General features: G+C 73.4%; 53 protein-coding genes and 1 pseudogene (2 of these 54 only partly in view). 29 read left to right on the forward strand and 25 right to left on the reverse strand.

Features of this window, described 5'->3' with window-relative positions:
• Positions 1–724, forward strand: partial view of a response regulator gene (locus JL106_RS10015; RefSeq protein ID WP_205260569.1) — the 3' portion only. It extends 95 nt beyond the left edge of the window; the window shows 724 of its 819 coding nt (coding positions 96–819); its start codon lies beyond the left edge, outside the window; the stop codon is at positions 722–724.
• Between the two features lie 342 nt (positions 725–1066).
• On the opposite strand, the gene JL106_RS10020 is transcribed toward JL106_RS10015, so the two are convergent.
• Both JL106_RS10020 and JL106_RS10025 read right to left on the reverse strand, forming a co-directional pair.
• Positions 1067–1762 (reverse strand): response regulator, encoded by a 696-nt coding sequence (locus tag JL106_RS10020; RefSeq protein ID WP_407940135.1) that lies wholly within the window; start codon positions 1760–1762, stop codon positions 1067–1069.
• Entirely contained in the window at positions 1759–3342 is a 1584-nt protein-coding gene (locus JL106_RS10025; RefSeq protein WP_205260570.1) for a histidine kinase, read from the reverse strand. Before JL106_RS10025 ends, JL106_RS10020 begins: the two co-directional genes overlap by 4 nt.
• Before the next feature lie 258 nt (positions 3343–3600).
• On the opposite strand from JL106_RS10025, the gene JL106_RS10030 reads away from it, so the two are divergent.
• A complete protein-coding gene (locus tag JL106_RS10030) occupies positions 3601–4350 on the forward strand; it encodes a class I SAM-dependent methyltransferase (RefSeq protein ID WP_205260571.1) in 750 nt (249 codons plus the stop codon).
• A gap of 14 nt (positions 4351–4364) precedes the next feature.
• Positions 4365–5072, forward strand: coding sequence for a hypothetical protein (locus JL106_RS10035; protein ID WP_205260572.1), 708 nt, complete (start codon positions 4365–4367; stop codon positions 5070–5072).
• A 2-nt stretch (positions 5073–5074) separates the two neighbouring features.
• On the opposite strand, the gene JL106_RS10040 is transcribed toward JL106_RS10035, so the two are convergent.
• Positions 5075–5455 carry a chorismate mutase gene (locus JL106_RS10040; protein ID WP_205260573.1) on the reverse strand — a complete coding sequence of 127 codons (381 nt, stop codon included), beginning with the start codon at positions 5453–5455 and terminating at the stop codon, positions 5075–5077.
• A 311-nt stretch (positions 5456–5766) separates the two neighbouring features.
• Here JL106_RS10040 and JL106_RS10045 point away from each other — a divergent pair, with 311 nt between their 5' ends.
• Together JL106_RS10045 and JL106_RS10050 are read left to right on the forward strand one after the other, a co-directional pair.
• Positions 5767–6420 carry a dihydrofolate reductase family protein gene (locus JL106_RS10045; RefSeq protein ID WP_205260574.1) on the forward strand — a complete coding sequence of 218 codons (654 nt, stop codon included), beginning with the start codon at positions 5767–5769 and terminating at the stop codon, positions 6418–6420.
• A 240-nt stretch (positions 6421–6660) separates the two neighbouring features.
• Positions 6661–9354 (forward strand): UvrD-helicase domain-containing protein, encoded by a 2694-nt coding sequence (locus JL106_RS10050; RefSeq protein WP_205260575.1) that lies wholly within the window; start codon positions 6661–6663, stop codon positions 9352–9354.
• 129 nt (positions 9355–9483) lie between these two features.
• Here the strand turns inward: JL106_RS10050 and JL106_RS10055 are convergent, their stop codons facing one another.
• Complete coding sequence (locus JL106_RS10055) at positions 9484–10527, reverse strand: PIG-L deacetylase family protein (RefSeq protein ID WP_205260576.1); 1044 nt, start codon at positions 10525–10527, stop codon at positions 9484–9486.
• 345 nt (positions 10528–10872) lie between these two features.
• Here JL106_RS10055 and JL106_RS10060 point away from each other — a divergent pair, with 345 nt between their 5' ends.
• From JL106_RS10060 to JL106_RS10075, 4 genes are read left to right on the forward strand one after another with little or no spacing between them, the layout of a single operon-like run.
• Positions 10873–11886: an ATP-grasp domain-containing protein gene (locus JL106_RS10060; protein WP_205260577.1), complete on the forward strand. Its 1014-nt coding sequence runs from the start codon at positions 10873–10875 to the stop codon at positions 11884–11886.
• 7 nt (positions 11887–11893) lie between these two features.
• Entirely contained in the window at positions 11894–12715 is an 822-nt protein-coding gene (locus tag JL106_RS10065; RefSeq protein ID WP_205260578.1) for a PHP domain-containing protein, read from the forward strand.
• On the forward strand, positions 12712–14262 hold the full coding sequence (locus JL106_RS10070) for a glycosyltransferase (RefSeq protein WP_205260579.1): 1551 nt from the start codon (positions 12712–12714) through the stop codon (positions 14260–14262). The genes JL106_RS10065 and JL106_RS10070 overlap by 4 nt, the downstream gene beginning before the upstream one ends.
• Entirely contained in the window at positions 14259–14492 is a 234-nt protein-coding gene (locus tag JL106_RS10075; RefSeq protein WP_205260580.1) for a hypothetical protein, read from the forward strand. Before JL106_RS10070 ends, JL106_RS10075 begins: the two co-directional genes overlap by 4 nt.
• Before the next feature lie 47 nt (positions 14493–14539).
• Here the strand turns inward: JL106_RS10075 and JL106_RS10080 are convergent, their stop codons facing one another.
• Complete coding sequence (locus tag JL106_RS10080) at positions 14540–15028, reverse strand: hypothetical protein (protein ID WP_236007363.1); 489 nt, start codon at positions 15026–15028, stop codon at positions 14540–14542.
• Entirely contained in the window at positions 15021–15380 is a 360-nt protein-coding gene (locus tag JL106_RS10085) for a hypothetical protein (RefSeq protein WP_205260581.1), read from the reverse strand. The genes JL106_RS10080 and JL106_RS10085 overlap by 8 nt, the downstream gene beginning before the upstream one ends.
• 136 nt (positions 15381–15516) lie before the next feature.
• Here JL106_RS10085 and JL106_RS10090 point away from each other — a divergent pair, with 136 nt between their 5' ends.
• On the forward strand, positions 15517–17523 hold the full coding sequence (locus JL106_RS10090; protein ID WP_205260582.1) for a hypothetical protein: 2007 nt from the start codon (positions 15517–15519) through the stop codon (positions 17521–17523).
• A 10-nt stretch (positions 17524–17533) separates the two neighbouring features.
• Here the strand turns inward: JL106_RS10090 and JL106_RS10095 are convergent, their stop codons facing one another.
• Positions 17534–17671, reverse strand: a complete 138-nt coding sequence (locus JL106_RS10095) for a hypothetical protein (RefSeq protein ID WP_205260583.1) — start codon at positions 17669–17671, stop codon at positions 17534–17536.
• Positions 17672–17760: 89 nt separating this feature from the next.
• On the opposite strand from JL106_RS10095, the pseudogene JL106_RS22020 reads away from it, so the two are divergent.
• Positions 17761–17928: pseudogene (locus JL106_RS22020) on the forward strand (TetR family transcriptional regulator); the annotation flags it as partial.
• 139 nt (positions 17929–18067) lie between these two features.
• On the opposite strand, the gene JL106_RS10105 reads toward JL106_RS22020, so the two are convergent.
• The 8 genes from JL106_RS10105 to JL106_RS10140 form a co-directional block, all read right to left on the reverse strand.
• Positions 18068–18946: a siderophore-interacting protein gene (locus JL106_RS10105; RefSeq protein WP_205260584.1), complete on the reverse strand. Its 879-nt coding sequence runs from the start codon at positions 18944–18946 to the stop codon at positions 18068–18070.
• Between the two features lie 136 nt (positions 18947–19082).
• Positions 19083–19955 (reverse strand): ABC transporter ATP-binding protein, encoded by an 873-nt coding sequence (locus tag JL106_RS10110; protein WP_328841973.1) that lies wholly within the window; start codon positions 19953–19955, stop codon positions 19083–19085.
• The gene (locus tag JL106_RS10115) at positions 19952–21022 is read right to left on the reverse strand and encodes a FecCD family ABC transporter permease (RefSeq protein WP_205260585.1); all 1071 of its coding nucleotides are present in this window, start codon (positions 21020–21022) and stop codon (positions 19952–19954) included. Before JL106_RS10115 ends, JL106_RS10110 begins: the two co-directional genes overlap by 4 nt.
• Positions 21019–22059, reverse strand: a complete 1041-nt coding sequence (locus JL106_RS10120; protein WP_205260586.1) for a FecCD family ABC transporter permease — start codon at positions 22057–22059, stop codon at positions 21019–21021. Before JL106_RS10120 ends, JL106_RS10115 begins: the two co-directional genes overlap by 4 nt.
• Before the next feature lie 34 nt (positions 22060–22093).
• Complete coding sequence (locus tag JL106_RS10125) at positions 22094–23191, reverse strand: iron-siderophore ABC transporter substrate-binding protein (RefSeq protein ID WP_205260587.1); 1098 nt, start codon at positions 23189–23191, stop codon at positions 22094–22096.
• 221 nt (positions 23192–23412) lie between these two features.
• Positions 23413–24225: a helix-turn-helix transcriptional regulator gene (locus JL106_RS10130; protein WP_205260588.1), complete on the reverse strand. Its 813-nt coding sequence runs from the start codon at positions 24223–24225 to the stop codon at positions 23413–23415.
• Complete coding sequence (locus JL106_RS10135; RefSeq protein WP_328841976.1) at positions 24222–25106, reverse strand: shikimate 5-dehydrogenase; 885 nt, start codon at positions 25104–25106, stop codon at positions 24222–24224. The genes JL106_RS10130 and JL106_RS10135 overlap by 4 nt, the downstream gene beginning before the upstream one ends.
• Entirely contained in the window at positions 25103–25339 is a 237-nt protein-coding gene (locus JL106_RS10140; RefSeq protein ID WP_205260589.1) for a hypothetical protein, read from the reverse strand. Before JL106_RS10140 ends, JL106_RS10135 begins: the two co-directional genes overlap by 4 nt.
• A gap of 411 nt (positions 25340–25750) precedes the next feature.
• Between JL106_RS10140 and sucC the strand changes: the two genes are divergently transcribed.
• From sucC to JL106_RS10190, 10 genes are all read left to right on the forward strand, one after another.
• Complete coding sequence (gene sucC / locus JL106_RS10145; protein ID WP_205260590.1) at positions 25751–26920, forward strand: ADP-forming succinate--CoA ligase subunit beta; 1170 nt, start codon at positions 25751–25753, stop codon at positions 26918–26920.
• Positions 26921–26925: 5 nt separating this feature from the next.
• Complete coding sequence (gene sucD, locus JL106_RS10150; protein WP_205260591.1) at positions 26926–27819, forward strand: succinate--CoA ligase subunit alpha; 894 nt, start codon at positions 26926–26928, stop codon at positions 27817–27819.
• 159 nt (positions 27820–27978) lie between these two features.
• Positions 27979–29646 carry a cell division protein PerM gene (locus JL106_RS10155; RefSeq protein ID WP_205260592.1) on the forward strand — a complete coding sequence of 556 codons (1668 nt, stop codon included), beginning with the start codon at positions 27979–27981 and terminating at the stop codon, positions 29644–29646.
• A 253-nt stretch (positions 29647–29899) separates the two neighbouring features.
• Positions 29900–30598 carry a phosphoribosylglycinamide formyltransferase gene (gene purN, locus JL106_RS20900; protein WP_328841979.1) on the forward strand — a complete coding sequence of 233 codons (699 nt, stop codon included), beginning with the start codon at positions 29900–29902 and terminating at the stop codon, positions 30596–30598.
• Positions 30595–32259 carry a bifunctional phosphoribosylaminoimidazolecarboxamide formyltransferase/IMP cyclohydrolase gene (gene purH / locus JL106_RS10165; protein ID WP_205260594.1) on the forward strand — a complete coding sequence of 555 codons (1665 nt, stop codon included), beginning with the start codon at positions 30595–30597 and terminating at the stop codon, positions 32257–32259. The genes purN and purH overlap by 4 nt, the downstream gene beginning before the upstream one ends.
• Positions 32260–32274: 15 nt before the next feature.
• Positions 32275–32895: a pentapeptide repeat-containing protein gene (locus JL106_RS10170; RefSeq protein WP_205260595.1), complete on the forward strand. Its 621-nt coding sequence runs from the start codon at positions 32275–32277 to the stop codon at positions 32893–32895.
• Positions 32896–32947: 52 nt separating this feature from the next.
• Positions 32948–33913, forward strand: a complete 966-nt coding sequence (locus JL106_RS10175; RefSeq protein WP_328841981.1) for a bifunctional methylenetetrahydrofolate dehydrogenase/methenyltetrahydrofolate cyclohydrolase — start codon at positions 32948–32950, stop codon at positions 33911–33913.
• Positions 33900–34412, forward strand: a complete 513-nt coding sequence (locus tag JL106_RS21610; protein ID WP_205260596.1) for a DUF3017 domain-containing protein — start codon at positions 33900–33902, stop codon at positions 34410–34412. Before JL106_RS10175 ends, JL106_RS21610 begins: the two co-directional genes overlap by 14 nt.
• A 245-nt stretch (positions 34413–34657) precedes the next feature.
• Complete coding sequence (locus JL106_RS10185) at positions 34658–35875, forward strand: NADP-dependent isocitrate dehydrogenase (protein ID WP_205260597.1); 1218 nt, start codon at positions 34658–34660, stop codon at positions 35873–35875.
• Between the two features lie 287 nt (positions 35876–36162).
• Positions 36163–36978 (forward strand): exodeoxyribonuclease III, encoded by an 816-nt coding sequence (locus JL106_RS10190; protein ID WP_328841984.1) that lies wholly within the window; start codon positions 36163–36165, stop codon positions 36976–36978.
• Here the strand turns inward: JL106_RS10190 and JL106_RS10195 are convergent.
• On the reverse strand, positions 36949–38043 hold the full coding sequence (locus JL106_RS10195; RefSeq protein ID WP_205260599.1) for an App1 family protein: 1095 nt from the start codon (positions 38041–38043) through the stop codon (positions 36949–36951). The two genes, JL106_RS10190 and JL106_RS10195, sit on opposite strands and share 30 nt — an antisense overlap.
• Before the next feature lie 152 nt (positions 38044–38195).
• Here JL106_RS10195 and trpS point away from each other — a divergent pair, with 152 nt between their 5' ends.
• The 4 genes from trpS (at position 38196) to JL106_RS10215 (ending at position 42621) form a co-directional block, all read left to right on the forward strand.
• Entirely contained in the window at positions 38196–39212 is a 1017-nt protein-coding gene (trpS, locus tag JL106_RS10200) for a tryptophan--tRNA ligase (protein WP_205260600.1), read from the forward strand.
• Between the two features lie 97 nt (positions 39213–39309).
• A complete protein-coding gene (locus JL106_RS10205; protein WP_205260601.1) occupies positions 39310–40668 on the forward strand; it encodes an HNH endonuclease signature motif containing protein in 1359 nt (452 codons plus the stop codon).
• 172 nt (positions 40669–40840) lie between these two features.
• On the forward strand, positions 40841–41905 hold the full coding sequence (yhjD, locus tag JL106_RS10210; RefSeq protein WP_205260602.1) for an inner membrane protein YhjD: 1065 nt from the start codon (positions 40841–40843) through the stop codon (positions 41903–41905).
• A 38-nt stretch (positions 41906–41943) separates the two neighbouring features.
• On the forward strand, positions 41944–42621 hold the full coding sequence (locus JL106_RS10215; RefSeq protein ID WP_205260603.1) for a VOC family protein: 678 nt from the start codon (positions 41944–41946) through the stop codon (positions 42619–42621).
• 5 nt (positions 42622–42626) lie between these two features.
• Here JL106_RS10215 and JL106_RS10220 read toward each other — a convergent pair whose 3' ends face one another.
• The 5 genes from JL106_RS10220 to sdhC all read right to left on the reverse strand — a co-directional run bounded on the left by JL106_RS10220 (position 42627) and on the right by sdhC (position 47747).
• A complete protein-coding gene (locus JL106_RS10220) occupies positions 42627–44159 on the reverse strand; it encodes a D-alanyl-D-alanine carboxypeptidase family protein (RefSeq protein WP_205260604.1) in 1533 nt (510 codons plus the stop codon).
• Between the two features lie 132 nt (positions 44160–44291).
• Positions 44292–45077 carry a succinate dehydrogenase iron-sulfur subunit gene (locus tag JL106_RS10225; protein ID WP_205260605.1) on the reverse strand — a complete coding sequence of 262 codons (786 nt, stop codon included), beginning with the start codon at positions 45075–45077 and terminating at the stop codon, positions 44292–44294.
• The gene (sdhA, locus tag JL106_RS10230; RefSeq protein ID WP_205260606.1) at positions 45077–46822 is read right to left on the reverse strand and encodes a succinate dehydrogenase flavoprotein subunit; all 1746 of its coding nucleotides are present in this window, start codon (positions 46820–46822) and stop codon (positions 45077–45079) included. Before sdhA ends, JL106_RS10225 begins: the two co-directional genes overlap by 1 nt.
• 8 nt (positions 46823–46830) lie before the next feature.
• Positions 46831–47319 carry a succinate dehydrogenase hydrophobic membrane anchor subunit gene (locus tag JL106_RS10235; RefSeq protein WP_205260607.1) on the reverse strand — a complete coding sequence of 163 codons (489 nt, stop codon included), beginning with the start codon at positions 47317–47319 and terminating at the stop codon, positions 46831–46833.
• Positions 47316–47747, reverse strand: coding sequence for a succinate dehydrogenase, cytochrome b556 subunit (gene sdhC / locus JL106_RS10240; RefSeq protein WP_205260608.1), 432 nt, complete (start codon positions 47745–47747; stop codon positions 47316–47318). The genes JL106_RS10235 and sdhC overlap by 4 nt, the downstream gene beginning before the upstream one ends.
• Before the next feature lie 379 nt (positions 47748–48126).
• On the opposite strand from sdhC, the gene JL106_RS10245 reads away from it, so the two are divergent.
• The gene (locus JL106_RS10245; RefSeq protein ID WP_205260609.1) at positions 48127–49290 is read left to right on the forward strand and encodes an adenosine deaminase; all 1164 of its coding nucleotides are present in this window, start codon (positions 48127–48129) and stop codon (positions 49288–49290) included.
• 83 nt (positions 49291–49373) lie between these two features.
• On the opposite strand, the gene JL106_RS10250 is transcribed toward JL106_RS10245, so the two are convergent.
• Positions 49374–50675: a primosomal protein gene (locus JL106_RS10250; RefSeq protein ID WP_205260610.1), complete on the reverse strand. Its 1302-nt coding sequence runs from the start codon at positions 50673–50675 to the stop codon at positions 49374–49376.
• A gap of 305 nt (positions 50676–50980) precedes the next feature.
• On the opposite strand from JL106_RS10250, the gene JL106_RS10255 reads away from it, so the two are divergent.
• The gene (locus JL106_RS10255) at positions 50981–51274 is read left to right on the forward strand and encodes a DUF5302 family protein (RefSeq protein WP_205260611.1); all 294 of its coding nucleotides are present in this window, start codon (positions 50981–50983) and stop codon (positions 51272–51274) included.
• A 98-nt stretch (positions 51275–51372) separates the two neighbouring features.
• On the opposite strand, the gene JL106_RS10260 is transcribed toward JL106_RS10255, so the two are convergent.
• Positions 51373–52737 (reverse strand): FAD-dependent oxidoreductase, encoded by a 1365-nt coding sequence (locus JL106_RS10260; RefSeq protein ID WP_205260612.1) that lies wholly within the window; start codon positions 52735–52737, stop codon positions 51373–51375.
• 242 nt (positions 52738–52979) lie between these two features.
• Here JL106_RS10260 and deoC point away from each other — a divergent pair, with 242 nt between their 5' ends.
• Positions 52980–53777, forward strand: coding sequence for a deoxyribose-phosphate aldolase (gene deoC, locus JL106_RS10265; protein ID WP_328841991.1), 798 nt, complete (start codon positions 52980–52982; stop codon positions 53775–53777).
• Positions 53778–53813: 36 nt separating this feature from the next.
• Entirely contained in the window at positions 53814–54467 is a 654-nt protein-coding gene (upp, locus tag JL106_RS10270) for a uracil phosphoribosyltransferase (RefSeq protein ID WP_205260614.1), read from the forward strand.
• Positions 54468–54509: 42 nt separating this feature from the next.
• On the opposite strand, the gene JL106_RS10275 is transcribed toward upp, so the two are convergent.
• Positions 54510–56144 carry a phospho-sugar mutase gene (locus tag JL106_RS10275; protein WP_205260731.1) on the reverse strand — a complete coding sequence of 545 codons (1635 nt, stop codon included), beginning with the start codon at positions 56142–56144 and terminating at the stop codon, positions 54510–54512.
• Between the two features lie 51 nt (positions 56145–56195).
• Positions 56196–56914, reverse strand: partial view of a purine-nucleoside phosphorylase gene (locus JL106_RS10280; protein ID WP_205260615.1) — the 3' portion only. It continues 118 nt past the right edge of the window; the window shows 719 of its 837 coding nt (coding positions 119–837); its start codon lies off the right edge, out of view; its stop codon occupies positions 56196–56198.

Genomic DNA, 56914 nt, shown 5'->3' on the forward strand with positions numbered 1-56914 from the left:
CGAGCCGGCCGAGACCGGGTCCGGGGCCGGATCGGCATCTGCCGCCGCGGAGCCGGCCGCGACCGGCGCGCGTCCGGTCCGGGTGTTCCTGGTCGACGACCATGCGCTGTTCCGCACCGGGGTCAAGGCAGAACTGGCAGGGCTCGGGGACGACCGGCTGGAGGTGGTCGGCGAGGCCGGCAGCGTCGACGAGGCGGTCGTCCGGATCACCACGGTCCGACCCGACGTGGTGCTGCTGGACGTGCACATGCCCGACGGCGGCGGTCGCGCGGTGCTGGACCGGGTCCGCTCGCGGCAACCCGAGGTGGTGTTCCTGGCCCTGTCCGTCTCGGACGCCGCCGAGGACGTCATCGCGGTGATCCGGGCGGGCGCCCGCGGGTACGTCACCAAGACGATCTCCGGGCGCGAGCTGGCCGACGCCATCGTCCGGGTGGCCGGGGGCGACGCGGTGTTCTCACCGCGGCTGGCCGGGTTCGTGCTGGATGCCTTCAGCGACCGCGGGGGCGCCCGCTCGGTCACCGACCCCGAGCTGGACATGCTCTCGCCGCGGGAGCGGGACGTGCTCAAGCTGCTGGCCCGTGGATACGCCTACAAGGAGATCGCCGCCCAGCTGTTCATCTCGATCAAGACGGTGGAGACCCACGTCTCGAGCGTGCTGCGCAAGACCCAGCTGTCCAACCGCTACGAACTGTCCCGCTGGGCCACCGACCGCCGACTGGTCTGAACGGTCCTCAGTCGTGGCAGGGCCGTGGGTCGCGGGCGTGTTTCCGGTCATGCAGAGTGTCATCACTCGAAGGGGTGTGTTCGATTCGTCGTGCGGTGTCACGGAACGGTCACGGACGTGGTTCCTGATGACAGCACGCCGATGTCATCGTTCGTCCGACGGTCCCGGACATCGCCGCTGGTCGTCGGCATGATCATCAGGAATCGCCGACGAAATGTTGCTCACCGCGGGCGGGAGGCGGAGCGATGCGTCACCAGTTCGATGACCCGGTGATGCAACGGGCGATTCGAGGGTGACCGCATGAGGGGATCGACTGGCGATCGCCCACACCGCGTGTCGCGGTCAGCGGGCGTCGGTGTTCGGGATCTCGTCGGCGGTGGCGTCGGTCGCGCAGTCCAGCCCGTGCCGGACGGCGAGCACGGCCAGCTGCACGCGGCTGCGGCTGCCGGTCTTGTCCATGATCGAGGCCACGTGCGTCTTCACCGTGGTCACCGAGATGTGCATGAGGGTCGCGATGTCGCCGTTGCTGAGCCCGGATCCGAGGTGTTGCAGCACATCCCGCTCTCGCTCGGTCAGCTCGGGCAGCCCGGCAGGTGGCGTCGGAGTGCCCGGACCGCCGGCCCGGACCGCCCGGTCGACCAGCCGACGCAGCACCGGTGGGCTGAACGGTGACTCGCCGGCCGCGGCCCGGCGCACCGCGTCGAGCAGGTCGGCCGGTGAGGCGTCCTTGGTGAGCAGGCCGCAGGCGCCGGCCGACAGCGCCGGGTAGAGGTGATCGTCGTCGTCGAACGTGGTCAGCGCGACGACCCGGGTGGCCGGCCGGGCCGAGACGATGGCGGCGGTGGCGGCGATGCCGTCCAGCACCGGCATCCGCAGGTCCATCAGCACCACGTCCGGCCGGCAGTCGTCGACCAGCCGCACCGCCTCCGCACCGTTGCGCGCCTCGCCGACGATCTCCACGTCGGCAGCGGACTCGCACAGCATGCGCAGCCCGGACCGCACCAGCGCCTGGTCGTCCGCGACCAGCACCCGGATCACCGCTGGGCCTGCGTCCGGGACCCGGCCGATTGCCGGCGGCGGCGCCCACACTGGGCGTCGTCGTCGTCGTCGTCGTCGTCGTTGTCGTCGTCGTCCCGGACCGGGTCGGTCGGCCGGCGATCGGCCGCACCGGGATCACTCGGACGCGGACCGGACGGGCCAGGTGCTGTGCCGAGTACCGGACCGGCGGCCGGCACGGCTGAGGACGGTGTCGACCCCGCTGTCGACCCCGCTGTCGACTCTGCTGCCGTCCCGAGCGGGATCGACGCGACGAGGCGCCAGCCGTCGGCGGTCGGACCGGCGGTGACCGCGCCGCCGAGCAGTTCCAGCCGCTCGCGCAGGCCGAGCAGCCCGAATCCGCGGCCGGGAACGGCCTCGTCGTCGGCGGCCGGGCCGGTGCCGGCGGCGTCGGTCAGGGCGGCGTCGGCGGCGGACACGGTCGCGGGGCGGGTGCGGCGTCCGGCCACGGACCGGTCGACCACCGACACGACGAGCACCTCGCCGCGGGCGCCGTCGTCGACGGGCGTGCGGGTGATGCCGACCGCAGCCGTGGCGTCGGCGGGCGCGTGCCGGAGCACGTTGGTCAGTCCCTCCTGCACCACCCGCAGCACGGCCAGCGCCTGGCCGGCGTCCAGCTGGGCGAGCACCGGGTCGTGGCCGGGAGGTGCGGTCAACGTCACCGGCAGGCCGGCCGACCGCACCCGGTCGGCCACGTCGTCGAGTTCGCCGGCGAGCAGTTCCGGATCCAGCATCTCCACGGCGTCCGGGCCCGACCGGTCGCCGGCCGGAACGCGCAGCAGGGTGACCAGCCGGCGCATCTCGGTGAGCGTGACGGTGGCGGCGTCGTTGATCTCGCCGAGCGCCCGCCGCGCGGCCTCCTCGAGCGGCAGCACGTCCCGGGCCACCGCGGACCGCAGTGCGATGGACGCGACGTGGTGGGCGACGACGTCGTGCAGCTCGCGGGCGATGGCCGTCCGGGTCTGCGCGGCGGCCTCCCGTTCGGCGGCGCCCCGCCGCAGCTGGGCCTGGACCTCCGCGGCGTGCCGCTCCCGGGTCTGCAGGAACTGTGCATGCAGGTACGCCCCCAGCAACAACGGTGCGGCGACCATCAGCGCCAGCTTGTAGAAGACCAGCCCGGCCTCATGGGCGGGTGGCTGCAGCAGCGAGACGACCGTGCCCCCGGCGAGCAGTGCGGCCGGCACGGCGGCCACCCGCAGCGGCCGGGTGTAGGCGACCTCGAACACCGCGATGCCGGCCATCACCTTGAACGCGCCGAGGTCGAGGTCGGCCGACTGGGCCACCAGCAGCAGCGAGACCTGCAGCAGCGCGGCCGTGGTCGGCCACCAGCCGGCGCTCAGGAACAGCAGGCCGGAACCCACGCTGATCAGGCACCAATCCAGGGCCAGCGTCTCGCCCTGCACCAGGTGCGGGATGCCGATGAGCAGCGGCACGGCGATGAGCCGGAGCCAGGCCAGCCGGCCGGGGAGCAGCACCGGCGATCCGTCGCGCCGGCTGCCGGGTGCGGATCCGGCCACCGACCGTCCGCCCGCCCGGAGCCGAGCGGCAAGAGCGGAGGTCACGCCGATCACGGTACCGAGCCGACCCGGCGGTCCGCCTCCTGCGGACGGCCTCCTGCTCCAGCAGGAGGCCGTCCGCAGGAGGGCGTCCTCCCGTCGGCCGGGACCACCTCCTGCCGGCGCCGCCGGATCCAGGCCCCGCGGCGGAGGTCGCAGGCGTCCGTCCCGACCAGGCTCGGCAGCGCCGCGAGGCAGCGGCCAGCCGATCGGCCATCTGCGAGCGCGTTGACCCCCGTGCCATCCCGAGGAGACCGAGGTCCGATGCCCCTGTCCGTCGCCGCCCCGTCCACCGCCCCGTCCGACCCCCGTCCCGCCGTCCGCCGCTGCCGGCCCGCCGCTGCTGCCCCGGTCCCGGCGCCCGTGGCCGCCGCGCGGTCCGGCGGTCCCCGCCGGACCGCGCTGTTCGTGCGCGAGTTCGCCCGGCACCCGCTGACCACCGCCTCGCTGCTGCCGAGCTCCGGGGCGCTGGCCCGGGCGATGGTCCCGGGGCCGGCGGCCGGGGCGCCGGACCCGGGAGCCGGTCGGCCGGTGGTGGTGGAGCTCGGTCCGGGCACCGGGGCGTTCACCGCCGCGCTGCAGCACCCGGCCGGCATCCGGCCCGACCGGCACCTGGCGCTGGAACTCAATCCCGTCCTCGGCCGCAGCCTGGCCGGCGATCACCCGGACGTCGAGGTGGTGGTCGGCGCGGCCGCCGATCTGCTGGACGTGCTGGCCGACCGGAACCTGCTCGGCCGGGTCGATCTGGTCGTCAGCGGGCTGCCGTGGCAGGCCTTCGCCGGCCCGGTGGGGGCGCGACTGGTCCCGGACATCGCCCGGGCGCTGCGGCCCACCGGGGCCTACACCCAGTTCACCTACAGCTGGACGCGGTGGGCCCCACCGGGCCGGCGCCAGCTCGCCACCATGCGCGCGGCCTTCGGTTCGGTCACGCTGACCGGCCCGGTGTGGCGCAACCTGCCACCGGCCACCGTCTACACCTGCCGCCGGCCGGCCGCAGCCGCCCGCGCGGCCTGATCGGGCGGTCCGCGATGGGCGACTGGCTGATCGACGGCGTCGGGGCCGTGCCGGCCCCGGCCGTCCTGGCCCTGTGCGCGCTGGTCCTCGCGGCCGAGACCGCGCTGCTGATCGGCGTGGTGCTGCCCGCCGCATCGGCGCTGGCCCTGCTGGGCGCGGCGGTCGGGACCGGCGCCGTGCCCGCCGCGGTCGCCGTGCCGGTGGCCGTGACGGCCTCGCTGACCGGCGGCATGGTCGCGGTCGCCCGGGCCCGCCGCCCGGTCCCGCGAGCAGGCAGCCCCGCCGCCGTCCGGTGGTCGGGCGTCCGCCGTTCGGCCCCGTTCGGTCGGCTGGAGCGCCGGCTGCACCGGCACCTCGGGAGCGGGGCGCCGTCCTGGCCGGTGGTCACCGTCGGGCACGTGCTGGCCGGGGTGCGCACCCTGGTGCCGCGGCTGGCCGGCAGCCGGGGGATCGGCGTCGGCTGGTGGGCGGCCGCGGCAGCGCCCGGTGCGGTGCTGTGGGTCGGCAGCTGGACCGCGGCCGGCGCCGCCGGTGCCCAGGTCCTGGACCGGCTGGACACCGTCAGCAGCGCCGTGGTCCTGGCGCTGCTGGTCGGTGCCGTCCTGACGCTGGCCGGCGTGGCCGTCCGGACCGTGGTGCGCCGGGCCGTGGTGCACCGGACCGCGGTGCGCCGGTCCCGACGCGGGCGAGCCGGGTCGACCCCGATCCCCGCCACGGCGTGAACTCAGTCGACGTCGCTGTCCCCGGAGTGAACGTCGCCGGCCGGGCCCTCGGGGCGACGGCCGAGCTTGCCGCGGCCCATGGCCAGCAGCATCATCCCCAGATCGGTGCCGGCCGGGCCGAGGCCGCGGAAGCGCTCCAGGATGGCCATCTCACGGCTGTAGACGATGCGCGGCCCGCCCAGCTGCTTGCGGGCGGCGCCGATCGCGTTGGACAGGGCGGTGCGGCGCTTGATCAGCCGCACGAGTTCGGCGTCGATGTCGTCGATCTCGAGCCGCAGCGTGTCGATCCCGGCCTGGTCGGCCGGCACCGGCACCGGCCCGCCGGTCGGTTCGTCGGCTCGGGCGTCGTCGGACCGGAGCTCGGAGCCCAGCGTGCTGGTCATGTCGTCCTTCAATCTGCCCGTCCGTCCCGGCGCCCGGCACGGAAAACGCCCCGGGTCGAAGGACCTCGGGGCGCGTCGTGGCGGATGTGTCAGCCGCGGACGGGCACCGGAGTCCGGTACCCGTAGGAAAAGCCGCGGCAGGAGTGCATGGCGGGGAGTGTGCCACAGCGGTCCGGTCCGGCGGAACCCGGGACGCGGGACGCCACCGGATCGAGTCCGATGAATCGGGCTGCCGCGGGCCGTCCGACCGAGCATCGACAGCGGCCGCGCCGGGGCGCCCGCTGGTGCCGTGGACGGACGGGAGTCGGCCGATGGACGAGCAGGACCGCGGTGGCGAGGTGACCTGCAGCGTGGCGGTGTCGCTGGACGGGTACGTGGCCGGGCCCGACCAGCGCCTCGACCAGCCGTTGGGGCGGTGGGCCGAGCAGCTGCTGCACCGGTGGATGTTCGACGAACCCGAGCAGCACCGGGCGGAGCTGGCGGCGATCACCGACGCCGGGGCGTTCGTGATGGGCCGCAACATGTTCGGACCGGTCCGCGGCGGGTGGGACAGCTGGGCGGGGCCGGATCCGTGGCGCGGCTGGTGGGGCGAGGCTCCGCCGTACCACGCGCCGGTCTTCGTGCTCACCCACCACGAGCGGGAGCCGCTGACCATGGCGGGCGGCACCACCTTCGTCTTCGTGACCGAGGGACCGGAGGTGGCGCTGACCCGGGCGCGGGAAGCGGCTGGGGCCAGGAACGTCGCGATCGCCGGAGGGGCGGCCACGATCAACCAGTACCTGCGGGCCCTCGCGATCGACGAGCTCCGGCTGCACGTCGCCCCGGTCACCCTGGGGGCCGGGGAGCGGCTGTTCGACGGGGTGGGACGACTGGACCTGCGCTTGGTCGAGGTCCGCGGCACGGACCGGGTCACCCACCTGCGCTACCGGGTGGGCACGGGTCCGGTCGCCGTGGACGGCGCCTGAGCGGCATCGAGGGGACGCCCCGAGGGGCGGGAGCGGGCCGGGGACGCGTCGTCGCAGGTCCCTGGGCTGTCGGTGCCGGCCGGTAGCGTGGACACGTCCCGATCCGCCGAGGACGGGATCGGTCCGCGTGGGAACGTGCGGACCGGTCCGGAACCACTGCCCGACCGTCTCGCGGTCGGTCCGAAGGAAGAACGCTGCCCACCGTGCTCGTCGTCGTCCCCGCCCGGACCGGGTCCCGCCATGCCCGCTGACCAGGCCACCGGCCTGGCCGGCGCCCAGCACACCCTGTTCGGCGACCCGACGCCCGCCTCGGCTCGTCGGCCCATCGCAGGTCCGTCGCCCGCGGGGACCGGGGGGCGCGGGCCGGCCGCGGCGGACGAGCAGCCGCGCCGGCGACGCGACCGCGCCGCCGAACTGCTCGAGGGTCTCAATCCGTCGCAGCGGGCGGCCGTCGAGCACCGCGGCTCCCCGATGCTGGTGGTGGCCGGCGCCGGATCCGGCAAGACGCGGGTGCTCACCCGGCGCATCGCCCACCTGCTGGCCTCGGGCTCGGCCGAGCCGGGGGAGATCCTGGCCATCACCTTCACCAACAAGGCCGCGGCCGAGATGAAGGAACGCGTGGCCGATCTCGTCGGCAACCGGGCGCGCTTCATGTGGGTCTCGACGTTCCACTCGATGTGCGTGCGGATCCTGCGCGCCCAGGCGCGGGACCTGGACATGAGATCGAGTTTCACCATCTACGACGCCGCCGACTCGCACCGGCTGATCCAGATGGTGGCCGGCGGTCTGGACATCGACCTCAAGCGCTACAGCCCGCGGCTGATCGCGGCGGCCGTGTCCAACCTCAAGAACGAGCTCATCGATGAGCACGAGGCCGCGCAGCGGCAGGAGTCCGACCTGGAGAAGGTGGTCGCCTCCGTCTACGCCGGGTACCAGGCGCGGCTGCGGCAGGCCTCCGCGTTCGACTTCGACGACCTGATCATGCAGACCGTCCGGCTGCTGCAGCGGCTGCCCGACGTGGCCGAGAACTACCGGCGCCGGTTCCGGCACGTGCTGGTCGACGAGTACCAGGACACCAACCACGCGCAGTACGTGCTGGTCCGCGAGCTGGTCGGGCCGACCAGCGGTCCCGGCGCCGAGCCCGCAGATGATCACGGCGGTGGGCTGCCGCCGGCCGAGCTGGTGGTGGTGGGCGACGCCGACCAGTCCATCTATGCGTTCCGCGGCGCCACCATCCGCAACATCGTCGAGTTCGAGCGGGACTACCCCGACGCGCGCACGGTGCTGCTGGAGCAGAACTACCGGTCCACCCAGACGATCCTGTCCGCGGCCAACGCGGTCATCTCCCGCAACCGGGATCGCCGGGCGAAGAACCTGTGGACCGACGCCGGGGCCGGCACCAAGGTCGTCGGCTACGTCGGAGACAACGAGCACGACGAGGCCCGGTTCGTGCAGCGGGAGATCGACGAGCTGGTCGACGGCGGCACCCACCGGTACGGCGACGTCGCCGTCTTCTACCGGACCAACGCCGCCTCCCGAGCGCTGGAGGACGTGTTCGTCCGCAGCGGCATGCCGTACCGGATCGTCGGCGGCGTCCGCTTCTACGAGCGCAAGGAGGTCAAGGACGCGATCGCCTACCTGCGCGCCGTGGCCAACCCCGACGACGAGGTCAGCATCCGGCGCGTGCTGAACACTCCGCGCCGCGGCATCGGCGATCGGGCCGAGGCGACGGTGGCGGTCTTCGCCGAGCGGGAACGGATCAGCTTCGGCGACGCGCTGGCCGCCGCCGCGCAGGAGCAGTCCGAGGTGCCCGGTCTGGCCGCCCGCTCGGCCAAGGCCATCGCCGGGTTCGTCGGGGTGCTGGAGACCGCGCGCGAGGAGCTGGAGGTCGGCACCGAGCCGGCCGACCTGCTGGTGTCGCTGCTGGAGAGCAGCGGGTACCGGGCCGAGCTGGCCTCCTCCGAGGACCCGCAGGACGCGTCCCGGCTGGAGAACCTGGAACAGCTGGTCACGGTGCTGCGCGAGCACACCGAGAACCTGCTGGCCGGCGAGCTCTTCGCCAACGCCCAGCTCGCCGAGGACGTCGACCTGCCGGACGCCACGGCGGCCGCGGCGCTACAGGACGCGGTGGCGACCGACCCGGTCGGCACCGACCCGGACGCCGATCTGGACGGCGGTGCGGACGGGGGTGGCGCGCTGCCGCCGGCGGGCGGGGCGGCCGGCGGGCCCACCGGCCCGCAGCTGCTGGCCGCGGTGCTCGAGCAGCTGTCCCTGGTGGCGGACGCCGACTCGGTGCCGGACTCCGAGGACGGCGTGGTCACGCTGATGACCCTGCACACGGCCAAGGGTCTGGAGTTCCCGGTGGTCTTCCTGACCGGCATGGAGGACGGCATCTTCCCCCACGTCCGGTCCCTCGGGGACGAGCAACAGCTGGCCGAGGAGCGTCGGCTGGCCTACGTGGGAATCACCCGGGCGCGGCAGCGGCTGTACCTGACCCGGGCGGCGATCCGGTCGGCCTGGGGCCAGCCCGGCGCCAACCCGGCGTCGCGATTCCTGGACGACGTCCCGGAAGACCTCGTCGACTGGCGTCGGTCGGCCGCCGAGGTGGACTCCGGCCGGTCGCGCGGCGGCCGGTCGGGCACGAGCGGCTGGGCGGGCTTCGGCGAGTCGGGCCGCGGGTTCTCCGCCCCGGTCACCGCCAGCCGGTTCGGTGCGGACGTGCCGTCCCGGGCGGGCCGACGTGGGCCGACGGCGCCGTCCCGGCCGGCGCTGGAACTGGCCAAGGGAGACCGGGTCTCGCACGACAAGTACGGCCTGGGCACCGTCCAGGAGGTGACCGGGGCGGGCCGGATGGCCACCGCCACCATCGACTTCGGCGCGGCCGGCACGGTCCGGCTGATGCTCATCGGCGGCGTGCCGATGGTGAAGCTCTGACCGACCCGCAGCGCGGCCGCCGTCCGGCGGCTGGCTCAGGTCGGGATGCGCAGAGCAGCGCGGCCGCCGTCCGGCGGCTGGCTCAGGTCGGGATGCGCAGAGCAGCGCGGCCGCCGTCCGGCGGCTGGCTCAGGTCGGGATGCGCAGGACCGAGACGCCGGCCGGCGGGGTGTCGGGCTCCTGCACCCGGGTGGCCGGGAACGGGTCACTCAGCTCCCGCATCACCTCGAACGGCTCCGCGTACTTGGCCCGGGGGGCCAGGGTGCGCGCCCAGAACCGGGACTGGGCAACCACCAGCTCCGGCTCCAGGTAGGTGCGCTCGGCCTGGGAGGCGAACTGCTCCAGCACCTTCAGCTTCTCGCTGAGGGTGTCGTCGATGGCCACGAACTTGGTCGGCCGGAAATCGTTGTTCGTCGACGGTGAGTGGTAGCAGTACAGCCGCGGCACCCGCCGGGTCGCCGACACCGTGGCGATGTGTACGGCCCGGTGGTCCTGGTGCCCGTCGTGCGCGGTGTGCACGTAGACGACGGTCGGATCGACCTCGGTCACGGCGGCCTCGACGAAGCGGATCGAGGTGGCGCCGTTGTCGATCCGGGTGTCGGGGAAATCGCCCATCAGCAGCCGGGCGCCGAGCAGGCCGGCCGAGGCGACGGACTCGCCGACCCGGTCGGTGCTGTTGCCGCCCACCGCACCGCGGCTGAAGGTCAGCACGGTCAACTGGTCGCCGCGGCGGGCGTGTTCGAGCAGGGTGCCGGCCGCGCCGATCTCCACGTCGTCGGGGTGCGCGCCGACCACGAGCACCCGGTCGCGCCGGGCCAGCACCTGGTGGACGTGCTCGGCGAGCCGGCGTTGCAGCAGGAACGAGTCGTTCGGGTCGAGCACGTCGTTGACGCCGGCCCGCATGGCGTCGAGCAGTTCGGCGGCGCCGACCATGGCGTCGGCGAGCAGGATGATCCGGCCGCGCGGGCTGCTGCGACGGATGCGGCGGATGCTGGCGGTCAACTCCGGGTGGCCCGAGTAGACGAGGGCGACCACCACGCGGCGGTTGCCGTCCAGGAAGCGGGTCAGCTCCGCCTCCGGCACCCTCACCAGCTCCAGGCCGGCGCCGGTGAGCGCGGCGACCGCCGCTCGTGGGGCCGACAGACCGACCGAGACGGCCAGCGGTCGCGGCATGGGCGCCATCTCGTCGGGATTCCGGTCGAGATGGCCACCGGAAGCGGATGCCTGTCCGAACGGGTGTTCCACCAACGCCCCCACGCATGACCGATTCGTCGACCGAGTCCAGTTCCGGAGCTCTGCCGCCGACGACCCCCAAAACCGGGAGTAGCCGGGCGATCACAGACTGTACCTTGTTCTCAGGGAGTGGTCGGGAGCAGTGCGACCAGCTGCTCAATCGGTCACGGACCGGGCGGACGTGGGGGGGGGACCATGGACCAGCAGTCGGCGAACGGCGACCGATCGGTCCGGGACACCAGGAACTCTCCGGACAGCGAGGGGCCTCCGCCCGCCGCACCCCGGGTGCTGGTGACAGGGGCCGGCGGCGCCGCCGCGGTCGCCATCCTGCGGTCGCTGCGCGGCCACTACCGACTGGCCGCCGCGGACATCAACCCGGTGGCCGTCGGGCTCTACCTGGTCGAGCCCGACCAGCGCTGGCTGCTGCCCCGGGGTGACGACCCGACGTTCGTGCCGGCGCTGCTGGACGCGGCGCAGCGGTCCGGCGCCGACCTGGTGGTGCCGACGGTGGACGTCGAGTCCCCGCGGATCGCCACGGCCCGCGATGAGTTCACCGCCCGCGGGATCCGGCTGCTGCTCGAGTCGCCGGAGACGCTGGCCGTCTGCCTGGACAAGTTCGAGCTGATGCGCCGGTGCGCCGAGCACGTCGCGGTGCCGCGGACCGTGCTGTGGACCGGCGGGACCGAGGACGCCGACGTGGCCGCGCTGGCAGCGCCCTTCGTGATCAAACCGCGGGCCGGCGCCGGCGGGCGCGGGGTGGCGGTGCTGGCCGACGTCAGCGCGCTGGCCTCCTACCCGCGGGACGGCCAGTGGATCGTGCAGGAACTGCTGCCCGGCGAGGAGTACTCGATCGACGTGCTGGCCCGGCCGGACGGGCACGTGGTCGCGGCCGTGCCGCGGCGGCGCGACCTGGTCGACTCCGGGATCGCCATCGCCGGCCGCACCGTGGCCGACGACGCGCTGGTGCGGTACGGCACCGACGCGGCCCGCGCCGTCGGCGCCACCGGGGTGGTCAACGTGCAGGTCCGCCGGGCGGTGGACGGCACCCCCAAGCTGCTGGAGATCAACCCGCGGTTCCCCGGCACCATGCCGCTGACCATCGCATCCGGCGTCGACATGCCGGTGCTGGCCGTGCAGGCCGCGCTGGGCGGCGAGCTGCCCGACCACCTGCCGTTCCGGGAGGTCGCGGTGGTCCGGCACTGGGAGGACGTGATCGTCCCGGTCGATCAGTACGGCGAGATCCGTTCGGCAGCAGCAGCGTCGGCAGCGCCCTCTGAGCCGACCGTCGTCGGTGGGTGAGCCGGTCGTGCGCGCGGACTCGAACCCCGACCCGGTCGAGGTGACCGGTGCGGTGCCGGCCCCTGGCCTGCGTCCCGGTCTGGTCGACCTGCACACCCATTCGTCCTGGACGGACGGCGCGGACCCGTTGCCCGCCATGGTCGCCGCCGCGGCCGCGGCCGGCCTGCGGGTCCTGGGCTGCTCGGACCACGTCCGCAGCAGCAGCGACTGGTTGCCCGAGTACGTGGCCCAGGTACACGAACTGGACCGGGAGCTGGCCGAGCGCGATCCCGCCGGGTTACGGCTGCGCTGCGGGGTGGAGACCAAGATCCTGGACACCGGCGGCCGGCTCGACCTGCCCGCACTGCCCGACGGTCTGCAGTACCTGGTCGTCTCCGACCACCAGTTCCCGGACACCGACGGCCCGGTGTCCCCACGGGTCATCGCCGCGGACCTGGCGCAGGGCCGACGGGCGGCGACGGACGTCCTCGAGCAGCTGGTCACGGCCACCGCGGCCGCGGTGCGAGTGACCCCGCTGCCGGTCGTGGTCGGCCACCTGTTCAGCCTGCTGCCCAAGCTGGGGCTCGCCGAGTCGGCGGTTCCGGACGAGTTGCTCGACCACCTGGCCGCCTCCTGCCGGGACGCCCGGGCCGCGGTCGAGGTGAACGAGAAGTGGCGGTGCCCGTCGGTGCGGGTGGTGCGCCGGCTGCAGGCCGCCGGGGTCCGGCTCACCACCGGCAGCGACGCCCACGCGGTGGCCGAGGTGGGCCGGCGGGACTGGGTCGACCAGGTGCTGCGCGAGGTTCCGGCCTCGGCGTCGACCGAGCGGTCGACGCCGGGGGCCGGGTGAGCTCCGTGCTCGGGTTCCTGGTCGAGCCGGCGACCGGCACGTCGGTGGCCCTCGAGGTGGTGCAGTGGATCCTGGTCGGGCTGGTGCTGCTGGGTGCCGTGCCGATGGTCAGCACCGTGTACCAGTTCCTGCTGCTGCTGCGCACCCCCCGGCACGACCACTACCAGGACTGCGATCCGGACTTCCTGCCCCGGGTGGTGGTGCTGGTCCCGGCCTGGAACGAGATCGCGGTGCTGCGGTACAGCGTCGACGCGATGATGGCGCTGGACTACCCGCCCGAGCGGCTGCGGATGGCCGTGGTGGACGACGGCAGCACCGACGGCACCCCGGAGCTGCTGGACGGCAAGGTGTCTCAGTACCCGGGCCGGGTGCTCAACCTGCGGCGGGAGAACGGCGGTCAGGGCAAGGCGCACACCCTGAACCACGGACTGACGCTGCTGCTCGAGGACGACTGGGCGGACGCGGTGCTCATCACCGACGCCGACGTGGTGTTCGAGCCGACCTCGGTGCGTCGCATGGTCCGGCACCTGGCCGACGAGCGGGTCGGGGCGGTGACCGCGTTCATCCTGGAGGCGTCCAAGCGTCCGAACACGATGAACCGCTACATCGGCTACGAGTACACCGCGGCCCAGGCCGCCAGCCGGCGGGCGCAGAACGTGGTCGGCGCCCAGGGCTGCCTGGCCGGCGGCGCCCAGCTGCACAGCCGGGCCAACCTGCTCGAGCTGGGCGGCGCCATCGACACCACCACCCTGGCCGAGGACACCGTCACCACCTTCGAGACCCAGCTCGCCGGGCGCGCCGTCGTCTTCGACGGCAACGCCCGCTGCCTGGCCGAGGAGCCCGGCTCGGTCGTCGGACTGTGGAAGCAGCGACTGCGCTGGTCGCGCGGCAACATCCAGGTCGCCAAGCGGTTCGGCGGGGTGACCGGCGGCGTCTTCTTCGGGCGGTCCGACGTGCACCGGCTCGGCGGGTTGTGGTTCGGGCTGCAGTGGTTCACCACGTTGCTGCTGCCGGTGCTGATGATCATCTCGTCCACGTCGCTGGTCATCCTGTGGTTCATCAGCTTCGGGAAGGCCGAGATCGCGTTCGAGATCCTGTGGGTCACCAACGCCTTCGGCTGGCTGTTCACCACGATCTACACGCTGTCGCTGGACCGCTGGGTGGCCCGCCGGACCTGGTTCCAGGCGTTCACCTTCCCCGGCCTGGTCAACATCGTCATCATCGTCGCCGCGCTGGCGCCACGACCGACGCGGGAGCTGCGGGACTGGGCCCTGGATCGGCTCGGGATGACGTGGTCGGCCGGGCTGGCCGACACCCTGACGCTGTTCGCGTACGCGTGGGTCGCACTCTGCATGGTCGCCGCCTGGGGGCTCTACCGGCTGGAGAAGGCAGGTCGACTGCCGAAGGTGCAGTCCGTGCTGCTGGTGCTCATCGGCTACGGCCCGCTGCTCTGCGCCATCACCTTCGCGGCGTACGTGGCCGAGGCCCGGGGCGCGGCGATCAAGTGGGAGAAGACGGAGAAGACCGGCGCGGTGGGGCCGGCGTGACGGATCCGTCCCGGCCCGAGGGCCCAGGTCCCCGCCACGACCAGCCCGGGTGGGGCGTCGGATCCTCCGGTGGGATCGAGGACGGGGCTGCCGAGCCGGCGGCGGACGAGTCGAGCCGGCGGCTGCTGCGCCAGGACCACCGGTTCGAGCAGTGGGTGCTCTACAAGGGCCTGCTGGTGCTGTTGCTCATCGCCGTGCTCATCTGGGTGCGGCAGACGTTCCTCATCTGAGCGCCTGATCTGAGCGCCTGATCCGAGCGGGCCCGGGTCCGACCGGGTCAGGCCGGGGACCGGTCGTCGGACCGGCCGTGCTCGGCGCCCGGCCGGCTGTACCGCAGCCAGAGCAGGCCGAGCACCGGCAGCAGCAACGGGATGTAGCCGTAGCCGGACCCGAAGCGGGACCACACCGTGTCGTGCGGGAAGGCCTGCGGATCGACGATCGAGGCGATCCCGATGGTGATGACGCCGACCAGCTCGATGGCACAGGCGCCCCAGGCCAGCGGCCGCGACCAGGGCCGGTGGGTGACCAGTCCGACGGTGGCGGCGATGTAGACCAGCCCGGAGAACAGCGAGAGCGCGTACGCCAGCGGCGCCTCGTCGAACTGCACCGCGATCTGCACCACGGCCCGCGCCGTGGCGGCCAGGGCGAACACCGCGTACAGCGCGATGAGCAGCCGACGCGGGCCGCCCGGCGGACCATCGTGCTCGTGGACACCCGCCGTGGGGGCGGCCGCGTCGGCCGGACGTCCGGGAGCGGGCTCAGACACGGTCGCCCCAGAGCTGGACCAGACGCAACACCATCACCGCGACCACCACCGCAGTGAAGCACAGGCTCAGCGACCCCCACCGGGACCGTTCCTCGCGGGCGAGGTAGAAGCCGAGCGGCAGCACCAGCAGCACGCCGAACAGGTAGGCCAGGAACGTCACCGGCTCCCGCAGTCCGGTGCCGGCCACCCGGAACACCGCGATGAGCGCCTGCACCAGCAGCGCGATCTCGACGACGATCGCGCCGATCATCTGGCCCTCGGTGGTCGGCCGGCGGCGGTAGGCCTGCACCCCGGTCCAAGCCGCCAGCAGCAGCGCGGCCACGCCGATGCCGGTGGCCAGGAACGAGATCACCCGGCGATTCTCCCTCAACCCGCCGGCCGGACGGACCCGTCGGCCGCAGTCCGGGCCGACCTCACGTTGCTACGGTCGGTCGGTGCTCGGATCCGCGTCACCGTCCTCACCGCCGTCGGTCCAGGGGCAGGACCCAGTGCCCGGGTTGCTGATCGCGCTGCCCCTGCTGGTGCTGGGGGCCGGGGTGCTGGTCGGGGTGGCGCCGCTGCTCGACCCCGTCTCGACCGGTGACGGCTCCCCGCTCGCACCGGCCGGTGGGGCGGCGTGGGCGGCGCTGCTGCCCGCGGTGCTGGTGCTGGTGCTGACGGCCGCCCGCCGCCCGGTCGGGGTGCTGGCCGCGGCGGCCGGCGCCGGCCTGGCGGGGGTGAGCCGGCTGGTGTCGGACCTGCCGCTGCTCACCGCGCCGGACCTGGTGGTGCGGCCCGAGTTGATCATCGAGACCACCGATCGGGCCCGGCCGCTGACGCCGGGCGCGGGCGCCTGGTTGGTCGTGCTGGCCGACGTGCTGCTGCTCGTCGCCGGCGGGCTGGCGGCCCGGTGGTGGACCCGGCGCGGAGCCGTGCTGCTGGCCGAGACGAGCCCGTCCGGGCCGGCCGGCCCGGACTTCGCGGTCTCGGACCCGGCGCCCGGAGCGGCCGCGGAGACCGCCGCGCCGGCGCCCGGTGGGCTGGGCACGTTCGCGGACGCCGGGCCGGGTCTGCGGATCGGGCAGAACGGGCCGACGGTGCTCGTCGGGTTCTTGGCCGCGGTGGCCGTCATGGTCGGCGCGCTGCTGGTCCCGGTGACCGGCGAATTCCTGGCGTTGCGACTGCTGCCGCCGGCGGCGGGCCTGTGGGACGTGCTCGCCGCGCTGGCGGCGGTGCTGGTGGTGGCCGTGGCGGTGCTGATGGCGGCCGCGGTGCCGCGACCGGTGGCCCTGGCCGGCCTGGCCGGGGTCGCCTGCGTGCTGGCCGTGCCCGGGCTGACCGCACTGCTGGCCGGCCTCACGCGGGGGGTGGACCCGGCCAGCGGGGCCTGGTGGACGCTCACCGGCGCGGTGCTGCTGGTCCTGGCCGCGGCGCTCAGCCGACGGCCTGGAACGGCGGCTGCGCCGTCGGCCGGGGAGGCACGGACCGCCACCGGACCCGACGGACGTGCGGACGGCACCGCCGACCTGACCGTTGATCTGACCGACGACCTGCTCGCTGACCGGCCCGATGACCGGACCGGCCGGTCGCTGACGGCCGGTGGACTGGCGCTGCTGGCAGCGGTGCTCGGCGTGCTGGCCTGGGCGGTCCCGGTGCTGCAATTCGACGGGGCGGCGCCGACCGGGGCGGCCGCGGCGATCGTCGCGCCGGTCCGGGCGCCGTTCCTGGTCGCCGCGGTGGCCGTGGGCATCGCGGCGGCGCTGGTGCTGCCGACCACGCTCGGGTCCCGCACCGGCCGCGCGATCGTCGCGGCGCTGGGCGCGGCCGGGCGGGTCGCCACCGCCGTGCTCTGGGCCGGGCCCGCGCTGGCGCTGGCCGGGGCGCTCGCGTTGTACGCGCAGGTACGGGCCGGGCAGGCCAACACCGAGGACACCGCTGACCCGCTGCTGGCCGCCGTACCGTCGTCGTTCCTGCACACCTGGTCGGCCGGGTGGGGCCTGTGGGCGGGCGTGCTCTCGCTCGTCGTCGCGCTGGCGGCCGGGATCGTCGCGATCGCCGCCACGGCGGGTGGTGACCGGGATCGCCGCGACCGGATGGGCGGCGAGCCGGCCGACCCGCTGCGGCGGGTGCTGGCCGGCGTGGTCGGCGCCGGGGTGGTGGTGGCCGGATGCCTGCCGACGCACCGGACCGCGGCGGGCGGCGGACCGACCCTGCTGACCGGGTACGACCTGGCTGCCTGGGGCGTCTGGGCGGTGGTGCTGGCCGGGGTCGGCGCGTTGGTGGCGGCCGCGGTGACCACCCGTCCCGCGGTCGCCGCCGGTGCGCTGGTGGCGGCGGCGGTGGTGCTGGCCCAGCGGACCTGGATCCCGGCCGCGGTGCGGGACGACCCGGGGTCCGCCACCGCAGCCGGCTGGTGGATCGGCTGGCTCGCCGTCGCGGCCCTGCTGGTCGCAGCGGTGCTGCTCCCGTTGCTGGTCCGACGGGCGGTCACCCCGGCGGCGGGGGACCGGGCCTGATCGGCCCGGGTCAGCTGGTGATCGGCAGAGCCAGTGCGTCCCGGATGCCGGCCGCGGCGAGCACCGGCTTCGACTCGGCGACGACCTGGGAGTCCTCGTTGGCGGCGATCTCGACGATGCGGCCCCACCGCAGGAACCACCGGCCCAACGCCTCCCGGTCATGACGCTCGCCGCCAGCGCGTGCGACCCACCGAACCGGTGGTGCACGTCGGGCGCGCAGTCCCGCAGCAGGGCGTCGTGACCGAGGGAACGACGGGCCGGGACGGCCGGCGGACGCTGCTGGACGCCGCCCACCGCGAGCTCGCCGACCACGGCTCCGCGGCGATCAGCCTGCGCGCGATGGCGCGCCGGGCCGGCCTGTCGCACGCGGCCCCGAAGTACCACTTCACCGACCGGGCCGGACTGCTCACCGCCGTCGCCACGGACGGGTTCACCGAGCTCGCCGCCGCGCTGGCCCGGACCCTGGTGGCGACCTTCAGCGACGGGTCGGCCGGACCGGTCCTGATCCGGTCCGCGCCAGGGCGTGCCGCCGAGCCGGTGGTGTTCAGCGGGCGGTGCGCCGGGCGGTCGTGCGGCGCCGGCCCTCGCGTCGCCAGAACGCGCACGCGTCGATCTCCCGCTTGGGCACGCCGCCGGCCTCGGCCACGGCCTGCACGTCCCGGACGAAGGAGGTCTCGCCGGCCGCGTACACGTATCCCGCCGGATCCCACCGCACGTCGGCCAGGGCGGCCAGCGCCGCCTGTCCAGGGGCATCGGCCGCCCCGCCGCGCACCACCCAGCGCACGTCCAGCTCGTCCTCGGACGGCAGCTCGCGGCGGTCGTCGTCGTGTGGGACCTCGAGCACCAGAGTGACGGGGGTGCCGGCCGGCAGGGTCCGGGTGATGCTCTCCACCCCGGGCAGACCGGTCTCGTCGGAGACGATGGTGATCGAGGAGGGCCGGGGTGCAGCGGGCGGGGCGAAGAGCACGCCCTGGTCCAGGAAGCCGACCTCGTCGCCCGGTCGCGCGGCCAGCGCCCAGCTGACCGCCGGTCCCTCGGCGGCGCCGTCCGGAGAGGGGTGCACCACGAAGTCGACGTCCAGCTCCCATCCGGTGGCCGCGCGTCGGGCGGCCCGGATCGTGTAGTTGCGCACGATCGGCCGGACGTCGTCGGGCATGGCGCCGAGTCGGGAGTACCAGCCCTCGGCGGTGCCCTCGGGCAGGACCAGCGGCCGCGCGGCGGTGGGGTGGAAGAACAGCCGGAACCACTGGTCCAGGCCGGCGGGGGTGAAGGCGGCGACCCAGGCCGGGTCCTCGCCCAGGAGGGTGATGCGGACGAAGCTGCGGCTGAGCCGGGCGGTGCCGGTGACGCGGAGCCGGGTCACGGTGGCGTCGGCCGGCCGCTCGGGGCGGGCTCGGTCGCGGGTCTCGGTGGGCGTGCTCATCGGATCCTGTCTGGTGAGGCCGGAGGAGTCGGGCGAGCGAGGGACGAGGGAGCGCGGGCTCCGACCATCGGGCCCGGAGGAGTCGGGCGAGCGCGGGACGAGGGAGCACGGGCTGTGATCATCAAGGCTGGGACCATCAGAGCTGGCCGAGCGGGGCGGGCAGGGTGGGCACGGTGACGCGGTGCCGGCCGATGGGCAGCATCAGCGGGGCGCCGGAGGTCGGGTCGACGATGATCCGGCTGTCCACCCCGAACACCGCCCGCACCATCTCCTCGGTCAGCACCTCGGCCGGGAGCCCGGCCGCGTGCAGCCGGCCGTCGGTGAGAGCGATGAGGTGGTCGGCGTACCGGGCGGCCAGATTGAGGTCGTGCAGCACCACCACGATGGTGGTGCCGCGGGTGTGGTTGAGATCGGTGAGCAGGTCGAGCACCTCGACCTGGTGGCTGACGTCGAGGAAGGTGGTCGGCTCGTCGAGCAGCAGCACGTCGGTCTGCTGGGCCAGGGCCATGGCGATCCAGACCCGCTGCCGCTGCCCGCCGGAGAGCTCGTCCACCGACCGATCGGCCAGGTCGGTGGTGTGGGTGGCCTGCAGCGCGGCCGCCACCGCCTCGTCGTCCTGCCGGGTCCACCGGGAGAACAGGCCCTGGTGGGGGTTGCGCCCCCGGCCGACCAGGTCGGCGACGGTGATGCCCTCGGGGGCGATCGGCGACTGGGGGAGCAGGCCGAGGGTGCGGGCCAGCTCCTTGGCCGGCATCCGGTGCACGTCCTTGCCGTCCAGCACGATACGGCCGGCGCGCGGCGTCAGCAGCCGCGACATCGACCGCAACAGCGTCGATTTCCCGCACGCGTTGGCGCCGACGATGACGGTGATCGCCCCCGGCGGCACGGTCAGGTCCATGCCGTCGATGACCGTGCGGTCACCGTAGCCGAGCGTCACCCGTTCGGCGCTGAGCCGGTGCGCGGCACCGACGTCGCCCGGCCGGTGGTCGGGCACGTCACCAGCGGTCACAACGAGCCTCCCGCCCGGTTGGTCCGGATGATCAGGTAGATGAGGGAGGGCGCGCCGAGCACCCCGGTGACCACACCGACCGGCATCCGGTTGCCGAAGGCGTACTGGCCGCAGAAGTCGCCGACGAGCACCAGCAGTGCGCCGACCAGCGCGGCGGGGACGAGCAGGGAACCGTTCGGTCCGACCAGACGCGCGGCGATCGGCCCGGCCAGGAAGGCGACGAAGGCGATCGGCCCGGCGCCGGACGTGGCGAAGGCGATCAGCCCGACGGCCGCCAGGATGGCGATGAGTCGGGTGCGTTCCAGCCGGACGCCGAGCGCGGCCGCGGTGTCGTCGCCGAGCTGCAGCGTCGACAGGTTCCGGGTCTGGCCCAGCAGGATCGGGGCCAGCACCACCAGGGCGACCAGGGCGGGCAGGGTGGCCGTCCAGGACGCGCCGTTCAGGCTGCCGGTGAGCCAGCGCATGGCCTCCTGCAGGTCCCAGTCGGCCGCGACCGACAGCACGTAGGCGGTGGCGCTGCGCAGCATGGCCTCGACGCCGATGCCGATGAGGATCAGCCGGGTGCCCAGCACACCACCCTTGAAGGCGAGCAGGTAGATGGCCAGCGCGACGGCCAGGCACACCACGATGGCGAAGGCCGACACCCGGGTGCCGCTCCAGCCGACCACCACGATCGCGAACGCGGCGGCCGCGCCGGCCCCGGAGCTGATGCCGATCACGTCCGGGCTGGCCAGCGGGTTGCGCAGCATGGTCTGGAAGGTCACGCCGGCCAGGCCGAAGCTGAGCCCGACCACCACGGCCAGCACCGTGCGCGGGATCCGCAGCCGGCCGACGGTGAACGCGGCTCCGGGGACGTCCTGGCCGAGCAGCACGCGCAGCACGTCGCCCGGTGGGTAGAAGGTCTGCCCGACCATGAGGCTGACCGCGATCATGGCCAGCACCAGCACGGACAGCACGGCGATGACGACCCGGCGTCGCACGGCCCGGCGCTTGCGGTCCCGGGTGACCTGCGTGACCGCGGCGGCGGGCACCTCGACCAGGCGGGGACGCTCGAGATCGGCGCTCACAGCTCACGCAACTTCTGCCGGCGGACGACGGCGATGAAGAACGGCGCACCGATGAGGGCGGTGAGGATGCCGACGTCCAGTTCGCTGGGCCGGACCAGGATGCGACCGAGCACGTCGGCCGCGGTGAGCAGGCAGGCTCCGGTCAGGGCGGTGAACGGCAGCAGCCACCGGTGGTCGACCCCGACCAGCAGCCGGCACAGGTGGGGGACGACCAGCCCGACGAAGGCGATCGGCCCGGCGACCGAGGTCGCCGCGCCGCACAGCAGCACCGAGCCGAGCGCGGCGACCCCGCGGACCATGGCCACCCGCTCGCCCAGACCGGTGGCCAGCTCGTCGCCCAGGGCCAGCGAGTTCAGGCCGCGGGCGGACAGCAGGCTCAGGACCAGGCCGACGGCCAGGAACGGCACCACCGTGCCGATGCCGCTCCAGGTGGCGCCGCCGACGCCGCCGATCTCGAAGGACAGCACGTTCTCGGCGATGTCGTTGCGAGGCAGCACCACCGCGGTGATCAGTGAGGTGAGCGCCGCGCTGGTGGCCGCGCCGGCCAGCGCCAGCTTCAGCGGGGTGGCGCCGCCGCGGCCGAGGGAGCCGACCGCGTAGACGAAGACCGCGGCGACCGCGGCGCCCGCGATGGCCGCCCACACCGTCGCGGAGGCCGAGGAGAGCCCGAACCAGGCCAACCCGACGACGACGGCCAGCGAGGCGCCCATGTTGATGCCGAGCACGCCCGGGTCGGCCAGCGGGTTGCGGGTGACGCCCTGCATGACCGCGCCGGCCATGCCCAGGGCCGCGCCGACCAGGACGGCCAGCACGGTGCGGGGCACCCGCTTGGTCACCGCGGCCTGGCCGAGGTTGTCGGTGGTGCCCCCGAGGGCGGCGACGATGTCCGACCAGGCCACGTCACGCGAGCCCACCGCGATGGACGCGGCGGCCAGGGCGACCAGCACGACCAGCACGACGACCAGCCAGGTGACGCGCCGCGACCGCGGACGCCAGGTGATGGCGTCCGCGGTCGGGTGGGTGTCGGTGCTCGTCACCGGGGGGAACCGGGCGACGGATGGGACGGCTGGGTCACGACGTGGACTTCTGCGCGGCCTCGTCGATCAGGTCCACGTAGTCCTTGAGCACCCACGAGATGGCCAGCGGGGTCGGGTTGGCGGCGGTGCCGATCGGGCTCGTGCCCGGCAGCAGCACGATCGCGTCGTTGGCCACGGCCGGCATGCGGGACAGCAGCGGGTCGGCCTTGAGTGCAGTGACCAGCTCGTCGTCGCCGTAGCTGACGATGATCTGGACGTCATCGAACATGTCGACCTGCTCGGCGCTGATGGTGCCGGAGAACTTGACCTCGCCAGCCGAGGCGTCGACGACGCTCTGCGGGGTGGTCAGACCCAGGTCGGTGAAGAAGCCGGCTCGGGTGTCGTGGCTGGTGTAGAAGCTCACCTCGGACAGGTCGCTGGTGTCCACGTGGGTGAGGAACATGGTCGCCTTCCCCTCGATGTCGGGATGGGCGGCGACGGTCTCGTCGATGTCCTGCTCGATGTCGGCGATGAGCGCCTCGCCCTCGGCGGCCTTGCCGATCGCGGCGCTGTTCACCTCGATCATCTCGCGCCACGGCGTCGACCACGGCGCCTCCGGGTAGGCCACGACCGGGGCGATCTCCGACAGGGTGTCGTAGTCCTCCTGGGTCAGGCCGGAGTAGGCGGCCAGGATGACGTCCGGATCGGTGTCGGCCACGGCCTCGAAGTCGATGCCGTCGGTCTCGTCGAACAGCACCGGCGTCGGCGCCCCGAGCTCGTCCAGCTTCTCCTTGACCCAGGGCAGCAGCCCGTCGGTGTCGTCGTCGCCGAAGGTGGCGGCGGCCATGCCGACGGGGACCACGCCGAGGGCGAGCGGCACCTCGTGGTTGGCCCAGTTCACCGTGGCCACCCGCTCCGGCGCGGCCTCGATGACCGTGGTGCCGAGCGCGTGCTCGATGGTGATCGGGTACTGGCTGCTGCTCGTGCTGCTGCTGCTCGCGGACGAACTGCTGGCACTGTTCGACGGGGCGCTGCTCGGTGCGCTGCTGTTGGTCGAGCTGCCGGCCGAACCGCTGTCGGACGATCCGCCGCAGGCGGCCAGGGTGACGCCGGCGGTGGCCAGCGCCACGGCGAGCGTGCGATGGAAACGCATCGATCGAACTCCACTCTCGTCCTGGCAGGGGCGTGCACCTGCCGACCGGGGCGTCGTCGGAACCCGGACGCCGTGGCGAGCCGCCGTTCAGGTAAGGCTTGCCTCAGCCAAGGTAGGCAACCCTTGGTGATCGACGCAATCGCGCGGATCCGACGCAAGATGTCGCAGATCGGACACCCGGCGCGGTGTCTCAGGGTCGCGCCCCTCGAACCTGGCTCGGGTCAGGCGGCCCGGAAGGCGCCCGGAGTCAGGCCGACCGTGCGCCGGAAGGCCGCGCCGAACGCGCTGGCCGACCGGTAGCCGACCTGCTCGGCGACGTCCTCCACCGTCCATCCGCCGGCCAGCAGGGCGACGGCGTGCTGAGCGCGCACGGTGGCCACCCAGCGGGCGAACCCGCTGCCGGTCTCCGCGCAGAAGGCCCGGGTCAGCGTGCGCGGGCTGACCCGCAGCTCGCCGGCCCAGTCGGCCAACCCGCGCCCGTCGCCGGGATCGGCGCGCACCGCATCCACGATGGGTCGCACCAGGGCGGCGGTGGGCAGGTGCACCGACAACTCGTGCCGGGACGGGGTCAGCACGTCCAGCACCAGCGTCTCGGTGGCCGCACGCGACGGATCGGCCAGACCGGGCTCACCGAGTCGGGCCAGCAGCAGTCGGAGCAGCGGGGTGATCTCGACCGGCACCGGGGTGTCGGCGATGGTGGTGGTGCTGCGGATGGCGAAGAAGGCCGAGCGGAACCAGGTCCCGGCCGTCATCGCCCCCGAGTGCAGCGTCCCGGCCGGCATCCACAGACCCAGGGTCGGGGTGATCGTCCAGATCCGGCTGCCCACCGTGGCCGACGAGGCGCCCCGCTCGTTCCAGAGCAGCTCGTGCACCGGGTGGGAGTGCTCATCCCAGATGGTGTCCCGCTCGATCAGCTCCTGGTGACCCTGGATGAGGAACGGGACCTCGACCGACCCGGCGGCCAGGATCGGCAGGGTGCGGTGCTCCCAGGCGTCGGGGTCTGTCGTGCCTCCGGCGCGCGGCGGGACGCTCACCGGCGCGACCACTCGGACGCCCGGCGGATCTGTTCCGCCGTCGGGCGCACCCCGGTGTAGAGCACGAACTGCTCGGCCGCCTGCACCGCGATCACGTCCGCCCCGGTCACCACGGGCACGCCGCGGTCGGCCGCGCGCCGGACGAACGGCGTCATCGACGGCACGGCGACCACGTCGAACACCGCGGCGGCGGCGTCGACCGCCTCGGCCGGGAACGGCAGCTCGTCCGCCTCGACACCTCCCGCCATCCCCACCGGGGTGGCGTTCACCAGCAGCCCGGGCCGGGCCGCGCCGAGTTCCGGCGCCCAGGTGCCGCCGCACCGTCGGGCCAGCGCCCGCCCTGCCGCCTCGTTGCGGGCCACCACCAGCACCCGGTCGAACCCGCTGTCCCGCAGCGCGGCCGCCACCGCGGTGGCCATGCCGCCGCTGCCGGCGACCGCCACGGCCGGACCGGCCGCTCCGGCGAACGCTCCGATCAGTTCCCGGAGCCCCCGCTCGCGCAGCAGCTGTGCGACGGCCAGGTAGTCGGTGTTGAAGGCACGCAGCACCCCGTCGTCGTTGACGATGGTGTTGACCGCCTCGATGCCGGCCGCCGACGGGTCGACGTGGTCGACGAGGTCCAGGCAGGCCTGCTTGAACGGCATGGACACGCCCGCGCCCCGGATGCCCAGCGCCCGGATGCCGGCCACCGCGGCGGCGATGTCCGTGGTGGTGAACGCCTTGTAGACGAAGTCCAGGCCCAGTTCGTCGTACAGGTGGTTGTGGAACCGGGTGCCGATGTTGCTGGGCCGGCCGGCCAGCGAGATGCACAGCCGGGTGTCCTTGGTCAGGGCGCCGACGATGGTCCGGGCGGTCGCCGGCCCGCCCTGCGGGCCGGTCACTCGGTGCGATCCGGCCGGGCGGGCGGGTCGGCCGGGTCACCGTCCGGTCGATCGGCGGGGACCCGGCCGCCGGCGAACTCGCCGCCGCTGTACACGGCGTTGCCGCGGTAGCCGGCCTGCTCGGCCTCCTCGCCGCGGTCGGTGACAGCGTCCCGCTCCACCCCCACCTCATCGGTGTCGGTGCTGGTGTCGGTGCTGGTGTCGGTGGTGCTGTCGCGCTCGGTCCCGGTCATCGCTCACTCCTGCCGTCGGTCTGTGGTCGGTCTGTCGTCCCCGGGCGGCGGGTCCGTCCCGCTCAGTTCCCCGAGTCTGGCAGCCGAGCCAGGGAGCGTGGACGCGACGGGCGGGCTCGCGCGGGAACCCCACCGGTGCACCGACTGTGATCGGAGTCGCAGGCTCACGGCGTGTGATGCTGACCGCTCACGCGGGCCGGGGCGTCCCGTCCCGGCCCCGGAAGTGGCACGCTGGTCCGCGGTGTTCGGCGCGTCGAGCAGCAGGCGGCGGGCCGAGGCCGACCACCTCGTCGTCGAGGGCATCGCAGTTCCGGGCCGTTCCCGGAGGACGCAGCGCTCACCCGCGCACGCCCCCCGTCCACCGGCAGCCCGCTGTACCGACCCACGACGGCTACCGGAACGGGAGACAACGTGGATCTGTACGAGTACCAGGCGAAGGAACTCTTCGCCGCGCACGGCGTGCCCACCACCCCGGGCGAGACGACGCAGTCCGTGGAGGACGTCGAGGCCATCGCGACGCGGCTGGGCACCGCGGTCATGGTCAAGTCCCAGGTGAAGACCGGCGGCCGCGGCAAGGCGGGTGGCGTCAAGTTCGCCCCCACCCCGCAGGTCGCGGCCGAGAAGGCCAAGGACATCCTGGGTCTGGACATCAAGGGTCACATCACCCGCACGATCCTGATCTCCGAGGCGGCCGACATCGCCGAGGAGTACTACGTCTCCTACCTGCTCGATCGGTCCAACCGCACCTTCCTGGCCATGGCCAGCAAGGAGGGCGGCATGGAGATCGAGGAGCTGGCGGTCGAGCGGCCCGAGGCGCTGGCCCGGATCCCCGTCGACGCTCTGCAGGGTGTCGACCTGGCCAAGGCCGAGGAGATCGCCGACGCCGCCGGGTTCCCGGCGGAGGTCCGCGACCAGGTCATCCAGACCCTGCTGAAGCTCTGGGAGACCTTCGTCAGCGAGGACGCGACGCTGGTCGAGGTCAACCCGCTGGTCAAGACGCCCACCGGTCAGGTGCTGGCGCTGGACGGCAAGGTGTCGCTGGACGAGAACGCCGAGTTCCGTCACCCGGAGCACGAGGCCTTCGCCGACCTGGCCGCCGAGAACCCGCTCGAGGTCCGGGCCAAGGAGAAGAACCTCAACTACGTCAAGCTGGACGGTGAGGTCGGCATCATCGGCAACGGCGCCGGCCTGGTCATGAGCACCCTGGACGTCGTCGCGTACGCGGGCGAGGCCCACGCAGGCGTGAAGCCGGCCAACTTCCTCGACATCGGCGGCGGCGCCAACGCCGAGGTCATGGCCAACGGCCTGGACATCATCCTGTCCGACCCGGACGTCAAGTCCGTCTTCGTGAACGTCTTCGGCGGTATCACCGCGTGCGACGAGGTGGCCAACGGCATCGTGCAGGCGCTGGGCATCCTGGGCGACGAGGCCAACAAGCCGCTGGTCGTCCGGCTGGACGGCAACAACGTCGACGAGGGCCGACGCATTCTGACCGAGGCTGCGCACCCGCTGGTGACGCTGTCCGACACCATGGACGCCGGCGCCGACAAGGCCGCCGAGCTCGCGAGCACGGGAGTCTGAGACCGATGGCCATCTTCCTCAACGAGCAGTCCCGGGTCATCGTCCAGGGCATGACCGGCTCCGAGGGCAGCAAGCACACCCGTCGCATGCTGGCCTCCGGCACCACCATCGTGGGCGGCGTGAACGCCCGCAAAGCCGGCACCACGGTCGACTTCGACGGCTCCACCCAGCCGGTGTTCGGCACCGTGGCCGAGGCCATCAAGGAGACCGAGGCCAACGTCTCGGTGCTCTTCGTGCCGCCGCCGTTCGCCAAGGACGCCGCCATCGAGGCCATCGACGCCGGCATCGAGCTGGCCGTGATCATCACCGAGGGCATCCCGGTGCACGACTCGGCCAAGATCTGGGCGCACGCCTGCGCCGAGAATTCCAAGCGCGGGAACAAGACCCGGATCATCGGGCCGAACTGCCCCGGCATCATCTCGCCCGGCAAGTCCAACGCGGGCATCATCCCGGCCAACATCACCGGCCCGGGCAAGGTCGGCCTGGTGTCCAAGTCAGGCACCCTGACCTACCAGATGATGTACGAACTGCGGGATCTCGGCTTCTCCTCGGCCATCGGCATCGGCGGTGACCCGATCATCGGGACCACCCACATCGACGCCCTCGAGGCCTTCCAGGCCGACCCGGAGACCGAGGCGATCGTGATGATCGGCGAGATCGGCGGCGACGCCGAGGAGCGGGCCGCGGCCTACATCAAGGAGCACGTGACCAAGCCGGTCGCCGGCTACGTCGCGGGCTTCACCGCGCCGGAGGGCAAGACCATGGGTCACGCCGGCGCCATCGTGTCCGGCTCGGCCGGCACCGCGCAGGCCAAGAAGGAGGCCCTCGAGGCCGCCGGGGTCGGCGTGGGCAAGACCCCGACCGAGACCGCCAAGCTGCTGCGCAGCCTGCTCGGCTGATCCACTCCGTCCCGCTGCGGCGGAACCAGCACCGACGCACGTCCGGCGCGCCCGGAGTCCACGACTCCGGGCGCGTCCGTCGTTCCGGGTGGTCGCCGGGCGGGCCCCCGGCGCGTCAGGGGGGCGTGCGGGCGCAGGCGTGTGACAGTGAGGCGCGTGATGCGGCAGTCCACCCTGGAACGGCTCGTCCCCTCGGCGTCGGCCCTGCCGCGCGGCTGGACGGCGGCGCTCGCCGCGGTGGCGCGGTCGGTGGCCGTCGGTGCCGGCAGCCTGCTGCTGGTGTGCGGCGTCACCCTGCTGCTGTGGGCGCTGACCCCCGAGTCGACCGGGCAGCCCGCCGACGCCCTCGGCGCCGGCGTCGCCGTCTTCGCGGCGGCCAACCTGGTGACGGTGACGGTGGCCGGCCTGTCCGTCACCCTGGTCCCGCTGCTGCTGACTCTGCTCATCGCCCTCACCCTCGGCGTCTCCGCCCGGCGCGCCGCGGCCCGGCCCTTGGGCCGGGCGCAGGAACTGGGCGCCATCGCGGCCGGCGCCGGCAGCTCCGGGCTGTTCGTGGCGGTGACCACCCGGTCCTTCACGCCCGACGGGATGATCGGTCCGGAGGCGTTCCTGCCCGCGGCGGCGCTCGCCCTGGTCGCCGTCGGGATCGGCGTGCTCGGCCCGGACAGTGCCTGGCGCGCCTGGCTGCGCGGCCGCACCCCGGGCTGGCTGCAGGCGGGCTTCCGCGCCGGGCTGGCCGGCGCCCTCGCGCTGGTCGCGGCCGGGGGGCTGGCGGTGGCCGCCGCGGTGGCCGCGTCGTTCACCACCGCCGCGGGCTTCCTGTCCGCCGCCACCCCCGACGGGGGCAGCGCGCTCGGGCTGACCGTGCTGCAGGTGGTGCTCACCCCCAACGCCGCCGTCGCGGCCCTCGGCTACCTCACCGGAGTCGGCCTGGAGCTCGGTCAGGCTTCGTTCAGCCCGTTCGGTTCGGTCCCCGGGCCGGTGCCAGGGCTGCCGCTGCTGGCCGGCGTCCCGCACCCGACTGCCCCCACCGCCGTCGGGCTGGCCGTGCTGCTGCTGCCGCTGGCCGTCGCCGGCCTGGTCGGGCACTGGGTGACCCGCCGGGTGGGGCACCGGCGCGGCCGGCTCGGCGCGGTGGTCGCCGCCGCGATCGTCGCCGGTCTGGTCGTCGCGGTGCTGGCCCTGGTCGCCGGGGGTGGGATCGCGGGCAGTGGGGTGACGGGCAGTGCGACGGCGCTCAGCGTCGGCGCGGATCCGCTGCGGCTCGGAGCGGTGGTGGCGGCCGGGATCGCGGTGGTCGGCGGCGCGGTCGCCGCGCTCGTCCCGCCCGTCGCGGGGGCACGCACGCCGTCGGCGTCCGACCCCGGGGCCCGGCGGGCCGCCGTCGGGTCCTCGCCGGCGGCGCGGCGCGGTCGACGCCGGGGCGGGCCGACCGCTGCCGCTCCGGCGGGCGCGACGGCGTCGACCGACGAGGACGACGCCGGGCCGGATCCGGTCGACGGTGCTGACGACGGTGCTGGCGGGATTGCTGGCGGGATTGCTGACGGGGTGGCCGCGCGAGGTGCTGACGGGGACGCCGACGGGGCGGTCCGGTCCGCAGACCCGACCGACGGGCCGGCGGCGTCCGGACCGGTTCCGGACGACGTCCCGGGTGGCGATCGCGGGAGCGCGGACGCCGCCGACACCGCTGAGGCCAGTGCGGCCGCTGACGCTGGGACCGCAGGGGATGCCGAGATCGTTCCCGAGCCGGACGAGGATCCGGCTGCGGTCAGCCGGAGCGGTGGACCGGGCCGCGGCGAGGACACGGCGGGCCGCCCGACGTCGTAGGGTGCTCGGGGCCTTGACGGGCCCCGGTCGGCACCGATCAGGGCGGGCGCCCCGGTCGCTTCCCCGGTGCGGCTTCCCCCGGTGCCGTCCCGGGGTACCGGCAACCGGACCCCGCGGTCGCCGCGCGACGACCGACCGGGCATCCTGGTCGGGCCAGGCCGACCCGGGCCGGACCGACCAGGCCGGGACCGAGCTCCGGCGGCCACCAGCCGCATCCAGCGCCACATCCGGGCGCCGCGATCGAGAGGAAGCAGTGCCCTCACCCAGGCCGTCCGCCGGCGAACCGTCCCCGACCGATCGTGCCGACGAGGCCGGCAGTGCTGACCCGGCCGACCGGGCCGCGCCGGCCACCGAGCCGGTGCCGATCGTCGTCCTGGCCTCGGGCTCGGGCACGCTGCTGCAGGCGCTGCTCGACGCCGACGGACCGCGGCCCTACCGGATCGTGGCCGTCGGGTCGGACAAGTCCGCGTGCCAGGCGCTGGACCGGGCCGCGGCGGCGGGCATCGACACCTTCACCGTCCGGGTCGCCGACCACCCCGACCGCGCGGCCTGGGACCTCGCGCTGGCCCGACGGTGTGCGGACTTCGGCGCCCGGCTGGTCGTGCTGGCCGGATTCATGAAGCTGGTCGGGCCTGGGTTCCTGGACGCCTTCCCGGCCGCGGTGGTCAACGCCCACCCGTCGCTGCTGCCGGCGTTCCCCGGCATGTCCGCGCCCGCCGACGCGCTCGCGCACGGCGTGAAGCTCACCGGGTGCACCGTGTTCCTGGTCGACACCGGGGTGGACGCCGGGCCGATCGTGGCCCAGCGTGCCGTCCCCGTGGCGGACGACGACGACGTCGCCTCCCTGCACGAACGGATCAAGGTCGCCGAGCGGTCGCTGCTCGTCGACGTGGTCTCCGCGATGACCGCCGCGCCCTACGAGGTGTCGGGACGAAAGGTGAAACTGGGATGACCGAGTCGACTGGCGACACGACGGGCGCCACGATCGGCGGGAGCGGTGCGCTGCACCCCGTGCCGACCGAGCCCGCCGCTGCGGTGGGCGCTCCGGTGGCCGGAGAGCGCCGGCCGATCCGCCGTGCGCTGCTGTCGGTGACCGACAAGTCGGGGCTGGCCGATCTGGGTCGGGGTCTGGTCGAGGCGGGGGTCGAGCTGGTCTCCACCGGCAACTCCGCCCGGGTGCTGGCCGAGGCCGGCCTGCCGGTGACCACCGTCGAGCAGGTGACCGGGTTCGCCGAGACGCTGGACGGGCGGGTCAAGACCCTGCACCCCGCCGTGCACGGCGGCCTGCTGGCCGACCTGCGCAAGGAGAGCCACCGCGCGCAGCTGCAGGAGCTGGGCATCGCGCCGTTCGACCTGGTCGTGGTGAACCTGTACCCGTTCCGGGAGACCGTCGCGACCGGCGCGAGCGTGGACGACAGCGTGGAGCAGATCGACATCGGCGGCCCCGCGATGATCCGCGCCTCGGCCAAGAACCACCCCTCGGTGGCCGTCGTGGTGGACCCGGCCGAGTACCCGGCCGTGCTCGAGGCGGTCGCCGCCGGTGGCTTCACCCTGGCCGAGCGCACCGCCCTGGCGGCGCGGGCGTTCGGGCACACCGCCGCCTACGACGTGGCCGTGGCGTCCTGGATGCACAGCGTCGCGTCGCCGCCGGCCACCGGGTTCCCGGAGTGGCTGGGCGCCACCTGGGAGCACGCGGCCGACCTGCGCTACGGCGAGAACCCGCACCAGCGGGCCGCGCTGTACCGCAGCGACCGCCCGGGGCTGGCCCACGCGCGGCAGCTGCACGGCAAGGAGATGAGCTACAACAACTACGTCGACGTCGACGCCGCCTGGCGCGCGGCCACCGACTTCACCGACCCGGCCGTGGCGATCATCAAGCACGCCAACCCCTGTGGGATCGCGGTGGTGCCAGGCGGCGCCGACACCGACATCGCGCTGGCCCACCGGCGGGCGCACGCCTGCGATCCGGTGTCCGCGTTCGGCGGCGTCATCGCCGTGAACCGGCCGGTGACCGCCGAGCTGGCCGAGCAGATCGCCGACATCTTCACCGAGGTGCTGCTGGCCCCGGCGTTCGACGACGCCGCCCTCACGGTGCTGACCCGCAAGAAGAACATCCGGCTGCTGGTCATGCCGGAGGGCGACCCGTCGCCGATCGAGTTCCGTGGCATCTCCGGCGGTGTGCTGGTGCAGACCAAGGACGTGCTGGACGCCCCCGGCGACCACCCGTCGAGCTGGACGCTGGCCTGTGGTGAGGCGGCCGACGAGGCCACCCTGGCCGACCTGGTCTTCGCCTGGCGGGCGTGCCGGTCGGTCAAGTCGAACGCCATCCTGCTGGCCAAGGACGCAGCGAGCGTGGGGATCGGCATGGGCCAGGTGAACCGGGTCGACTCGGCGCGGCTGGCCGTGGAGCGGGCGGGGAAGCGTGCGTCCGGATCGGTCGCGGCCTCCGACGCGTTCTTCCCGTTCGCCGACGGGCTGGAGATCCTGCTGCGGGCCGGGGTGCGGGCCGTGGTCCAGCCGGGCGGGTCGGTGCGCGACCCGGAGGTGGTGGCCGCGGCCGAGGCCGCCGGCGTGACCATGTACCTGACCGGTGCCCGACACTTCTTCCACTGACGCGGATCTCGCGTGATGGAACTGGAGCCGGGCAGCCGGTACGACGGGGAGGACTTCCGGGACGTCGACCTGGGCGACGCGTCGATCATCGACGCGGAGTTCGTCGACTGCGACTTCAGCGACGCCACGCTGGTCGGCGCCCGGACCCTGCGGACGACGTTCCAGCGGTGCCGGTTCGAGCGCACCGAGCTGTACGGCTCGACGCACCGGAACGGCTCGTACATCGGGTGCACGTTCGACCGGGCCGCCTGGCACGGCGCCACGCTGGAGTCGTGCCGGCTGACCGGCAGCACCTTCACCGACTGCCGGCTGCGACCGATCACGCTCACCGACTGCGATCTGACCCTGGTCTCCTTCGGCGGCGCGGACCTGTCCGGGGTCGACCTGTCCGGGCTGCGGCTGCGGGAGGCCAACCTGACCGGGACACGGCTGCGCGGCTGCGACCTGCGCGGCGCCGACCTGACCGGAGCCCGGGCCGGGCAGGCCGATCTCACCGACGCCGACCTGCGGGGGGCGACGGTCGACGCGGCGGTGTGGGTGGCCGCCCGGCTCACCGGGGCGAAGGTGGAGACCGACCAGGCCATGGGGTTCGCGGCCGCGCACGGCCTGCTCGTGCATCCGGGTGGGCACGACTGACGCGGGTCCGGTCCCGGCCTGGGACGGCCGGTGCGTGGCAGGATGACGTTCCGTGACCGGTGACCTCCCGCCCATCCCGTCAGCATCGACCGCCGCCGCGACGGCCACCGTGCTGGACGGCAAGCAGACGCTGGCCGCCATCAAGCGCGAGCTGGCCGACCGGGTGGCCGCGCTGGCCGCCGCGGACGCGGTGCCCGGGCTGGGGACCGTGCTGGTCGGGGACGACCCGGGCAGCCGCTGGTACGTCGCGGCCAAGCACCGGGACTGCGCCGAGATCGGCATCCACAGCATCCAGCGGGAACTGCCCCGCGGCACCACCCAGGCCGAGGTCGAGGCGGTGGTCGACGAGCTGAACGCCGACCCGGCCTGCACCGCCTTCCTGGTGCAGCAGCCGACCGGTCTGGACGAGTACGCCATCCTGTCCCGTGTCGACCCGGTCAAGGACGTCGACGGCCTGCACCCGGCCAACCTGGGCGCGCTGGTGCTGGGACACCCCGCGCCGCTGCCGTGCACGCCGTTCGGCATCGTCGAGTTGCTGCGCCGGTACGAGGTGCCGATCGCCGGGGCCGAAGTGGTCGTCGTCGGCCGCGGGATCACCGTGGGTCGGCCGCTCGGGCTGCTGCTCACTCGGCGCAGCGAGAACGCCACCGTCACGCTCTGCCACACCGGCACCCGCGACCTGGCCGCCCACGTGCGGCGGGCCGACATCGTGCTGGCCGCCGCCGGCGTCCCCGATCTGATCACCGCGGACATGGTGAAGCCGGGTGCGGCGGTGCTGGACGTCGGGGTCAGCCGGGTGGACGGGAAGATCGCCGGCGACGTGGCCCGGGACGTCGCCTCGGTGGCCGGGTTCGTGGCGCCCAACCCGGGCGGCGTCGGCCCGATGACCCGCGCGATGCTGCTGACCAACGTGGTCGAGGCGGCGGAGCGGCGGCTGGCCGAGCGCACAGGCCGGGCCGCCGGTTCCGCCCGGACCGCCGGATCCGGTGCGGGATCCGGTTCCGGTGACGGGCGGTGACCACGGCGGGCCGGCGGGGCCGCTGTCCGAGCTGCGCACCAAGGCCGGCCGGGCCGCCGAGCACGCGGCCGGTCCGGGCGGGCCGGGGGTGCCCGGGCACGGTCCGGCCCTGAGCCCGGGATCCGCGATGACCGCCCCGCCGCTCTCGACCCCGGACCCGGGTCGGCCGTCCGGGGACGGCGCTGCTGACGGCGCTGACGATGGCGCTGCCGCGGATCGGACCCCGGTGCGGTGGTGGCGCCGACGGGACGTGCGGGCCTGGGTGCCGCTGATCGCGGTGCTGCTGGTGCTCGCCGTGGCCATGGTGCTGATCGTGACCGCACACTGGCGGCGAGGCAGCGCAGCGCTCGGTGCGGCCTCGCTGCTGGCCGGCGTGTTCCGGGCCGTCCTGCCGACCGGTCGGGTGGGACTGCTGGCCGTGCGCGGGCGGGTCTTCGACGTCTGCTTCTGTGCTGTGAGCGGCGGCCTGCTGGTGCTGCTGGCGGCCGTCACCGAGTGAGACCGGCGGCGATCTCCGTGACCGCCGGCCCGCCGCGGCGGGCCGGGTGGCTGCTGTGACGGCCGCTGCGGGTGACGCCGGGGCCCGGCGGTACGGTCGGCGGGAGCGACCGGGCGGGCGGTCCGTCGTGGAGCACCCGCCCCCTGCATCTGCCATAGCAGTACGCGTGTACGGTTGACCACCGAGCAGCCGACCCACGAGGCCGCGCTTGCCGCGCCGCCGCCGCCTGAAGGAGTTCGCGTCCCATGTCGAAGATCAAGGTGACCGGTACCGTCGTCGAACTCGACGGCGACGAGATGACCCGCATCATCTGGCAGTTCATCAAGGACAAGCTGATCCTGCCGTACCTCGACGTCAACCTGGAGTACTACGACCTGGGCATCGAGCACCGGGACGCCACCGACGACCAGGTGACCATCGATTCCGCCGAGGCGATCAAGAAGCACGGTGTCGGCGTCAAGTGCGCCACCATCACCCCGGACGAGGCCCGGGTCGAGGAGTTCGGCCTCAAGAAGATGTGGCGGTCGCCCAACGGCACCATCCGCAACATCCTCGGCGGCGTGATCTTCCGCGAGCCGATCATCATCAGCAACATCCCGCGGCTGGTGCCCGGCTGGACCAAGCCGATCATCGTCGGCCGTCACGCCTTCGGCGACCAGTACCGGGCCACCGACTTCCGGTTCCCGGGCGAGGGCACGCTCACCATGACCTTCACCCCGAAGGACGGCTCGGAGCCCATCCAGCACACCGTGTTCCAGTCGCCGGGCGCCGGCGTGGCCATGGGCATGTACAACCTGGACGACTCGATCCGCGACTTCGCCCGCGCCTCGCTGAACTACGGCCTGAACCGCGACTACCCGGTGTACCTCTCGACCAAGAACACGATCCTCAAGGCCTACGACGGCCGGTTCAAGGACCTGTTCGAGGAGGTCTTCACCACCGAGTTCAAGGACAAGTTCGACGCGGCCGGGCTGACCTACGAGCACCGCCTGATCGACGACATGGTCGCCGCCTCGCTGAAGTGGGAGGGCGGCTACGTCTGGGCCTGCAAGAACTACGACGGCGACGTGCAGTCCGACACCGTCGCGCAGGGCTTCGGCTCGCTCGGCCTGATGACCTCCGTGCTGATGACCCCGGACGGCAAGACCGTCGAGGCGGAGGCCGCCCATGGCACCGTGACCCGGCACTACCGGCAGCACCAGGCCGGCAAGCCGACCTCCACCAACCCGATCGCGTCGATCTACGCGTGGACCGGTGGCCTGAAGCACCGCGGCAAGCTGGACAGCCAGCCCGAGGTCACCCACTTCGCGGAGACCCTCGAGGACGTCATCATCAAGACCGTGGAGAGCGGCAAGATGACCAAGGACCTGGCAGCGCTGGTCGGCAAGGACCAGGCGTGGCTGACCACCGAGGACTTCCTCACCGCGCTGGACGACAACCTGGCCGCCCGGCTGAACGCCTGATCGGCGCTGCTGTCTGAACGGCGCGGCTCTTCCGCGATGGGGCGGGCACCCGCGGGTGCCCGCCCTGTCGTGTTCCCGGACGCTGTGTCGTCCGGCGCTGTCCCTGATCCTTCGAACCGACCTGTACAGGAATGACACCACCAGCTGCTGACGCCCCCGCTGGGCCCGATCCCGCTGGGCCCGACCCCCCAGGGCCTGGCTGCGCTGGGCCCGACTGGGCGGGGCCAGGTGGGACCGACCCGTTCGGCCCGCCCGACCCGACCCGGCTGCGGGTCGCCGCCTACAACGTGAACGGCATCCGCGCCGCGATCCGTCGCGGCCTGCTCGGCTGGGCGGCGCGCCGGCGGCCGGACGTGCTGTGCCTGCAGGAGGTGCGGGCCGGCGCCGACCTGGTGCCGGACGAGCTGCTGGCCGCGAACGGGCCGTTCGCCGGGTACTCGTTCAGCTACCACCCCGGTGACGCGGCCGGCCGCAACGGGGTCGCGGTACTGAGTCGCGATGCCGTCCACGCCGTACGGCTCGGGTTCGGGCTGACCGAGCGGGACAAACGCCCCGACGGTTCCGACGACTTCGACGCGCAGGGCCGGTACCTCGAGGTCGACCTGCCCGACCTCACCGTGGCGTCGCTGTACCTGCCGAAGGGGGCCGCCGACGGCGAGAAGTACGAGAGCAAGATGCGGTTCGCCGCGCAGCTGTCCGAGGCGGTCGCCGCGTCGGTGGCGCGGGCGCGCAGCCAGGGGCGGGAGTACCTGCTGTGCGGCGACTTCAACATCGCACCGGCTGAGATCGACCTCAAAGCATGGAAGACCAACCGGCGTTCACCCGGATTCCTGCCGGCGGAACGAGCGTGGATCGGCGCGCTGACCACCACCGGCGGGCTGGTCGACGTGGTCCGGGCGCTGCACCCGGACGGTCCGGGGCCGTACAGCTGGTGGTCGTGGCGGGGCAAGGCCTTCGACAACGACTCCGGCTGGCGGATCGACCACCAGCTGGCCACGCCGGGACTGGCCGGTCGGGCCGTGGTGGCGGGCGTCGATCGGGAGCCGTCGTACGACGCCCGGGTGTCCGACCACTCAGCCGTGGTCGTCGACTACCGGCGCTGAGCCGCCGTCCCGCGCGGTCAGCACGTCGAGCTGCGCGGCCAGCCCAGCTCCGTCGGGTGCCGTGACCGTGGGGACCGTGCGGGGCCGCACCTGCCTGTCGGCCACCTGCGCGTTCGCGGTCAGCACCTGCTGGGCGGGGGTGAGCCGGCGGATGGCGATGCCGGCCACGACGTCCGGCCGTTCCGCGGCGAACTCGGCGTAGATGCGCGGGTCGTGCTGCCCGTCGTCGCCGACCAGCACCCACCGGACCTGCGGCAGATCGGCGGCGAGCCGGCGCAGCGACGCCCGCTTGTGGTCCTGACCGGATCGGAACCACCCCGTGTTGGTCGGTCCCCAGTCGGTGAGCAGCAACGGTCCCTCGGGGAACCGGTGTCGGGCCAGGAACCGGGTCAGCGTCGGCGCGGTGTTCCACGCCCCGGTGGACAGGTAGAGCACCGGTGCGTGCGGGGCGCGTTCGAGCAGTCGGCGGTAGTACTCGGCCATGCCCGGCACCGGCGCGCGGGCGGTCTCCCGCAGCACGAAGGTGTTCCAGGCCGCGACCAGCGGACGCGGGAGGTGGGTGATGAGCACGGTGTCGTCGATGTCGCTGACCAGGCCGATCGTCGGCTCGGGCCCGATGACGCGGATCCGGGCGGTCGCCCGGTGCTGGGGGAGGCGCAGCGTGATCTCGTGCCAGCCGGGTTCCAGTCGGACGGGCACCCGCTCGTCGACGTAGCCGCCGGGGCCGGTCCGCACCCGGTGCGTCCCGCCGTCCACCTCGACCAGCACCTCGTGGTCGACCAACGGAACGGTCAGCAGGAAGCGCCGCCAGCCACGGGCCGGCTGCTGGGGCTCGACGCCCGGGCGGGGTTCGACGCCCGGGCGGAGCTCGTCGTCCCCGGGCGGAGCGAGCAGCACCCGGCCGAGGACACGGAGCCACGCGCCGGATCCGTACCCCGTGTACGGCACCACCGCCGGCTGCCATCCTCGCGATCGCAGCACCCGCCGCTCCATGGCGGTGACCCAGTCCTCCAGCCGGGCGGCCAGGTGCGGACGGGACGACCGGGGTGACTCGGGCTCGGTCATGAGGAGCACCCTGCCGGAACGGGGCGCGACCGCCGTGGCACCACGCGAAGATCACACCGCGGCGCGGAGGGTCGGCTGGAGCGTCCGGACCGCTGGCCCGGGACGGTGACGCTGGTTCGGGATCACGGTGCGACGGTGCGAGGATCAGGGTCATGTGTGCTGCACCGTCCGCCGGCGCTGCCCGGCCGCGCGTCCTGTCCGGCATCCAGCCGACCGCTGACTCGTTCCAGATCGGCAACTACGTCGGGGCGATCCGGCAGTGGGTCGAGCTCCAGAGCACCCACGAGACCTTCTACTCGATCGTCGATCTGCACGCGATCACGGTGGAGCACGACCCCGAAGTGCTCCGTCGCCGCACTCGGGTCGCCGCCGCGCAGCTGCTCGCGCTCGGCATCGACCCGCAGCGGTCGACCCTGTTCGTGCAGTCGCAGGTGCCGGCACACACACAGCTGTCCTGGGTACTCGAGTGCCTGACCGGCTTCGGTGAGGCGAGCCGGATGACCCAGTTCAAGGACAAGTCGGCCAAGGGCGGGGTGGACCGCTCCAGCGTCGGCCTGTTCACCTACCCGATCCTGCAGGCCGCGGACATCCTGGCCTACCAGGCCAATCTCGTGCCGGTCGGCGAGGACCAGCGGCAGCATCTGGAACTGAGCCGGAACCTGGCTCAGCGGTTCAACTCCCGGTTCGGGCGGACGCTGACCGTGCCGGAGCCGTACATCCTCAAGGAGACGGCCAAGATCTACGACCTGACCCAGCCCACGGCCAAGATGAGCAAGTCGGCGCCGGCCGGGTCGCTGGACCTGCTCGCCGACCTGAAGGTCTCGACCAAGAAGATCCGCTCGGCGGTGACGGACACCGGTCGGGACATCGTCTTCGATCCCGAGGGCAAGCCGGGGGTGTCCAACCTGCTGACGCTGCTGTCCATCTTCGACGGCCGGCCGGTCGGCGAGTTGGTCGACGGCTACGCCGGCCGCGGCTACGGCGACCTGAAGAAGGACCTGGCCGAGGCGTTCGCGGCGTTCGTCGAGCCGGTGCAGGCCGCCGTGGCCGAGTACCTGACGGATCCGGCCCAGCTGGACCTCATCCTGGCCAAGGGCGCCGAGCGGGCGCGGGCGGTGGCCGACGCAACGGTGAGCACGGTGTACGAGAAGGTCGGCTTCCTGGCCTGAGCCGTCCACGTCGGCTGGTTGTCCCCATGGCTCGGGTTGTCCACAGACGCTGTGCCGGGACGCCGGGATGGGTGGTGGCCGTCCTACGGTCCGCGACGTGGACCGATGGGACGACAGGGCGAGCGGCGGGGACGCCGCGTCCCTGGACGACGTCGCCGCGGTGGTGCGGGGGCTGCTCGACGAGGTCGTCGCGGCACCGATGCAGACCGATCTCACCGACGACCAGGTGCTCGCGGCCGTGCAGCAGGTGGAGCTGGTCGCCCGGCTCGTCGACGCCCTGGGGGTCGCATGGGCGGGCGTGGTCGACCGCCGGCGACTGGCCGCCGCGTACGGCGCCACCTCCACCGGCGCGCTGTTGCGGGCATTGCTGCGGATCCGCCCCGGCCAGGCGCACGACCGGGTGCGGGCCGCCGCCGCCACGGACCCGTCGTCCGACGACCACGTTCCGGGCCATCCCGGACTTGCGGCGGCGCTGCACGACGGGCGGATCAGCGTCGACCATGCGAGCGTCATCGACGCGGCGCTGCGGTCGCTCCCGGAGCGCGTCGATGCGGCCACCCGGGCGGAGACCGAGGCGTTGCTCGTGCAGCAGGCCGAGCAGCTGGACCCGACCCGCTTCGAGGAGGTCGCCCGGGCACTGGCCGCGGCAGCCGACCCGCTCGACCTCCCCGCCGAGGTCGACCCGCGCAAGGCCACCGAGCTGCAGCTCGGTCGCCGCGACGCGGTGACCGGACTGACCCGACTGACCGGGCGACTCGACGACGAAGGCGTCGAGCTGCTGCAGCAGGCCATCGGCGGGCTCTCCGCGCCGCGGTCCGCCGTGGACGGTGTCCCGGACGACCGGCCGGCCCGCACCCGCCGTGCGCACGCCCTGATCGAGGTGCTCCGCCGGTCGCTGGACGCCGGTGAGCTGCCGGTCCACGGTGGTGTCCGGCCGCACGTCACGGTGACCGTCGCGTTCGAGACGCTGCGGGCCGGCCTCGGAGCAGCACTGCTGGACCGAGCCGGCCCGGTCTCGGCCGGCCATGCCCGCCGGCTGGCGTGTGACGCCGGGATCGTGCCCGCGGTGCTCGGCTCCCGCAGCGAGGTCCTCGATGTAGGACGGGAACGCCGGGTGTTCCCCGCCGCGATCCGCAGGGCGCTGGCGATCCGGGACGGCGGGTGTGCCTGGCCCGGCTGCGACCGGCCGCCCGGCTGGTGCGACGCTCACCACATCCGGCACTGGGCGGATGGCGGGCCGACCTCGATGGACAACGCCGTCCTCTACTGCCCGCACCACCACGGCGAGATCCACCTCGGCCGATGGGAAGTCCGACTCGGACCGGACGGGATCCCCGAGCACATCCCGCCGCCATGGATCGATCCGCTGCGGCGGGTCCGGCGGAACACCGCGCACGCCCGGTTGCAGGACGGAGCTGTGCCCGCGGACGCCCCGCCTGTCGATCCTGCGGCCTGATCGCCGTCCCGGTCCGACTGTCCGTGATCTCGGTCGCGTCCCCCTTCATGAGCTCCGGCGCTGATCGCCATGGGATCGGGGTACTTCGATGCGGTCGGCGGCAGCCCGTCGGCGCGTCCGCCGCAGGGCCATGCGCCAGACTGGGCGGTCCAGGGACTGGCGAGGAGGCGGCATGGCGAGCGTCACCGTGGGGCGGTCGGACTTCGACCAATCGTTCAAGGGCCGCGCTGCCCGGACGTTCAAGCGGATCAGCTCGCGCGAGGGCGTCCAACACCTGATCCGGATGAACAAGCGGTTCGGCGACCGGTTGGGCACACAGTTCGCGGCTGCCCTGACCTACCTGTCCTTCCTGTCGCTGGTGCCGATCCTGATGGTGCTGTTCTCCATCGCCGGCTTCGTGCTGGTCAACAACCAGGAGCTCCTGGACCAGTTGCGTCAGGGCATCGCCGATCAGATCCCGAGCCAGCAGCTGGCCGGCACCATCAATGAGGTCCTCGACACCGCGATCGATCAACGCATCGGCGTCGGCATCGTCGGTCTGCTCATCGCGCTGTACTCGGGCATCGGATGGATGGGCAACCTGCGAGAGGCGCTCGAAGCGCAGTGGCGTCCGGTGTGGGAAGAAGACCCGGCCAAGGAGGACAACTTCGCCCTCGCCACGGTCAAGGACCTCGGGCGGCTGGTCGGGCTGGGCCTGGCCATCGCCGTCACCCTCGGCCTCACCACCGCCGGCACTGCGATCCAGACGCAGATCCTGACGTGGCTCGGGCTGGAGGATCAGTCCTGGCTCACACCGGTGATCACCGTGTTGACATTGCTCATCGCGATGGTCGCGGACGTCCTGATCTTCCTGTGGCTCTACCGGACCCTGCCCGGTCGGCAGTACCAGGTGCCACGAGCTGCCCTGATCAAGGGCGCCGTCGTGGCCGCCGTGCTGTTCGAGCTGCTGAAGTCGCTGCTCAGCTTCCTGCTGCAGTTGACCTCGGGCTCAGCAAGTTGGCAGGTCTTCGGGCCCATCATCGGTCTATTGTTCTTCTTCAACCTGGTGGCGCGGATGGTGCTCATGGTCGGCGCCTGGATCGCCACCAGCAAGGGCGGACCGAAGGCTCCGGAACCGGAACCGGAGATCCCTGAGGCGCAGGTGATGGTGACCCGCCCGGTGTCGCGTCCCCGGGTCGCCGGTCTCCTCGGTGTCGGTGCGCTGATCGGATGGGTCACCGCACGGCGCTCGAAGTGACGAAGTGAGGCTGTCGTGACACAACGAGGTGATCGGCGATGAGCGTGCCGGCGGTGGATCCGGGGACGTCCCCTCGTGGCCCGCGCCGGATCGACGGGCGGCTCGATCACCTCGTGCTCGCCACACCTCGGTTGGAGCAGTCGGTGCGGGAGTTCGCCACCCGCAGCGGGGTCGCTCCGGTTCCCGGTGGCCGGCACCTCGGCGTCGGCACCCGGAACTACCTGGTCGGCCTGGGCCCCGGCCGGTACTTGGAGATCCTCGGGCCGGACGTCGCGCACCCGCCGGACAGTTCGGCCCCGATGCCGTTCGGGATCGACCAGCTGGAGCGTCCGAAGCTCGCAGCGTGGTCCATCAGGTCGTCGGATCTGCGCGCCGCCACCCGGGCGGCGCTCTCCGCGGGCGCCGACCTGGGACCCATCCGGTACATGTCCCGTCGAGGACATGACGGCACGGCCCTCGAGTGGCAGGTCGCCTACCCGCTGCGGCCGCCGCTGGACGGTCTGGTGCCGTTCGTCATCGACTGGGGCATCAGCCCGCATCCGTCCATGGGCGACCTGCCGACGGTCGAGTTGGTCGAGTTGCGGGGGAGCCATCCCGAGCCGGCCAAGGTGCTGCGCGTGCTGGAGGCCCTCGAGGTGACGCTCACCCTCACCACAGGACCGGCTCGGTTGGAGGTCGACCTCCGCACCCCGTACGGGACGTTGACGCTCTCCTGAGCTGCTCAGACGTGGGTGGAGCGGGCCGACCGGCGCCGCGTCCACAGCACGGCGACGGGAATGAGCGCCAGGATCAGCAGCCCGCCACCGGCGATCGTCCAGGCCACCCAACCCGGCGTGTCCGAGGATCGGTGATCCGCCGCCAGTCCCGACTCGGTGGAGGTGGTCCCCGCGGTGGGCGTGACCGAGCTGCCGCCGTCGGACGGATCGGTTCCGGACGTCGGTGCCGGTGGTGTCGGCGTCCCGGACGCAGCGGTCCCATCGGCCGCCGCATCGGCGGCTGAATCGACCAGCCGTCCGACCGGCCGGGTGGACGTGTCGAGCGCGAAGCCCCAGTCGAGCAGTGACGCCGCCTGCATCCACTGCGGCCGGGGCCGTTGAGTCCCGCCGAGCATGGTGACCACGAGCCGACGTCCGTTCCGCTCGGCCATGCCCACGAAGGTGTTGCCGGCGTCGTCGGTGAAGCCGGTCTTGCCGCCGATACCGCCTGGGTACTGCAGCGTCAGCTGGTTGTCGTTGGGCACGAAGTACCCGGGGCCGTCCAGCGCCGGCACCTGCTCGGCCTTCTCGGTGATCAGCTGGGGGAACGGCGGGGTGTCCATGTCGAGGCGGGCGAACAGCGCGAGGTCGTACGCGGACACGGACTGTCCGGGCCCGTCCAGGCCGGAGACGGTGGCGGCCCGGGTGTCGAAGGCGCCGAGCTCCGCGGCGAGCTCGTTCATCTCGGCCACGGTCTTGTCGTAGCCCCCGTTGGCCCGGGCCAGCGCGTTGGCTGCGTCGTTGCCCGAGTCGATGAGCAGGTAGGTCAGCAGCTGACGCACCGAGTAGACGGCGCCCGCCTCGATGCCGGTGCGGGTTCCCTCCTGGGCGGTGTCGGTCACCGTGGCCTCGACCGGCGCGTCGAGGTCGGTGAGGTTGCGTAGGTACACCTGCGCGGAGAGCAGTTTGAGCACGCTGGCGGGCCGGTAGCGCCCGTGCGGGTCCTTGGCGGCGAGCACCTGTCCGCTGTCCAGGTCCGCGATGAGCCAGCTCGCCGCGGAGATGTCCGGCGGCAGCGACCATGGATCGGCGCCCGGCGGCAGGACCAGTCCGCAGGCGCCGAGCGCGGGCCCACCCACCGGGACTTCGGGCACCGGCAGCGGCTGCGGTGGTGCGACCCCGGATGGCACGTCCTCGCTGGTGTCCACGGCCGGTGGCGGCACCTCGCGCTGCGGGCAGCCGTCGGTGGCCGGTGAGGGCAGAGTAACACTGGGCGGCACGTACGGGTCCCGCAGCAGCGGCCCGGACAGCAGCGGCCCGGACAGCGCCGATTCGGACAGCGCCGACTCGGACAGCGCCGACCCGGACATCGACTGCGCGCTGGCGGTCCCGGCCGCCACGCCGACGAATGCCGAACCCGCCAGCCCGACGACCAGGACCGCTGTGGACGCCCGGCCGGGCCACGCGGAACGACGCGTCCGGCGGGCCGAGAACGGTGACGTCCGAGGGGCCGACGAGGTCGGTGCCAGCGGCAGTGCGGTCCGGTCCGGGGTGCTCATCGCGCTGGAATCTAACCGATGCGCACGGTGACCCCCGTGATCAACCGCGCGGATCGCTCGGGCCGGAACGACGGAACGGCCGCACCCCCGAGTGGGGGTACGGCCGCTCCGGACGAACGAACAGCAGCACCGTCAGACGCGCCGGAACATCAGCGCGCGCTTGACCTCCTGGATCGCCTTCGTGACCTGGATGCCACGCGGGCACACGTCGGTGCAGTTGAACGTGGTGCGGCACCGCCACACGCCCTCGGAGTCCGAGAGGATCTCCAGTCGGTCGTCGGCCGCGTCATCACGCGAGTCGAAGATGAACCGGTGGGCGTTGACGATCGCCGCCGGCCCCACGTACGCGTCCTCGGCCCAGTAGACGGGGCAGGAGGTGGTGCACGCGGCGCACAGGATGCACTTGGTGGTGTCGTCGAAGCGGGCCCGGTCGGTCTGCGACTGGATGCGCTCCTTGCTCGGCTCGTTGCCGTGCGCGATCAGGAACGGCTTCACCGCGCGGTACGCATCGAAGAACGGTTCCATGTTCACGATCAGGTCCTTGAGCAGCGGCAGGCCCTTGATGGGCTCCACCGTGACCTCGGCCTTGTTGTTCGACCCGAGCAGGTCCTTGACCAGGATCTTGCAGGCCAGTCGGTTCCGGCCGTTGATCCGCATCGCGTCGGACCCGCACACCCCGTGGGCACAGGAGCGTCGGAAGACCAGCGACCCGTCGATGTACCACTTGATGTAGTGGAGGACGTTCAGCAGCCGGTCACCGGGCTGCGCCGGGACGCGGTAGCTCTCCATGTGGGGAGCGTCGTCGGTCTCCGGGTTGAACCGCTGGATGTTGACGGTCAGCATGACCGCGCCATCGGGGATGGGGGGCAGCTCGGCGCCGCCGCCGGCGCGACTCTCGTCGACGAGTGAGGTCGTCATCAGTACTTGCGCTCCATCGGCTCGTAGCGGGTCTGCACGACCGGCTTGTAGTCCAGCGTCACGTCGAGGTTGTGCGGGTCCCGGTACGCCATGGTGTGGCGCATCCAGTTGGTGTCGTCCCGGTTCGGGTAGTCCTCGCGGGCGTGGCCGCCGCGGGACTCGGTCCGCACCAGGGCACCCATGACCAGCACCTCGGCCAGGTCGAGCAGGAACCCGAGCTCGACGGCCTCGAGCAGGTCGGTGTTGTACCGAAGACCCTTGTCCTGCACGGAGACGTTCGCGTACCGGGCCTTGAGCAGCCGCACGTCGTCCAGCGCCTGCTTGAGGCTGGCCTCGGTGCGGTAGACCGCCGCGTTCATGTCCATGGACTCCTGCAGCGCGGTGCGCAGCTCGGCGACGCGCTCGCCGCCGGTGGAGTTCCGCATGCTCTCGACCAGGTTGATCACCGCGGCGGCCGGCTCGGCCGGCTCCGGCACGAAGTCGGTGGAGGTGGCGTACTCGGCGGCGGCGATGCCGGCACGACGGCCGAACACGTTGATGTCCAGCAGCGAGTTGGTGCCCAGCCGGTTCGAGCCGTGCACGGACACGCAGGCGCACTCGCCGGCCGCGTACAGGCCGGGGACCACGTCGGTGTTGTTGCGCAGCACCTCGCCGTGGATGTTGGTGGGGATGCCGCCCATCACGTAGTGGCAGGTCGGGAAGACCGGCACCGGCTCCTCGGTGGGCTCGACGCCCAGGTAGGTCCGGGAGAACTCGGTGATGTCGGGGAGCTTGGTCTCCAGCACCTCGGCGCCCAGGTGGGTCACGTCCAGCAGCACGTAGTCCTTGTTCGGACCGGCGCCGCGGCCCTCACGGACCTCCTGGACCATCGAGCGGGCGACGATGTCGCGCGGCGCGAGGTCCTTGATGGTGGGCGCGTAGCGCTCCATGAAGCGCTCGCCGTCGGCGTTGCGCAGGATGCCGCCCTCGCCACGGACCGCCTCGGAGATGAGGATGCCCAGGCCGGCGAGACCCGTCGGATGGAACTGGAAGAACTCCATGTCCTCCAGCGGCAGGCCCTTGCGGAGCACGATGCCCAGCCCGTCACCGGTGAGGGTGTGGGCGTTGGAGGTGGTCTTGAAGATCTTGCCGGCGCCGCCGGTGGCCATGACGACCGACTTGGCGTGGAAGACGTGGATCTCGCCGGTGGCCAGCTCGAGCGCCACCGCGCCGGTGCACACCGGGCCGTCCGCGGTCTGGGTGAGCAGGATGTCCAGCACGTAGAACTCGTTGTAGAACTCGATGCCCAGCTTGACGCAGTTCTGGTACAGCGTCTGCAGGATCATGTGGCCGGTGCGGTCCGCGGCGTAGCAGGCCCGGCGCACGGCGGCCTCGCCGTGGTTGCGGGTGTGCCCGCCGAAGCGGCGCTGGTCGATGCGGCCCTCGGGGGTCCGGTTGAACGGCAGCCCCATCTTCTCCAGGTCGAGGACGGCGTCGATGGCCTCGCGGCACATGATCTCGGCGGCGTCCTGGTCGACCAGGTAGTCACCACCCTTGACCGTGTCGAAGGTGTGCCACTCCCAGTTGTCGTCCTCGACGTTGGCCAGGGCGGCGCACATGCCGCCCTGGGCCGCGCCGGTGTGCGACCGGGTGGGGTAGAGCTTCGTGAGCACGGCGGTGCGGGCGCGGGGGCCGGCCTCGATGGCGGCGCGCATGCCGGCCCCGCCGGCCCCGACGATGACGACGTCGTAGCGGTGGAATTGCATGTGCTGCGTCAGCTCCCCATGGACGGGTCGAAGGTGAAGATCACGAAACTGCCCAGGCCGACGGTGAGCACGACCGAGACGGCCAGCAGCACCTGCAGCCAGAACCGGGTGCCGGGGCGGCGCGAGTAATCGTTGATGATGACCCGCAGGCCGTTGGCCCCGTGCAGCTCGGCGAGCCACAACATCGCGAGATCCCAGATCTGCCAGAACGGCGACGCCCAGCGGCCCGCGACGAAGCCCCAGTTGATGCGGTGCACACCGCCGTCGAGCACGTTCATGATCAGCAGGTGGCCGAGCACCAGCACGACCAGCACGATGCCGGACAGCCGCATGAACAGCCACGAGTACATCTCGAAGTTCGAACCGGTCCGCACTCGACGGCGGGGCGCCCGGGGCGCCTCGATGCCGCGGCTGGACGCGTCGCTGGTCGAGGCGACGGCACCGGACAGATCAGGCGGGAGGGACCCGACCGGGGAGGACGCAGTCGGGTTGGTCATTCCGCACCTCCGAACATGACCCGGACGGTGCGCTCCATCATGAAGTACACGCCGGGCACCATGACGACGAACCAGACGCCGAGCTCGATCCACAGCATCAGGCGCTGGTACTTGGGGCCCTTCGACCAGAAGTCGATGAGCATGATCCGGATCCCGTTCAGCGCGTGGTACAGCACGGCGCCGACGAGCCCGACCTCCATCAGGTTGACGAAGGGGTTCTTGTACAGCTCGATGATCTCGTTGTACGACTCCGGGGAGACCCGGACCAGCGAGGTGTCCAGCACGTGGTTGAACAGGAAGAAGAAGGTCAGCACCCCGGTGATGCGGTGGGCGACCCACGACCACATCCCGGCGTCACCCCGGTACACCGATCCGCGGCGTGGCGGGGGGACGGTGACGCTTCCCCGGCTCTCGACGGTTTGGGACATGATCGGTTCTCGACCTCCGACATCGGTGGCGGGGCTGGACCCGCACGGGCGTCCGTCGACCCGCTCTGGCCTGGTCACACTCCTGCGGCGACGGTGTGAGCGACCGGACCCGGGGTGGTCCCCGGCAGGGGCTCGACCGATGCTATCTCCGCCGTCGGGACCCCAACGACCTGCGGCCATGTGACGTGACGGACAGTGAGATCAGCATCCGTGTCGGGTGGGCGTCCGACGGGCGTGTGAATGCCGTACGGATGACGGGCGGCGGGCCGGAGACCGGCAGGCGTCCGGCGGGCGACGGACCGGTGCCCGACCGCCGGTCCGGGTGGGGCGACCGGCGTGGGCGGCCCGCCCGCACCGACCATCTGGCTAGCGTCGGGACATGGCGTCTCCCGATCGGTCCACCGACCTGCCCGACGCCCACCGGGCCCGGCCGGGTGCGGCCGCGCAGCCGCTGACCGACGCGGCCATCCGCAGGGCGCCCAAGGTGCTGCTGCACGACCACTTGGACGGCGGGTTGCGCCCGGCCACCCTGGTCGAGCTGGCCGAGGTCTCCGGGTACGCCGGCCTGCCGACCACCGACGTCCCGGCGCTGGCCCGCTGGTTCTCCGAGTCCGCCTTCTCCGGCTCGCTGGAGCGGTACCTGGAGACCTTCGTGCACACCGTCGGGGTGATGCAGACCCGCGAGTCACTGGTCCGGGTGGCCTCGGAGTGCGCCCAGGACCTCGCCGACGACGGGGTCGTCTACGCCGAGGTCCGCTTCGCCCCGGAGCTGCACGTCGAGCAGGGTCTGGAGCTTGCCGAGGTGGTGCAGGCGGTGCTCGACGGGTTCGCGGCCGGATCGGCCGCCGCGGCCGAGCGGGGCCGGCCGATCCTGGTCCGCGCCCTGCTCACCGCGATGCGGCACGCCGCCCGGTCCCGGGAGATCGCCGAGCTGGCCGTGCGGTTCCGCGAGGACGGGGTGGCCGGGTTCGACATCGCCGGGGCCGAGGCCGGCTTCCCGCCCACCCGGCACCTGGACGCCTTCGAGTACCTGCGCCGGGAGAACGCCCACTTCACCATCCACGCCGGGGAGGCGTTCGGGCTGCCGTCGATCTGGGAGGCCATCCAGTGGTGCGGGGCGGACCGGCTGGGTCACGGGGTGCGGATCGTCGACGACATCAGGACCGACATGAGCACCGACCCCGGGGGCCGCGACGCGGAGCTCGGTCGGCTGGCCGCCTACGTGCGCGACCGGCGCATCCCGCTGGAGATGGCCCCGACGTCGAACGTGCAGACCGGCGCGGCCGCCTCGATCGCCGAGCACCCGATCGGCCTGCTGACCCGGCTGCGCTTCCGGGTCACGGTGAACACCGACAACCGGTTGATGTCCGGCTGCACGATGACCAGCGAGATGCTGGCGCTGGTCGAGGCGTTCGGCTACGGCTGGGACGACCTGGAGTGGTTCACCGTGAACGCGATGAAGTCGGCCTTCCTGCCGTTCGACCAGCGGCTGGCCGTCATCCGTGACGTCATCAAGCCCGGCTACGACGCGCTGCGGGCCTGATGGTCTAGGCCCAGGTTCGCTCGTTCCTCGCTCTCGCGACTCATCCGGTGCCGGGCCTGACCGTCGAGCCCGCCGACGGGTGACTACCTGGCCGCCGGGTCCCACTCCAGCGTGATGGCGAACCGGTCGACCAGCACCGTCCACGCCGCGACCTCGTCGTCGTACGGCGGGGCCGGCGCGAGTCGGTCCGGATCGTCCGAGGTGATCGAGCCGACCAGGTTGCCCAGCGGGGTGGCGCTGGACAGTGCGTCGGCCGTCTCGCTGTCGCCCCGGGCGTCCCCGGCGTCGCTGAGCAGCTCGACGGCCAGCTCCAGTTGGTCGGCGTCCACCGCGCCCGGCCCGGTGAGCAGCTGCTCGGCCAGCCCGTCGAGCCGGTAGGTGTTGGCCGCGTCGACCAGCACGGCGGCGTCCCCACCGCTGACCGCGTCGCGCACCTCGGCCCAGAAGTTCAGCTCCGAGAGCCGGTGCCGCGCACCCGGTTCGGCGATGAAGTCCTCGAGCGCGTCGGGCGAGGAGAACGTCAGGATGCGGCCGCCCCGGGACAGGAACACCGGCTCGTCGTCCAGGTAGCCCCGCAGCGACCAACCCGTCCGCCCGGCCACGGTGATCTGGATGCAGTCGATGCCCGCCTGCTCCCAGAAGAGCAGGTCGGCGTCGCGCTCCTCGGCTGGCTCGGCGGTGTCCCGCTCGAAGTCGGCGACGTCGGAGGCGTCGGCGCCGAACTCGTCCTCGAGCTCCTGCACGCTCTCCGCCGATGCGGCGGCCACGGCCGCCTCCATCGCCGCGACCTCGCGCTGCGCGGTCTCCACCGCGGCCCCGTCGACCTCGGGGGTGGTGACCAGCTGGTCCAGGGCGTCGACCACGTCGTCCCAGCGCTCGGCGACCACGGCGCCGATCTCGTCCCACAGTTTCTCGCCGGTGCGCCCGGCGAACGCCTGCTCGCCCAGCGCCAGCGCGGCGAAGCCGTCGGAGGCGCCGAGGACCTCGTCGATCACCGCGATGTCGCACACCTCGGCGAGCGACCGCAGGATGGCCACCGTGTCGGCCAGCTCGGCCAGCGTCCAGATGTCAGGGGTCTCGGCCACCAGGTCGGGGACGCCGATGATGTCGAAGCGATGGTCGTCGTCCGGGGTCAGCTCGTCGGCCAGGAACCGGGCGGCCGCCGGCCACTCCGGGTGGTCGATCAGATCGTGCTCGGTGGCGGTGCGGGTGAACGCGGCCAGGTGCGCGACGGTGGGGAAGACGTAGAGGTCGTCCCCGGCGCCGAGGAAGGCCTCCCAGTCCTCGCCGTCCTCGTGCCAGGTGGGTGCCCATAAGGTGATGCCGGTGCCCTCGGTGAGACCCAGGCTGATCGGGACGATCTCCGCTGCCATCTCCGCTGCCATCGATCGCAGTCCTTTCCCGGCTGTACCGGCGTACGGGGCTGACCCCTGGCGTGCCGCACCGCCCTGGGCCGACCCGGACCGGGTCCACACGGGCGGTTGCACCCCGGTGGCGGGGCGGCGCTCAGCGTAACGGCCCGGGTCGGAATGAGGTGGCCGCCGGGTGACCGGAGGGCAGAGGATGGGCGCTCATCCGTGGAACGGTCGTCCGGACGGTGGGCCTGCCGGGCGAGCCGCCACCATGGGCTCACGATCGGCTCTGGGCAGTCATGGACGGCTGCGCGGGGCATCGCACACCTGGAGGAACGATGACCGACCGAGCCGGACAGCCGCCCGCCGCATCCTCGGACAGTGCCGACCCGGCCGCCGCCGTCGGCGCCCCGAGTGCCGGGGCCGGTCCGGGCGTCGACCACGAGGCACCAGACCACGAGGCACCAGACCAGGAGGCGCCCGCCGACCGCGGGAGATCGGCGTTCCAGGCGGCCATCGAGCGCAAGCGCACCGCCGGCCAGGCTCGGTCCGCCCACCTGGACGGGCATGGCGTCAGCGGCGCCACCGCCAGCCACAAGTCGACCCGCACGTTCCGCCGCAAGTCGGGCTGAGCGGGGCCGGCGACGACAGCGAGTCCGGGTCGTCCGACGGGGCGACCCGGGCCCGGCCCCACCGAAGGAGGGTCCGGCTGACCGGTCAGAGCGACCGGTCAGCTGCTCGCGGCGGCGATCCCGGTCATCTCGGCGCGCGAGGTGACCTTGATCCGCTCGCGGGACTCCGGCTCGCCCAGCGACCGCTCGTACGAGTCGAGGCGGTCCCAGCCGGCGAAGTCGGTGATCGGCAGGCCCTTGGCCAGCAGCATGGCCCGCACCTCCTCGCGGGAACGGTGCGGCGCCGGCGCCAGGGTGGCGGCGTCGGCCAGCAGGTTGGCCACGGTCTCCGAGGCGTCGGACTTGGTGTGGCCGATCAGCCCGACCGGTCCACGCTTGACCCAGCCCGTGGCGTAGATGCCCGGCATCGGGGTGCCGTCCAGGTCGAGCACCCGGCCCGCCTCGTTGGGCAGCACCAACTTGGCGGTGTCGAACGGCAGGTCGTCGATCGCCTCCGAGCGGTAGCCCACCGCGCGGTAGACGGCCTGCACGTCCCAGGTGGTGAACTCGCCGGTGCCCCGGACGTTGCCGTCCCCGGTCAGCTCCATGTGCTCGGTGCGCAGGCCGGTGACGCCGGTCTGCTCGTCACCGAGGATCTCCACCGGGTTCTCCAGGAAGTGCAGGTGGATGCGCCGGTGCGGCCCGGGCTGCGCGTCCCGCATCGCCCAGTCGGAGAGCACGTCGACGACCATGCGCAGGCTCTTGCTGCCGGCCATCTCCCGCTCGGAGGCCTCGTCGAACTCCATGCCCTCCGGGGCGACCACGCACTGCACGTTCGGCGAGTGGTCCAGCTCGCGCAGCTCCACCGGCGTGAACTTGGCCTGGGCCGGACCGCGCCGGGCGAACATGTGCACGTCGGTGATGGTCGAGTCGGCCAGCACGCGGTGCACGTGCGGCGGGATCTCGGTGTAGAGCAGTTCGTCGCCGGTGCGGGCCAGCAACCGGGCCACGTCCAGGCCGACGTTGCCCACGCCGATGACGGCGACGGCGCGCTGGTCGGACAGGTCCCAGGTCTGCTCGCGGTCCGGGTGCGAGTCGTAGAAGGCCACGAAGTCGGCCGCCCCGTAGGAGCGGGGCAGGTGGTCGCCGGGGATCTGCAGGTCGCGGTCCCGCTCGGCGCCGGTGGCGAAGATGACGGCGTCGTAGAACTGGCGCAGTTCGTCGACCTTGACGTCGACGCCCACCTGCACGTTGCCGAAGAACTGGATCCGGGGGTTCTCCATGACCCGGTGCAGCGCCACGATGATCTGCTTGATGCGCGGATGGTCGGGGGCGACGCCGTAGCGGATCAGGCCGTACGGGGTGGGCAGCCGGTCGTAGAGGTCGACGGTGACGTCGTCGTCCTGTTTGGTGAGGATGTCCGAGGCGTAGATGCCGGCCGGTCCGGCGCCGACCACGGCGATCCGCAGGGGCAGGGACGACATACGGCACTCCTCGACGACGACTTCGGACGACAGCACTGGGACAACTCGCTCACGGACGGACTCGGTACGGGCGCCGGCGGGCATCCTCGTCGGGCGCGACCCGGCACGCCGTCGGGCGTCGGGGTCTCCTCGCATGCCCGGCCGGACGACGCGCGGACGCGCCGGGCCGCGACGCACCGAACCGTGGCCAGCCTAGCGGCGCAACGCCCGGGCCACGGTGGACGTGGGCCGGGTCACCTGCTGTGCTGGCGTCCGGCCGGCAGCCGCTCCGCCCCGGGAGGGGGCGCGATCGTGCGGCGACGGCCACGGGCAGCGACCACCACGGTGAGGCGGAGGACGACATGCGGCGGGCGGAACTGGCGGCACACCTGGACGTGACCCTGTTGCGGCCCGGGGCGACGGCGGAGGACGTGCGCGCGCTGTGCGAGCAGGCCATGGAGGTCGGGGCGGCGGCGGTGTGCGTGTCACCGTCGCGCGTGCCCGACGCGGTCGCGGTGCTGCAGGCCCGGGACGGCGCCGCCGTGCCGGTCGCGACGGTGTGCGGGTTCCCGTCCGGCGCCCACCGCACCGTGGTGAAGGTGACCGAGGCGTCCACAGCGGTGCACGAGGGCGCCGGCGAGATCGACATGGTGATCGATCTGGGACTGGTCAAGGACGGAGCCTGGGACGCGGTCGAGGCCGACATCACCGCGGTGCAGTGGGAGCTGGACCAGCACCCGGCGGTCGCCGACGGGGCCCGGCCGCTGGTGAAGGTGATCTTGGAGACCGCCGCGCTGACCGACGAGGAGATCGTGCGGTGCTGCCGGGTCGCCGAGGCGGCCGGGGCGGCGTTCGTGAAGACCTCGACCGGGTTCCACCCGGCCGGTGGTGCCTCGGTGCATGCGGTGCAGCTGATGGCGAGCACGGTCGGCGGACGACTGGGCATCAAGGCCTCCGGCGGCATCGCCGACACCGCCCAGGCGCTCGCCCTGATCGAGGCGGGCGCCACCCGGCTCGGGGTGTCCCGGGCGGCCGCCGTGCTGGCCGACCTGACCGACTGACCCGCCGGGCCGACCCCGCCGATTAGCCTGCGCACCATGCCCGCCGCGCACGAGATCCCCGACGGCCTCGACGTCACCGTCGTCGACCACCCGCTGGCCGCCGCCCGGTTGTCGACGATGCGGGACGCCCGCAGCGACAACGCGACCTTCCGGGCCGCGCTGCGCGAGCTGACCTTGATGCTGGTCTACGAGGCGACGCGCACCCTGGCCACCGACCTGGTGCCGATCCACACCCCGGTGGCCCGGACCAACGCGGTGCGGCTGGCCACCCCGCCGCTGCTGGTCCCGGTGCTGCGGGCCGGGTTGGGCATGGCCGACCAGGCCCACGCGATGATCCCGGAGTCGCAGATGGGTTTCGTCGGGCTGGCCCGGGACGAGGCCACGCTGCTGCCCACGCCGTACCTGGAGTCGCTGCCCGAGACGCTGGCCGGCCGGCCCGTCTACGTGCTGGATCCCATGCTGGCCACCGGCGGGTCCATGGCCCACACCATCGGCCTGCTGGTCGAGCGTGGGGCCACCGACGTGACCGCGATCTGTGCGCTGACCGCGCCGGAGGGTCTGGTCACGCTGGCCGCGTCGGGGTTGCCGGTCCGCGTCGTCACCGCGTCGGTCGACGAGCGGCTCAACGACTCGGGCTACATCATCCCCGGTCTCGGGGACGCGGGGGACCGGCAGTTCGGCGCGGTCTGATCGCCGGTCTGATTGCGGTCTGATTCGCGGGTGACCGGGCGCTCAGCCCGGCAGGTCCAGCAGCCCGGCGACCTCGTCCCGCAGGTCGCGCAGCCGGCCGCGGCACGTCCGCCGGACCTGCTCGGGTGCCGTCCCGGCCGGCACCGGCTCCGACACCTCCAGGTAGGCCTTGAGTTTGGGTTCGGTCCCGGACGGCCGCACCACGGCGCGGGCCGTCGACGTGCGCAGCACCACGCCGTCGGTGCGGGGCAGCAGATCGGTGTACTCGGCCGGGTCGCCCAGCAGCCGGTCCGGCCGGGACGCCCGCAGCCGGCGCATGGCACCGGCGATCACGGCCACGTCGTCCACCCGCACCGACAGCTGGTCGGTGACGAACATGCCGTGCTGGCGCGCCAGATCGTCCAGCCGGGACGGGAGGTCGCGACCCTCGGCGCGCAGCCGGGCGGCCAGGGCGGCGGCGACGACGGCCGCCGAGATGCCGTCCTTGTCCCGCACCCCGTCCGGGTCGACGCACAGCCCGAGCGCCTCCTCGTAGCCGAAGACCAGGCCGGTGCCCTCCCCGTCGCCGGCCCGCACGATCCACTTGAAGCCGGTGAGCGTCTCGTCGTAGCGGACGCCGGCCGCCGCGGCCACCGAGCGGAGCTGTTGCGAGGACACCACCGTGGTCGCCACCAGCGGGTCCGGGTGGATGGTGCGGTCGAGGATGCCCAGCACGAGATCAGCCAGCAGCACGCCGGTCTCGTCCCCGGTGAGCATCCGCCACCCGTCGCCGGTGCGAACCCCGATCGCGCACCGATCGGCGTCCGGGTCGAGCGCCACGGCCAGATCGGCGTCCACCTCGGCCGCCAGCGCCAGCAGCAGGTCGGTCGCCCCGGCCTCCTCCGGGTTGGGGAACGGCACGGTCGGGAAGTCGGCGTCGGGCACGGCCTGTTCCCGGACCACGTGCACGTCGGTGAAGCCGGCGTCGTGCAGCACGCGCACGGCGAGATCTCCGCCCACGCCGTGCATCGGGGTGAGCGCGATGCGCAGCTGCCGCGCCCCGGCCGGCGCGCACCCGGTCGCCCGGGCGGCGTACCGCTCGACCAGGTCGACCGGCCAGGGCCGGACCGCGGCCGGATCGGCGGGCACCGCGTGCACCGACCGGACCGCCGCGATGGCGGCCTCGATCCGGGTGTCGTCCGGGCCGACCAGCTGCACCCCGCCGGCCAGGTACACCTTGAGTCCGTTGTCCTGCGCCGGGTTGTGGGACGCGGTGACGTGCAGGCCGGCCGCCGCGCCCAGCTGCCGCACCGCGAAGGCGGTGACCGGGGTGGGCAACGGCCGGTCGGCCAGCAGCACGGTGCAGCCGGCCGCGGCCAGTACAGCGGCGGCGTCGGCGGCGAACTCGGCCGAGCGGTGCCGGGCGTCGAAGCCGACGACGACCACGGCGCCCGGGCCGGCCGTGGCCCGCAGGTGCGCGGCGATCCCCGCCGCGGCCCGACGGATGACGGCCGCGTTCATCCCGGCGGGACCGGCCCGCAGCGGTCCGCGCAACCCGGCGGTCCCGAAGATCAGACCGGCGCCCATCCGGTCCGCGAGATCTGCGACAGCCACGGCGTTCCCGGCCATGGCGTCGGCCAGCACCCGCTGCAGCTCGGTCCGGTCGCCGGGGTGCGGATCGTCGGCCAGCCAGGCCATCGTCGCGTCGCGGAGCTGGGGCGTGAGCCGGGCCGTCGGCGAGGTCACGACTCAGGCCCTGGCGATCAGGGTGGCCAGCAGGTCACCCATCCGTTCGGCCGCGGCCCGCCCGGTGTCCAGCACCTCCTGGTGGTCCAGCGGTTCGCCGGACATCCCGGCGGCCAGATTGGTGACCAGCGACAGACCGAACACCTCGGCGACGCCGGCGGCGCGGGCGGCGATCGCCTCGAGCACGGTGGACATCCCGACCAGGTCGGCGCCCAGGGTGCGCAGCATCCGGATCTCCGCCGGGGTCTCGAAGTGCGGGCCGGGCAGTTGCGCGTAGACGCCTTCGGCCAGGCTCGGGTCGATGGAGCGGGCCAGTTCCCGCAGCCGCGGCGAGTACAGGTCGGTGAGGTCGACGAACTGCGCCCCGACCAACGGGGAGGTGGCGGTCAGGTTGAGGTGGTCGGCGATGAGGACCGGTTGGCCGGGCCGCATGTCGGCGCGCAGCCCACCCGCCGCGTTGGTCAGCACCACGGCCCGGGCGCCGGCCGCGGCGGCCACCCGGACCCCGTGCGCCACCTGGGCGACGCCCCGGCCCTCGTACAGGTGGGTGCGACCGAGCAGCACCAGGGCGTGGCGGTCGCCCACCCGCACGGACCGCACCGTGCCGCCGTGTCCCAGCACGGTCGGCGCGGCGAATCCGGAGAGCGACCCGATCGGCAGTTCGGTGTCGGCCGGCCCCAGCCGGTCGGCGGCGCCGGCCCAGCCCGACCCCATGACCAGCG

This window comes from Nakamurella leprariae, assembly GCF_016918035.1.
In the GTDB taxonomy this organism is placed as follows: Bacteria; Actinomycetota; Actinomycetes; order Mycobacteriales; family Nakamurellaceae; genus Nakamurella; species Nakamurella leprariae.

Coding starts and splice junctions, on each gene's coding strand:
- purH (WP_205260594.1), top strand. CDS start 30,595: ATGACCGAGTCGACTGGCGACACGACGGGCGCCACGATCGGCGGGAGC.
- JL106_RS10185 (WP_205260597.1), top strand. CDS start 34,658: ATGTCGAAGATCAAGGTGACCGGTACCGTCGTCGAACTCGACGGCGAC.
- JL106_RS10215 (WP_205260603.1), top strand. CDS start 41,944: ATGAGCGTGCCGGCGGTGGATCCGGGGACGTCCCCTCGTGGCCCGCGC.
- yhjD (WP_205260602.1), top strand. CDS start 40,841: ATGGCGAGCGTCACCGTGGGGCGGTCGGACTTCGACCAATCGTTCAAG.
- JL106_RS10050 (WP_205260575.1), top strand. CDS start 6,661: ATGCCCGCTGACCAGGCCACCGGCCTGGCCGGCGCCCAGCACACCCTG.
- JL106_RS10055 (WP_205260576.1), bottom strand. CDS start 10,527: ATGCCGCGACCGCTGGCCGTCTCGGTCGGTCTGTCGGCCCCACGAGCG.
- JL106_RS10030 (WP_205260571.1), top strand. CDS start 3,601: ATGCCCCTGTCCGTCGCCGCCCCGTCCACCGCCCCGTCCGACCCCCGT.
- JL106_RS10255 (WP_205260611.1), top strand. CDS start 50,981: ATGACCGACCGAGCCGGACAGCCGCCCGCCGCATCCTCGGACAGTGCC.
- JL106_RS10235 (WP_205260607.1), bottom strand. CDS start 47,319: ATGACCAACCCGACTGCGTCCTCCCCGGTCGGGTCCCTCCCGCCTGAT.
- sdhC (WP_205260608.1), bottom strand. CDS start 47,747: ATGTCCCAAACCGTCGAGAGCCGGGGAAGCGTCACCGTCCCCCCGCCA.
- JL106_RS10275 (WP_205260731.1), bottom strand. CDS start 56,144: ATGGCCTGGCTGGCCGACGATCCGCACCCCGGCGACCGGACCGAGCTG.
- upp (WP_205260614.1), top strand. CDS start 53,814: ATGCCCGCCGCGCACGAGATCCCCGACGGCCTCGACGTCACCGTCGTC.
- JL106_RS10250 (WP_205260610.1), bottom strand. CDS start 50,675: ATGGCAGCGGAGATGGCAGCGGAGATCGTCCCGATCAGCCTGGGTCTC.
- JL106_RS10105 (WP_205260584.1), bottom strand. CDS start 18,946: ATGAGCACGCCCACCGAGACCCGCGACCGAGCCCGCCCCGAGCGGCCG.
- trpS (WP_205260600.1), top strand. CDS start 38,196: ATGTGTGCTGCACCGTCCGCCGGCGCTGCCCGGCCGCGCGTCCTGTCC.
- sdhA (WP_205260606.1), bottom strand. CDS start 46,822: ATGCAATTCCACCGCTACGACGTCGTCATCGTCGGGGCCGGCGGGGCC.
- JL106_RS10245 (WP_205260609.1), top strand. CDS start 48,127: ATGGCGTCTCCCGATCGGTCCACCGACCTGCCCGACGCCCACCGGGCC.
- JL106_RS10260 (WP_205260612.1), bottom strand. CDS start 52,737: ATGTCGTCCCTGCCCCTGCGGATCGCCGTGGTCGGCGCCGGACCGGCC.
- JL106_RS10170 (WP_205260595.1), top strand. CDS start 32,275: ATGGAACTGGAGCCGGGCAGCCGGTACGACGGGGAGGACTTCCGGGAC.
- JL106_RS10140 (WP_205260589.1), bottom strand. CDS start 25,339: ATGACCGGGACCGAGCGCGACAGCACCACCGACACCAGCACCGACACC.
- JL106_RS10220 (WP_205260604.1), bottom strand. CDS start 44,159: ATGAGCACCCCGGACCGGACCGCACTGCCGCTGGCACCGACCTCGTCG.
- sucD (WP_205260591.1), top strand. CDS start 26,926: ATGGCCATCTTCCTCAACGAGCAGTCCCGGGTCATCGTCCAGGGCATG.
- JL106_RS10035 (WP_205260572.1), top strand. CDS start 4,365: ATGGGCGACTGGCTGATCGACGGCGTCGGGGCCGTGCCGGCCCCGGCC.
- JL106_RS10045 (WP_205260574.1), top strand. CDS start 5,767: ATGGACGAGCAGGACCGCGGTGGCGAGGTGACCTGCAGCGTGGCGGTG.
- JL106_RS10155 (WP_205260592.1), top strand. CDS start 27,979: ATGCGGCAGTCCACCCTGGAACGGCTCGTCCCCTCGGCGTCGGCCCTG.
- JL106_RS10195 (WP_205260599.1), bottom strand. CDS start 38,043: ATGACCGAGCCCGAGTCACCCCGGTCGTCCCGTCCGCACCTGGCCGCC.
- JL106_RS10225 (WP_205260605.1), bottom strand. CDS start 45,077: ATGACGACCTCACTCGTCGACGAGAGTCGCGCCGGCGGCGGCGCCGAG.
- JL106_RS10125 (WP_205260587.1), bottom strand. CDS start 23,191: ATGCGTTTCCATCGCACGCTCGCCGTGGCGCTGGCCACCGCCGGCGTC.
- JL106_RS10040 (WP_205260573.1), bottom strand. CDS start 5,455: ATGACCAGCACGCTGGGCTCCGAGCTCCGGTCCGACGACGCCCGAGCC.